The sequence below is a fragment of the Enterobacter sp. 01-M-03-SI-ECC genome (genome assembly GCF_047530215.1).
Taxonomy (GTDB): Bacteria; Pseudomonadota; Gammaproteobacteria; order Enterobacterales; family Enterobacteriaceae; genus Enterobacter; species Enterobacter chengduensis.
The window spans coordinates 1-57,671 of the sequence record NZ_JBLKDA010000002.1 but is presented as its reverse complement, the minus strand read 5'-3'; the positions used below and the strand labels follow the sequence as shown (position 1 = coordinate 57,671).

At 59.0% G+C, this 57,671-nt stretch carries 49 protein-coding genes and 1 pseudogene (1 of these 50 running past the window's edge); 23 read left to right on the top strand and 27 right to left on the bottom strand.

Annotated features, from left to right (window positions below; genetic code table 11):
• Nucleotides 1-1,610, bottom strand: partial view of an NADP-dependent oxaloacetate-decarboxylating malate dehydrogenase gene (maeB, locus tag ACMWKK_RS02185; protein WP_112779865.1) — the 5' portion only. Its footprint begins 670 nt before the window's first position; 1,610 of the gene's 2,280 nt are visible here — the first part of the coding sequence; its start codon is at nucleotides 1,608-1,610; the stop codon falls past the left edge of the window.
• A 289-nt stretch (nucleotides 1,611-1,899) separates the two neighbouring features.
• Between maeB and tal the strand changes: the two genes are divergently transcribed.
• On the top strand, nucleotides 1,900-2,850 hold the full coding sequence (gene tal, locus ACMWKK_RS02180; RefSeq protein ID WP_112779866.1) for a transaldolase: 951 nt from the start codon (nucleotides 1,900-1,902) through the stop codon (nucleotides 2,848-2,850).
• 19 nt (nucleotides 2,851-2,869) lie between these two features.
• A complete protein-coding gene (gene tkt, locus ACMWKK_RS02175; protein ID WP_112779867.1) occupies nucleotides 2,870-4,858 on the top strand; it encodes a transketolase in 1,989 nt (662 codons plus the stop codon).
• A 122-nt stretch (nucleotides 4,859-4,980) separates the two neighbouring features.
• Here tkt and ACMWKK_RS02170 read toward each other — a convergent pair whose 3' ends face one another.
• The 3 genes from ACMWKK_RS02170 to aegA form a co-directional block, all read right to left on the bottom strand.
• The gene (locus ACMWKK_RS02170; RefSeq protein WP_406542738.1) at nucleotides 4,981-6,024 is read right to left on the bottom strand and encodes a DUF1176 domain-containing protein; all 1,044 of its coding nucleotides are present in this window, start codon (nucleotides 6,022-6,024) and stop codon (nucleotides 4,981-4,983) included.
• Between the two features lie 101 nt (nucleotides 6,025-6,125).
• Entirely contained in the window at nucleotides 6,126-6,719 is a 594-nt protein-coding gene (gene nudK, locus ACMWKK_RS02165) for a GDP-mannose pyrophosphatase NudK (protein WP_112779868.1), read from the bottom strand.
• A gap of 66 nt (nucleotides 6,720-6,785) precedes the next feature.
• The gene (gene aegA, locus ACMWKK_RS02160; protein WP_112779869.1) at nucleotides 6,786-8,762 is read right to left on the bottom strand and encodes a formate-dependent uric acid utilization protein AegA; all 1,977 of its coding nucleotides are present in this window, start codon (nucleotides 8,760-8,762) and stop codon (nucleotides 6,786-6,788) included.
• Between the two features lie 152 nt (nucleotides 8,763-8,914).
• Here aegA and narQ point away from each other — a divergent pair, with 152 nt between their 5' ends.
• Both narQ and acrD read left to right on the top strand, forming a co-directional pair.
• Nucleotides 8,915-10,609 (top strand): nitrate/nitrite two-component system sensor histidine kinase NarQ, encoded by a 1,695-nt coding sequence (gene narQ, locus ACMWKK_RS02155; protein WP_112779870.1) that lies wholly within the window; start codon nucleotides 8,915-8,917, stop codon nucleotides 10,607-10,609.
• Nucleotides 10,610-10,751: 142 nt separating this feature from the next.
• Nucleotides 10,752-13,865 carry a multidrug efflux RND transporter permease AcrD gene (gene acrD / locus ACMWKK_RS02150; RefSeq protein ID WP_112779871.1) on the top strand — a complete coding sequence of 1,038 codons (3,114 nt, stop codon included), beginning with the start codon at nucleotides 10,752-10,754 and terminating at the stop codon, nucleotides 13,863-13,865.
• A gap of 109 nt (nucleotides 13,866-13,974) precedes the next feature.
• On the opposite strand, the gene ypfM is transcribed toward acrD, so the two are convergent.
• Nucleotides 13,975-14,034 carry a protein YpfM gene (gene ypfM / locus ACMWKK_RS02145; protein ID WP_015572204.1) on the bottom strand — a complete coding sequence of 20 codons (60 nt, stop codon included), beginning with the start codon at nucleotides 14,032-14,034 and terminating at the stop codon, nucleotides 13,975-13,977.
• A gap of 387 nt (nucleotides 14,035-14,421) precedes the next feature.
• Here ypfM and ACMWKK_RS02140 point away from each other — a divergent pair, with 387 nt between their 5' ends.
• The 3 genes from ACMWKK_RS02140 to ACMWKK_RS02130 are packed head-to-tail and all read left to right on the top strand — an operon-like array spanning nucleotide 14,422 to nucleotide 16,132.
• Nucleotides 14,422-14,772, top strand: a complete 351-nt coding sequence (locus ACMWKK_RS02140) for an ArsC family reductase (RefSeq protein ID WP_112779872.1) — start codon at nucleotides 14,422-14,424, stop codon at nucleotides 14,770-14,772.
• A gap of 10 nt (nucleotides 14,773-14,782) precedes the next feature.
• Nucleotides 14,783-15,910 (top strand): succinyl-diaminopimelate desuccinylase, encoded by a 1,128-nt coding sequence (gene dapE, locus ACMWKK_RS02135; RefSeq protein ID WP_112779873.1) that lies wholly within the window; start codon nucleotides 14,783-14,785, stop codon nucleotides 15,908-15,910.
• Between the two features lie 24 nt (nucleotides 15,911-15,934).
• Entirely contained in the window at nucleotides 15,935-16,132 is a 198-nt protein-coding gene (locus ACMWKK_RS02130; protein WP_008501627.1) for a YpfN family protein, read from the top strand.
• Between the two features lie 39 nt (nucleotides 16,133-16,171).
• Here ACMWKK_RS02130 and ypfH read toward each other — a convergent pair whose 3' ends face one another.
• From ypfH to dapA, 6 genes are all read right to left on the bottom strand, one after another.
• Entirely contained in the window at nucleotides 16,172-16,867 is a 696-nt protein-coding gene (gene ypfH, locus ACMWKK_RS02125) for an esterase (protein WP_045325923.1), read from the bottom strand.
• A 73-nt stretch (nucleotides 16,868-16,940) separates the two neighbouring features.
• Nucleotides 16,941-18,887 carry a tRNA(Met) cytidine acetyltransferase TmcA gene (locus ACMWKK_RS02120; protein ID WP_112779874.1) on the bottom strand — a complete coding sequence of 649 codons (1,947 nt, stop codon included), beginning with the start codon at nucleotides 18,885-18,887 and terminating at the stop codon, nucleotides 16,941-16,943.
• The gene (locus ACMWKK_RS02115) at nucleotides 18,887-19,756 is read right to left on the bottom strand and encodes a neutral zinc metallopeptidase (RefSeq protein ID WP_045325928.1); all 870 of its coding nucleotides are present in this window, start codon (nucleotides 19,754-19,756) and stop codon (nucleotides 18,887-18,889) included. Before ACMWKK_RS02115 ends, ACMWKK_RS02120 begins: the two co-directional genes overlap by 1 nt.
• 120 nt (nucleotides 19,757-19,876) lie before the next feature.
• Nucleotides 19,877-20,590, bottom strand: a complete 714-nt coding sequence (gene purC, locus ACMWKK_RS02110) for a phosphoribosylaminoimidazolesuccinocarboxamide synthase (RefSeq protein ID WP_008501631.1) — start codon at nucleotides 20,588-20,590, stop codon at nucleotides 19,877-19,879.
• A 109-nt stretch (nucleotides 20,591-20,699) separates the two neighbouring features.
• Nucleotides 20,700-21,734: an outer membrane protein assembly factor BamC gene (gene bamC / locus ACMWKK_RS02105; RefSeq protein ID WP_045325930.1), complete on the bottom strand. Its 1,035-nt coding sequence runs from the start codon at nucleotides 21,732-21,734 to the stop codon at nucleotides 20,700-20,702.
• 16 nt (nucleotides 21,735-21,750) lie between these two features.
• Nucleotides 21,751-22,629: a 4-hydroxy-tetrahydrodipicolinate synthase gene (gene dapA, locus ACMWKK_RS02100; protein ID WP_045325931.1), complete on the bottom strand. Its 879-nt coding sequence runs from the start codon at nucleotides 22,627-22,629 to the stop codon at nucleotides 21,751-21,753.
• Nucleotides 22,630-22,774: 145 nt separating this feature from the next.
• On the opposite strand from dapA, the gene ACMWKK_RS02095 reads away from it, so the two are divergent.
• Nucleotides 22,775-23,344, top strand: a complete 570-nt coding sequence (locus ACMWKK_RS02095; RefSeq protein ID WP_045325933.1) for a glycine cleavage system transcriptional repressor — start codon at nucleotides 22,775-22,777, stop codon at nucleotides 23,342-23,344.
• Nucleotides 23,344-23,814 (top strand): thioredoxin-dependent thiol peroxidase, encoded by a 471-nt coding sequence (gene bcp / locus ACMWKK_RS02090; protein ID WP_014171119.1) that lies wholly within the window; start codon nucleotides 23,344-23,346, stop codon nucleotides 23,812-23,814. Before ACMWKK_RS02095 ends, bcp begins: the two co-directional genes overlap by 1 nt.
• An 83-nt stretch (nucleotides 23,815-23,897) precedes the next feature.
• Here the strand turns inward: bcp and ACMWKK_RS02085 are convergent, their stop codons facing one another.
• Entirely contained in the window at nucleotides 23,898-24,962 is a 1,065-nt protein-coding gene (locus tag ACMWKK_RS02085; protein ID WP_045325936.1) for an AI-2E family transporter, read from the bottom strand.
• A gap of 221 nt (nucleotides 24,963-25,183) precedes the next feature.
• Between ACMWKK_RS02085 and bepA the strand changes: the two genes are divergently transcribed.
• Together bepA and arsC are read left to right on the top strand one after the other, a co-directional pair.
• On the top strand, nucleotides 25,184-26,647 hold the full coding sequence (gene bepA, locus ACMWKK_RS02080; RefSeq protein ID WP_045325938.1) for a beta-barrel assembly-enhancing protease: 1,464 nt from the start codon (nucleotides 25,184-25,186) through the stop codon (nucleotides 26,645-26,647).
• Between the two features lie 12 nt (nucleotides 26,648-26,659).
• The gene (arsC, locus tag ACMWKK_RS02075) at nucleotides 26,660-27,016 is read left to right on the top strand and encodes an arsenate reductase (glutaredoxin) (RefSeq protein ID WP_112779875.1); all 357 of its coding nucleotides are present in this window, start codon (nucleotides 26,660-26,662) and stop codon (nucleotides 27,014-27,016) included.
• On the opposite strand, the gene ACMWKK_RS02070 is transcribed toward arsC, so the two are convergent.
• Nucleotides 27,013-27,837: an XRE family transcriptional regulator gene (locus ACMWKK_RS02070; RefSeq protein ID WP_112779876.1), complete on the bottom strand. Its 825-nt coding sequence runs from the start codon at nucleotides 27,835-27,837 to the stop codon at nucleotides 27,013-27,015. The genes arsC and ACMWKK_RS02070 overlap by 4 nt on opposite strands.
• A 146-nt stretch (nucleotides 27,838-27,983) precedes the next feature.
• On the opposite strand from ACMWKK_RS02070, the gene celB reads away from it, so the two are divergent.
• The 3 genes from celB to ACMWKK_RS02055 are packed head-to-tail and all read left to right on the top strand — an operon-like array spanning nucleotide 27,984 to nucleotide 31,681.
• Nucleotides 27,984-29,303 carry a PTS cellobiose transporter subunit IIC gene (gene celB / locus ACMWKK_RS02065; RefSeq protein WP_045325944.1) on the top strand — a complete coding sequence of 440 codons (1,320 nt, stop codon included), beginning with the start codon at nucleotides 27,984-27,986 and terminating at the stop codon, nucleotides 29,301-29,303.
• Between the two features lie 3 nt (nucleotides 29,304-29,306).
• The gene (locus ACMWKK_RS02060) at nucleotides 29,307-30,263 is read left to right on the top strand and encodes a N(4)-(beta-N-acetylglucosaminyl)-L-asparaginase (protein WP_112779877.1); all 957 of its coding nucleotides are present in this window, start codon (nucleotides 29,307-29,309) and stop codon (nucleotides 30,261-30,263) included.
• Entirely contained in the window at nucleotides 30,263-31,681 is a 1,419-nt protein-coding gene (locus ACMWKK_RS02055; RefSeq protein ID WP_112779878.1) for a leucyl aminopeptidase family protein, read from the top strand. Before ACMWKK_RS02060 ends, ACMWKK_RS02055 begins: the two co-directional genes overlap by 1 nt.
• A gap of 82 nt (nucleotides 31,682-31,763) precedes the next feature.
• Here the strand turns inward: ACMWKK_RS02055 and ACMWKK_RS02050 are convergent, their stop codons facing one another.
• The 4 genes from ACMWKK_RS02050 to ACMWKK_RS02035 form a co-directional block, all read right to left on the bottom strand.
• Nucleotides 31,764-32,465: a DnaA inactivator Hda gene (locus tag ACMWKK_RS02050; protein WP_166792068.1), complete on the bottom strand. Its 702-nt coding sequence runs from the start codon at nucleotides 32,463-32,465 to the stop codon at nucleotides 31,764-31,766.
• 94 nt (nucleotides 32,466-32,559) lie between these two features.
• The gene (gene uraA / locus ACMWKK_RS02045) at nucleotides 32,560-33,849 is read right to left on the bottom strand and encodes a uracil permease (protein ID WP_045325951.1); all 1,290 of its coding nucleotides are present in this window, start codon (nucleotides 33,847-33,849) and stop codon (nucleotides 32,560-32,562) included.
• A gap of 86 nt (nucleotides 33,850-33,935) precedes the next feature.
• Nucleotides 33,936-34,562 carry a uracil phosphoribosyltransferase gene (gene upp, locus ACMWKK_RS02040; protein ID WP_045325953.1) on the bottom strand — a complete coding sequence of 209 codons (627 nt, stop codon included), beginning with the start codon at nucleotides 34,560-34,562 and terminating at the stop codon, nucleotides 33,936-33,938.
• Nucleotides 34,563-34,778: 216 nt separating this feature from the next.
• Nucleotides 34,779-36,209, bottom strand: coding sequence for a 6-phospho-beta-glucosidase (locus ACMWKK_RS02035; protein ID WP_112779879.1), 1,431 nt, complete (start codon nucleotides 36,207-36,209; stop codon nucleotides 34,779-34,781).
• Nucleotides 36,210-36,475: 266 nt separating this feature from the next.
• Between ACMWKK_RS02035 and purM the strand changes: the two genes are divergently transcribed.
• The 4 genes from purM (at nucleotide 36,476) to ppx (ending at nucleotide 41,958) form a co-directional block, all read left to right on the top strand.
• Nucleotides 36,476-37,513: a phosphoribosylformylglycinamidine cyclo-ligase gene (gene purM, locus ACMWKK_RS02030; RefSeq protein WP_023331057.1), complete on the top strand. Its 1,038-nt coding sequence runs from the start codon at nucleotides 36,476-36,478 to the stop codon at nucleotides 37,511-37,513.
• Nucleotides 37,510-38,151, top strand: coding sequence for a phosphoribosylglycinamide formyltransferase (purN, locus tag ACMWKK_RS02025; RefSeq protein WP_112779880.1), 642 nt, complete (start codon nucleotides 37,510-37,512; stop codon nucleotides 38,149-38,151). The genes purM and purN overlap by 4 nt, the downstream gene beginning before the upstream one ends.
• A 204-nt stretch (nucleotides 38,152-38,355) precedes the next feature.
• Nucleotides 38,356-40,416: a polyphosphate kinase 1 gene (gene ppk1, locus ACMWKK_RS02020; RefSeq protein ID WP_045325961.1), complete on the top strand. Its 2,061-nt coding sequence runs from the start codon at nucleotides 38,356-38,358 to the stop codon at nucleotides 40,414-40,416.
• 3 nt (nucleotides 40,417-40,419) lie between these two features.
• Nucleotides 40,420-41,958: an exopolyphosphatase gene (gene ppx, locus ACMWKK_RS02015; protein WP_045325963.1), complete on the top strand. Its 1,539-nt coding sequence runs from the start codon at nucleotides 40,420-40,422 to the stop codon at nucleotides 41,956-41,958.
• Between the two features lie 4 nt (nucleotides 41,959-41,962).
• On the opposite strand, the gene ACMWKK_RS02010 is transcribed toward ppx, so the two are convergent.
• Entirely contained in the window at nucleotides 41,963-44,203 is a 2,241-nt protein-coding gene (locus ACMWKK_RS02010; RefSeq protein WP_112779881.1) for an EAL domain-containing protein, read from the bottom strand.
• 352 nt (nucleotides 44,204-44,555) lie between these two features.
• Between ACMWKK_RS02010 and ACMWKK_RS02005 the strand changes: the two genes are divergently transcribed.
• From ACMWKK_RS02005 to ACMWKK_RS01990, 4 genes and pseudogenes are all read left to right on the top strand, one after another.
• Complete coding sequence (locus ACMWKK_RS02005; protein ID WP_139156873.1) at nucleotides 44,556-44,744, top strand: YfgG family protein; 189 nt, start codon at nucleotides 44,556-44,558, stop codon at nucleotides 44,742-44,744.
• Nucleotides 44,745-44,771: 27 nt separating this feature from the next.
• A pseudogene (locus ACMWKK_RS02000) lies at nucleotides 44,772-45,005 on the top strand (MFS transporter); the annotation flags it as partial.
• Between the two features lie 51 nt (nucleotides 45,006-45,056).
• Nucleotides 45,057-45,524: a DUF6130 family protein gene (locus tag ACMWKK_RS01995; RefSeq protein WP_032646800.1), complete on the top strand. Its 468-nt coding sequence runs from the start codon at nucleotides 45,057-45,059 to the stop codon at nucleotides 45,522-45,524.
• An 11-nt stretch (nucleotides 45,525-45,535) separates the two neighbouring features.
• The gene (locus ACMWKK_RS01990) at nucleotides 45,536-46,279 is read left to right on the top strand and encodes an alpha/beta fold hydrolase (RefSeq protein ID WP_112779882.1); all 744 of its coding nucleotides are present in this window, start codon (nucleotides 45,536-45,538) and stop codon (nucleotides 46,277-46,279) included.
• Nucleotides 46,280-46,292: 13 nt separating this feature from the next.
• Here the strand turns inward: ACMWKK_RS01990 and ACMWKK_RS01985 are convergent, their stop codons facing one another.
• Nucleotides 46,293-46,736 carry a winged helix-turn-helix transcriptional regulator gene (locus ACMWKK_RS01985; RefSeq protein ID WP_045325972.1) on the bottom strand — a complete coding sequence of 148 codons (444 nt, stop codon included), beginning with the start codon at nucleotides 46,734-46,736 and terminating at the stop codon, nucleotides 46,293-46,295.
• Nucleotides 46,737-46,850: 114 nt separating this feature from the next.
• On the opposite strand from ACMWKK_RS01985, the gene ACMWKK_RS01980 reads away from it, so the two are divergent.
• On the top strand, nucleotides 46,851-48,065 hold the full coding sequence (locus ACMWKK_RS01980) for an MFS transporter (RefSeq protein WP_112779883.1): 1,215 nt from the start codon (nucleotides 46,851-46,853) through the stop codon (nucleotides 48,063-48,065).
• Here the strand turns inward: ACMWKK_RS01980 and iolB are convergent.
• Genes iolB through iolG form a run of 8 tightly spaced genes read right to left on the bottom strand, consistent with a single transcriptional unit; the run spans nucleotide 48,031 to nucleotide 57,410 of the window.
• Nucleotides 48,031-48,855 carry a 5-deoxy-glucuronate isomerase gene (iolB, locus tag ACMWKK_RS01975; protein WP_112779884.1) on the bottom strand — a complete coding sequence of 275 codons (825 nt, stop codon included), beginning with the start codon at nucleotides 48,853-48,855 and terminating at the stop codon, nucleotides 48,031-48,033. The genes ACMWKK_RS01980 and iolB overlap by 35 nt on opposite strands.
• Nucleotides 48,856-48,865: 10 nt before the next feature.
• Nucleotides 48,866-49,756 (bottom strand): myo-inosose-2 dehydratase, encoded by an 891-nt coding sequence (gene iolE, locus ACMWKK_RS01970; RefSeq protein WP_112779885.1) that lies wholly within the window; start codon nucleotides 49,754-49,756, stop codon nucleotides 48,866-48,868.
• An 11-nt stretch (nucleotides 49,757-49,767) separates the two neighbouring features.
• Entirely contained in the window at nucleotides 49,768-51,672 is a 1,905-nt protein-coding gene (locus ACMWKK_RS01965; protein WP_112779886.1) for a bifunctional 5-dehydro-2-deoxygluconokinase/5-dehydro-2-deoxyphosphogluconate aldolase, read from the bottom strand.
• 12 nt (nucleotides 51,673-51,684) lie between these two features.
• Entirely contained in the window at nucleotides 51,685-52,818 is a 1,134-nt protein-coding gene (locus ACMWKK_RS01960; RefSeq protein WP_112779887.1) for a Gfo/Idh/MocA family protein, read from the bottom strand.
• 8 nt (nucleotides 52,819-52,826) lie between these two features.
• Nucleotides 52,827-53,855 (bottom strand): ABC transporter permease, encoded by a 1,029-nt coding sequence (locus ACMWKK_RS01955; RefSeq protein ID WP_112779888.1) that lies wholly within the window; start codon nucleotides 53,853-53,855, stop codon nucleotides 52,827-52,829.
• Nucleotides 53,856-53,866: 11 nt separating this feature from the next.
• Nucleotides 53,867-55,414, bottom strand: coding sequence for a sugar ABC transporter ATP-binding protein (locus ACMWKK_RS01950; protein ID WP_112779889.1), 1,548 nt, complete (start codon nucleotides 55,412-55,414; stop codon nucleotides 53,867-53,869).
• Between the two features lie 48 nt (nucleotides 55,415-55,462).
• Complete coding sequence (locus ACMWKK_RS01945; RefSeq protein ID WP_045325982.1) at nucleotides 55,463-56,392, bottom strand: sugar ABC transporter substrate-binding protein; 930 nt, start codon at nucleotides 56,390-56,392, stop codon at nucleotides 55,463-55,465.
• Nucleotides 56,393-56,423: 31 nt separating this feature from the next.
• Nucleotides 56,424-57,410, bottom strand: a complete 987-nt coding sequence (iolG, locus tag ACMWKK_RS01940) for an inositol 2-dehydrogenase (protein WP_045325983.1) — start codon at nucleotides 57,408-57,410, stop codon at nucleotides 56,424-56,426.
• Between the last annotated feature and the right edge of the window lie 261 nt (nucleotides 57,411-57,671).

The following is a 57,671-nucleotide window of genomic DNA, read 5'->3' as shown; positions in this document are numbered from 1 at the left end:
GTGGTGTTGCTGATGACCGCTTTCTGCGCCTGCTCCTGGGTGATCCCGCGACGCTTCATGATCGCGTAGTATTCGCTCCAGTACTCCTTGAAGCGCGGATCCGATTCGTTGTTGACGATCTCGAAGTCGACGCCCGGCTTAATCTGCAGGCCCAGTTTCTGAATGCGCATCTCGATCACGCTCGGACGACCAATCAGGATCGGCTTCGCCAGGCCTAAGGTGATCAGCTCCTGGGTCGCGTGCAGCACGCGCGCCTCTTCCCCTTCCGCCAGCACCACGCGCTTCGCGTCGGCGCGCGCCTGGGAGAAGATCGGCTTCATGAACAGGTTGGTTTTGTAGACGAACTCGGTGAGCTTATCGACGTAGGCGTCGAAATCCTCAATCGGACGCGTCGCGACGCCGGAGTCCATCGCCGCTTTGGCTACCGCTGGCGCGATCTTCACGATCAGACGCGGGTCGAACGGTTTTGGAATGATGTAGTCCGGGCCAAAGCTCAGATCCTGATCGCCGTAGGCGGAGGCAACCACTTCGCTCTGCTCCGCGTGCGCCAGCTCCGCGATGGCGTGTACGGCGGCAAGCTTCATCTCTTCGTTGATTGCCGTGGCGCCGACGTCCAGCGCGCCGCGGAAGATGAACGGGAAGCAGAGCACGTTGTTGACCTGGTTCGGGTAGTCGGAACGGCCGGTACAGATAATGGCGTCTTCACGCACCGCTTTCGCCAGCGGCGGCAGAATTTCCGGTTCCGGGTTCGCCAGGGCCAGGATCATCGGCGCGCGCGCCATCTTCTTCACCATCTCCTGGGTCAGCACTTTCGGACCCGAGCAGCCGAGGAAGATATCCGCGCCGTCAATCACGTCCTCAAGCGTGCGCTTGCCGTCGTCCTCCACCGCATACGCCGCTTTGGTTTCCGCCATGTTCGGCTCGCGGTCTTTGTAGATAACGCCCTTGGAATCGCAAACCACGATGTTGTGTTTCTGCATCCCCAGCGCCACCAGCAGGTTCATACAGGCGATGGCCGCGGCGCCTGCGCCAGAAACCACCATGCGCACGTCGGAGAGATTTTTCTCTACCACGCGCAGGCCGTTCAGAATCGCGGCGGTGCTGATAATCGCGGTCCCGTGCTGGTCGTCATGGAACACGGGAATGTTCATACGCTCGCGCAGCTTCTGCTCGATATAGAAACATTCCGGCGCTTTGATGTCTTCCAGGTTAATCCCCCCGAAGGTCGGCTCCAGCGCGGCCACCACGTTGATGAATTTGTCAGGATCGAGTTCGTCCACCTCGATATCAAACACGTCGATTCCGGCGAATTTCTTGAACAGCACCCCCTTCCCTTCCATCACCGGCTTACCGGCCAGCGCGCCGATGTTGCCCAGCCCCAGCACCGCCGTGCCGTTAGAGATCACCGCGACCAGGTTGCCGCGCGCGGTGTATTTGTAGGCCGCCAGCGGATCTTTTTCGATTTCCAGACACGGGGCCGCCACGCCCGGCGAATAGGCCAGCGCCAGATCGCGCTGGGTTGCCAGCGGCTTGGTTGGGGAGACCTGAATTTTGCCCGGAACGGGGAACTCGTGAAAATCGAGGGCACTCTGTTTCAACTGCTCATCCATCTTATTTTTCCTTTCACGTATCGGTCAAAAGGGTGACGTAAGCGATCCTGATGCACACCCTGGTGTGCCGCCTAGTATCGCCTCAGGCCGCCTCCTAAACTTTGAAGGCTGCCAAACTCTCACCATCACACATTAAAAATTGTTATCAATTTATAACAGCCATGTTACCCGTCTCAAAAGCAATGCCTCCCCCGTCTGCTATGCTTTTTTGTTAAGTCCATCATGATTTTTCCAGAAGTGTGAACTAACGCACTCATCTAACTCTTTTATTTCCAAGGAGTAATCTTTTATGAACCAGCTAGACGGCATCAAACAATTCACCACCGTGGTCGCAGACAGCGGCGATATCGAGTCGATTCGCCACTACCAGCCGGAGGATGCAACCACTAACCCTTCGCTCCTGCTCAAGGCGGCAGGGCTTGCCCATTTTAGCCATCTGATTGATGACGCCATTACCTACGGTAAACAGCGCGGGAAAACGCAGGAGCAGCAGGTGGCCGAAGCCAGCGACAAGCTGGCGGTTAATTTTGGTGCGGAAATTCTTAAAAGCATTCCGGGACGCGTCTCGACCGAAGTCGATGCCCGCCTCTCGTTCGACAAAGAAAAGAGCATTAACAAGGCGCGTCGTCTGGTAGAACTCTACCAGGAGCAGGGGATTGATAAATCACGCATTCTGATTAAGCTCGCATCGACGTGGGAAGGCATCCGCGCGGCTGAGGTGCTGGAGAAAGAGGGGATCCACTGCAACCTGACGCTGCTGTTTTCGTTTGCCCAGGCGCGCGCCTGCGCCGAAGCGGGCGTGTTCCTCGTCTCGCCGTTTGTCGGGCGCATCTACGACTGGTATCAGGCGAAACAGCCGATGGATCCGTACGTGGTGGATGAAGATCCGGGCGTGAAGTCGGTCCGTAATATCTACGACTACTACAAGCAGCACCGCTACGAAACCATCGTGATGGGGGCCAGCTTTCGCCGTACAGAACAGATCCTCGCCCTGGCAGGCTGCGACCGCCTGACCATCTCCCCTAACCTGCTCCAGGAACTGCAGGACAAAGAAGAGACGGTGATCCGCAAGCTGGTGCCGACCTCCACCGTGCTGCCAAAACCGAAAGCCATGACCGAAGCGGAGTTCCGCTGGGAGCACAATCAGGACGCGATGGCCGTGGATAAACTGGCGGAAGGCATCCGCCTGTTCGCCGTCGACCAGCGCAAACTTGAAGACCTTCTCGCCGCCAAACTTTAACCTTGCCACGGAGTGAACTATGTCCCGTAAAGAGCTAGCCAATGCCATTCGCGCCCTCAGCATGGATGCCGTGCAGAAAGCCAATTCCGGCCACCCCGGCGCGCCGATGGGCATGGCGGATATTGCCGAAGTGCTGTGGAACGACTTTCTGAAGCACAACCCCAATGACCCGACGTGGTACGACCGCGACCGCTTTATTCTCTCCAACGGCCACGCCTCCATGCTGCTCTACAGCCTGCTGCACCTGTCCGGCTACGACCTGCCGCTTGAGGAGCTGAAAAACTTCCGCCAGCTGCACTCCAAAACGCCGGGCCACCCGGAAATCGGCTATACGCCGGGCGTAGAAACTACCACCGGGCCGCTGGGTCAGGGGCTGGCGAATGCGGTCGGGCTGGCGATAGCCGAACGCACGCTGGCGGCGCAGTTTAACCAGCCGGACCACGAGATTGTCGATCACTACACCTACGTGTTTATGGGTGACGGCTGCCTGATGGAGGGGATCTCCCACGAGGTCTGCTCCCTGGCAGGCACCCTGGGGCTGGGCAAGCTGATTGGCTTCTACGATCGCAACGGCATCTCCATCGACGGCGAGACCGAAGGCTGGTTTACCGACGACACGGCAAAACGCTTCGAGGCCTACCACTGGCACGTGGTGCATGAGATTGACGGTCACGATCCGGAGGCGGTGAAAAAAGCGATTCAGGAAGCGCAGAGCGTGAAGGACAAACCGTCCCTGATTATCTGCCGCACGGTGATCGGCTTCGGCTCGCCGAACAAGGCGGGCAAAGAGGAGGCGCACGGCGCGGCGCTGGGTGACGAAGAAGTGGCGCTGACCCGGCAGAAGCTGGGCTGGAAATACCCGCCGTTTGAGATCCCGAAAGAGATCTACAGAGCCTGGGATGCCCGTGAAGACGGTGAGAAAGCCCAGCACGCCTGGAACGAAAAATTTGCCGCCTACAAAAAAGCGCACCCGGATCTCGCCGCCGAGTTTTCCCGCCGCATGAGCGGCGGCCTGCCGGAAGACTGGGACGATAAAACCCAGGCGCTGATTGAGAACCTGCAGTCCAACCCGGCGAAAATCGCCACCCGAAAGGCGTCGCAAAACACCCTGAACGCCATCGGCCCTCTCCTGCCCGAACTGCTCGGCGGCTCGGCGGACCTGGCGCCCAGCAACCTGACCATCTGGTCCGGCTCAAAATCGCTGAAAGAGGACATTGCCGGGAACTACATCCACTACGGCGTGCGCGAGTTTGGGATGACCGCGATTGCCAACGGCATCGCCCACCACGGTGGCTTCGTGCCCTACACCGCTACCTTCCTGATGTTCGTCGAGTATGCCCGCAACGCGGCGCGCATGGCGGCGCTGATGAAGGCCCGGCAGATCATGGTCTATACCCATGACTCCATCGGGCTGGGTGAAGATGGCCCGACGCACCAGGCGGTGGAACAGCTGGCAAGCCTGCGCTTAACGCCCAACTTCAGCACCTGGCGTCCGTGCGATCAGGTCGAAGCGGCGGTCGGCTGGAAGCTGGCGATAGAACGCCACAACGGCCCGACGGCGCTGATTCTGTCGCGCCAGAACCTGGCGCAGATTGAGCGTACCCCGGAGCAGGTGAAAAACATCGCCCGCGGCGGCTACATCCTGAAAGACAGCGGCGGCAAGCCGGACGTGATCCTGATTGCGACCGGGTCCGAGGTGGAAATCACGGTAAAAGCGGCGGAAAAACTGACCGCCGAAGGCCACGCGGTGCGCGTGGTGTCCCTGCCTTCAACGGATATTTTTGACGCCCAGGACGAGGCGTACCGGGAATCGGTCCTGCCGTCCAGCGTCGCGGCGCGCGTGGCGGTGGAAGCCGGAATCGCCGACTATTGGTACAAGTACGTCGGGCTGAAAGGGGCGATTGTGGGCATGCGGGGCTACGGCGAGTCCGCCCCGGCCGATAAGCTGTTCCCGTATTTCGGCTTTACCGTTGAGAACGTGGTTGAGAAGGCGTTGAGCGTGATCTAGTGCGCTCTGCTTGCCGGGTGGCGCTGTCGCTTACCCGGCCTACGATTCGTAGGTTTTGTAGGACGGGTAAGCTCCCGCAAGATTCGTAGGCCGGGTAAGGCGTAGCCGCCACCCGGCAAAAACTACCGCGTGATCCAAAGCGTAGGCCAGGCATCTGGCCCGTTCCAGCTGTCGCAGCTCGGCTCCTCGGCGTAGCGCACCAGGCGGAACCGCTGGCCGTCAAAACGCCAGCGCGTCTGGATCCCGCAATCGCCGATACCACGCCCCAGCGCGAGCGTTGTCAGCTCGCGCGTCTTCTCATCGAAGCTGGCGTTCATCAATTCCATTTCGCTGTCGCCGCTTGACGGCGTAAACGGCAGCCGCAGCCTGACGCTGCGCGCGGTGAACGGTTTCTTACGTGACACCAGCCACGCCAGATCGACCGTGTTGTAGGCCCCCGCCTCGCAGCTCACGATCAGCAGCGCCTTCTCATCGGTTAACGCGGTGACGCGTACTTCCCGGCGGTTAGGATCCAGCGAGCACTGGCTGCTGTTCATCCGTCCGGTACCGTAGTCCAGCAGGTCGTTCAGTTCGGCGTGGGAAAGCGGTGTTGGGGTAGGGTTAACGACCGCCACCTTTTTCAGGGCGGGTGCAGGCGGTACGCTTAACGGCGGATCGTCACCTTTCCTGATCCACGCGGTTTCGCTGCCGACGCGCTTCTGCTGCGCATCAATAAACAGCAGCGCGGCCTTAAGCCCGCTCAGTGAAATCACCTGCTTACCGCTGCTCAGGGTCAGAGCCTTCCCTTCCTGGATATTTTTCAGAAAGGCGGTGATGGTGGCCGCATCGTCCGTTTTCAGATGCCAGGGCGTAAGCTGCCAGCGCTGCTTGTCGAGCTTAAGGGGAACATTATCCAGCAGCAGCCGGGGGGCAATCTCCGGCTCTTTGACCGAGGGCGTATCAAGACCGCCGAGATCGATTCGCAGCGTGGCATCCGTTTTCGCCCCGGCGCTGCGGGTGAGCGTCATGACCAGACCACGGTGCTCGCCCGTGTTGCGGGCAAGGCAAAAGTTCTGGTTATTGCAGGTCACCTGCCAGTCAGAAAAGGCTTGCTGAACGGGTGCAGCCCGCACCTGCGGCGCGAGGAACACCCAAAACAGGGAAAACAAAAAGACGCTATAGCGCATGAATAACACAATCCCGGAACGAAAACGCGTAACTGGGCAGTATCTTCGTGTTCCCGCCGGGGTTACTCAATCGGATTTATCAGATATCCCCGAAAAACAGGCTATTTACGTTCGAAAGTGACATTCATCAGCCCGGTCGTCTGTAAATACTGCAGTAATATCACCGCTTTACCATCCCTGATTTCACCTGAACGCACCATCTCCAGCGCGCGGGTAAAGGGCAGCTCCAGCACTTCGATATCTTCATCCTCTACGCCACCGCCCCGGTGAGTGCGCTGCGCGTCGCTGTATTCCGCAATGAAGAAATGCACAATTTCCGTCACGCCGCCCGGAGACATAAACAGCTCGAAAACCTTTTTGACCTCGCCCACTTCGAAGCCCGTCTCTTCGACGGCCTCTTTGCGGATGCAGACTTCCGGCTCATCGTCATCGAGCAGGCCCGCGCAGGTTTCAATCAGACGTCCGTCAGGGTTGCCGTTAACCCATGTCGCCACCCTGAACTGGCGGATCAGCACCACGCTCTGCTTTTCACGGTTATAGAGCAGAATCGTTGCCCCGTTGCCGCGGTCATAGACCTCGCGCCTGTGGCGGATCACTTCACCGTTATTACGCGTAAGATCGTAGGTGATGTTACGCAGGACAAAGTAGTTTTCAGAAAGAATTTTGTCTTTGATAACGTCAATTTTCAGGGTCATACGGGCTCCACGACACAATGAGTCGCTCTATACTACGCCGTGAATCCCGCTTTGTCGCCCGCCGGTTTAATGGGGTTTTGCTGCGTTAACGCCCAGCCAGTCGAGTATGCCTTGCGCCGCATGACGCCCTTCCGCCATTGCGGTCACCACCAGATCCGCCCCGCGTACCGCATCGCCTCCGGCGAAGATTTTAGGGTTAGTCGTCTGGTATCGGTAGCGGCTCTCGACCGAGGCAACGATCCGCCCCCGGTCATCCGTTTCGACGCCCTGGGCCTGCAGCCACGGCATTGCGTGCGGGTTAAAACCAAACGCCATGATGACCGCATCCGCCGCCATCACAAACTCGCTGCCCGCGACGAGAACGGGCCGACGCCGCCCCTGCGCATCCGGCTCGCCGAGCTCGGTGCGCAGCATCCGGATACCGTTGGCCTTTCCGTTCGGATCCCGCGTCACCTCAACCGGCTGGACGTTAAATTCAAACGCCGCGCCCTCCTCTCTGGCATTCTTCACCTCTTTCTTCGAGCCCGGCATGTTGGCCTCATCCCGACGATAGGCGCAGGTCACCTTCGCCGCGCCGTGGCGTAACGCGGTGCGGACGCAGTCCATCGCGGTATCGCCCCCGCCAAGCACCACCACGTTTAAGCCGCGGGTGTCGATGAACGGTTCGCTGGCGGTCGCCGCCAGCCCCATAACATGCCGCGTATTGCCGACCAGGAAAGGCAGCGCGTCATAGACTCCGGGCGCGTCTTCATGCGGGATACCCGCCTTCATCGAGCGGTAGGTTCCCACGCCGATGAACAGGGCATCGTAATCGTGCGTTAACTGCAGCATCGACACGTCCTTGCCCACCACGCAGTTCAGCTCGAAGCGGATCCCCATCCCGGTAAATATCTCCCTGCGCCGCGCGAGCAGCGATTTATCCAGCTTGAATGCCGGAATGCCAAAGGTCAGCAGTCCGCCGATTTCCGGATGCCGGTCGTAGACCGTGACGCTCACGCCGCTGCGCGCCAGCACGTCGGCGCACGCCAGCCCGGCCGGCCCCGCGCCGACGATCGCGACGCGTTTTTCTGTCGGCGTAACGGCGGACATATCCGGCCGCCAGCCCAGCGCCAGCGCCCGATCGGCAATATAGCGCTCGATGTTGCCGATGGTCACGGATCCCGCCACATCACGTAATGTGCAGGCGCCCTCGCATAATCGGTCCTGCGGACAGACGCGGCCGGTAATTTCAGGTAAACAGTTGGACTGGTGCGAAAGCTCGACCGCGCCGGTGATATCCCCCGCCTTGAGGCGATCAATCCACTGCGGGATGTGGTTGTGCAGTGGGCAGGTCCATTCGCAGATGCTGTGCTCTCCGCATTTCAGGCAGCGCGATGCCTCGCGGGCGGCCTGCTCGTCGCGGAACGGCAGGTAAATTTCGTTAAAATGGCCCACGCGCTCGGCGGCAGCACGTTTGTCAGGCTCGCCGCGTGGCGCCGTCGCCTGCATTTGCTGCCGTTTGCTGCGGGGCGCGTCATCTCCGACGGCCTGCGCATGCCAGGGCTGCGCCTCCAGGCAGGCCGTGCGCTGTCGGCGCGATTTCGTCAAGCGATCGAGGGCGGCAGGCGTCGCCAGGGAGAGGACATCTGCCGGGCAATTTTCGATACAGGCCGGGCCCTGTGGCCGCGTCAGACAGAGATCGCATTTATTCGCCGATGCCTTCACGCTGCCGTTGTCGAGCGGGGTGACGATAATCTCCAGCGTGCCGAATGGACAGGCCACCGCGCAGGCCTTACAGCCGATGCATTTTTGTTGATTCACCTGTACGCTGTCATCGCATTTGCTGATGGCGCCGTTCGGGCAGCTTTGCGCGCAGGGGGCATTTTCACAGTGATGACAGGTGACGGGGCTGCTCTTATCGCCGGATCTCAGGACCGTGATACGGGGATGAAAATGGCGCTCGCTCAGGACGTGCTGCTCATCGTTGTGCGCCATCACGCAGGCCACTTCGCAGGCGCGACACCCAATGCACTGCTGGCTGTTAGCCATAATAAAACGATTCATAACCACACCTGTTTTTGGTTCAATAACCTTTCTCTTTATAAGAGTATGGTATTTACGCATCACGGTGCGATCGGGCAATGTTCAAATGCCCGCAACGCGCAATTATTTCCAGTGAACCTGTGGCAGATCAATTTTATTCAGAGAGCCGTTCTGTGACCGTTAAACAACCCGTTTCCGGAAGCCTTGCCTGGGCTTTCTTTTCGATTATTGTCTTATCCGTGCTGACCAGCACCGTCGCGCTGCTGACGCTTGCCAGCAGCCAGCGTGACGCCGAAGCCATTAATATCGCGGGTTCGCTGCGTATGCAGAGCTATCGTCTGGGCTACGAGATGCAGCGCAACAGCCCTTCCCTTGCTGCGCATCGCGAGAGCTGGCAGCAGACGCTGAGCGCGCCTGCCCTGCAGAAGCTGAACCGCTGGTATGTCCCGGACAATGTTAAAGCGCGCTACCAGCAGCTGCACGTGGCCTGGCTGGAGATGGATGCGCGCATCGCCCGCGGCGACAGCGCGTGGTACCAAACCCACATTGAGGATTTTGTTGGCCGCATTGATGCCTTTGTGCTTGCTCTCCAGCACTATACCGAACATAAAATTCAGACGGTGACCCTCCTCTCTCTGGCGGGCGCGCTCGGGATCCTGCTGCTGACGCTGTTTACCCTGCGGCGCATCCGCCGCCAGGTGGTGCTCCCGCTGAACAACCTGGTGGCGGCCAGCGAGCGGATTGAGCGAGGAGATTTTGCCACCCCGGCGCCGGATAGCGCCCTGCCGAACGAGCTGGGCCAGCTTTCACGCGCCTTCAACCACATGTCCGCCGAGCTGGCGACGCTCTACCGTTCGCTTGAAGCTTCGGTCGCGGAAAAGACGCGCCATTTGCATGAAGCCCACCAGCAGCTCGACATGCTGTTCAAATGCTCTCAGGCGCTGAATATCGGCCAAATAGACAGCCACTGCTTCCGGCATATCCTGCAGATTGTCCATGACTATACGCAGATGAGTTATCTGGAACTGCGCACCAGCGACGACTGGCGAGTGTGTGAAGGGACTGCGTCAAACGACATCCCGCTGCAAAACCTGCCGGTGCTGATGCAGGACACGCTCTACGGCGAGCTGCGCTGGCAGAGCGAGGCGGATAGCGTCCCCCTACCGCTGATGCGAAGCGTGGCGACCATGCTCGGGCGCGGGCTGTACTTTAACCAGGCGCAAAAGCATTACCAGCAACTGCTCTTAATGGAAGAGCGCGCCACCATCGCCCGCGAGCTGCACGATTCGCTGGCGCAGGTGCTGTCGTATCTGCGCATTCAGCTTGCCCTGCTCAGGCGCGCCGTGCCGGAGGAAAATAGTCCGGCGCAGACCATCATCGCCGACTTCTCCCGCGAGCTGAACAATGCCTGGCAGCAGCTGCGCGAGCTGCTTACCACCTTCCGCCTGACGCTGAACCACGCGAACTTACCCGCGGCGCTGCAGGAGTCCCTCGACGTGCTGCAGAGCCAGACGCGGGCTAAGCTGCATCTCGACTGCCGACTCTCCTCGCTGGCGCTCGATGCGCAAAAGCAGGTGCATTTGCTGCAGATCGTGCGTGAGGCCGTGCTGAATGCCATTAAGCACGCCCAGGCCAGCGAGATCGCCGTCAGCTGCGTTACCGCGGCGGACGGCACGCACAGCGTCAGCATTCGCGACAACGGCATCGGGATTGGCGAGGCCAGCGAGCCGCCGGGGCACTACGGGCTCAATATTATGCGCGAACGCGCGCAGCGGCTGGGGGGAGCGCTACACTTTTCCCAACCGCAAAACGGCGGCACCCTGGTCAGCGTGACGTTCCCGGTACCTGCACCGTTAACGGGTAAATAACGGTAAAGGGGCACGCGCAGGGAAAAGCGCATGATAATTTACATTATCTCCTTTATTTCTCCACGTTTGACCTGGGCCTTAACGCTAAAGTTAGGCGGGCAATTAACAATAATGACGTGCAGCAAAACGAGGTCACTTTTTCATGGCGAATTTCTTCATCGATCGCCCCATTTTTGCCTGGGTGCTTGCCATCCTGTTGTGTCTGACAGGCGTCCTGGCCATTACTTCACTTCCCGTTGAGCAATACCCCGACCTGGCCCCGCCGAACGTGCGCGTCACCGCAAACTATCCCGGCGCGTCTGCGCAGACGCTGGAAAATACCGTGACGCAGGTTATCGAGCAGAACATGACGGGTCTGGATAACCTGATGTACATGTCCTCGCAAAGCAGCGCCACGGGGCAGGCGACGGTCACCCTGAGCTTTACGGCAGGCACCAACCCGGACGAAGCGGTGCAGCAGGTCCAGAACCAGCTGCAGTCGGCCATGCGCAAGCTCCCTCAGGCGGTGCAGAACCAGGGCGTGACCGTGCGTAAAACCGGGGATACCAACATACTGACCATCGCGTTTGTCTCGACGGATGGCTCGATGGATAAACAGGACATTGCGGACTACGTCGCCAGTAACATTCAGGATCCCATCAGCCGCATTAACGGCGTCGGGGATATCGACGCCTACGGTTCACAATACTCCATGCGCATCTGGCTCGACCCGAACAAGCTGAACAGCTACCAGATGACGGCATCCGACGTGACCACTGCCATCAAAGCCCAGAACGCCCAGATTGCCGTAGGGCAACTGGGGGGAACGCCGTCCGTTGATAAGCAAGCCCTGAACGCCACCATTAATTCACAATCCCTGCTCCAGACGCCGGACCAGTTCCGCAACATCACCCTGCGCGTGAATCAGGACGGATCGGAAGTGCGTCTGGGCGATGTCGCTACCGTGGAAATGGGTGCGGAGAAATATGACTACCTGAGCCGCTTTAACGGCAATCAGGCCTCCGGTCTGGGGATTAAACTGGCCTCGGGCGCAAACGAAATGGCGACGGCGAAGCTGGTGTTAGACCGTCTGGATGAGCTGTCGCAGTATTTCCCGCACGGGCTGGAGTACAAAGTCGCCTATGAAACCACCTCCTTCGTTAAAGCGTCGATTGAGGACGTGGTGAAGACCCTGCTGGAAGCGATCGCCCTGGTCTTCCTGGTCATGTACCTGTTCCTGCAAAACTTCCGCGCGACGCTGATCCCGACCATTGCCGTACCGGTAGTGCTGCTGGGGACCTTTGCGGTGCTTTACGCGTTCGGGTACAGCATTAATACCCTGACAATGTTTGCCATGGTGCTGGCGATTGGCCTGCTGGTGGATGATGCCATCGTGGTGGTCGAAAACGTCGAGCGCATCATGAGCGAGGAAGGGCTCTCTCCGCGCCAGGCGACGCGCAAATCGATGGGGCAAATTCAGGGAGCGCTGGTCGGGATTGCGATGGTGCTGTCGGCCGTCTTTATCCCGATGGCCTTCTTTGGCGGCACCACCGGGGCAATTTATCGCCAGTTCTCGATCACCATCGTCTCGGCGATGGTGCTTTCCGTGCTGGTGGCGCTGATCCTCACCCCCGCGCTGTGCGCCACTATTCTGAAACCGCTGCACAAAGGGGAGCATCACGGTCAGAAAGGCTTCTTCGGCTGGTTTAACCGGATGTTTAACCGCAACGCGGCGCGGTATGAATCAGCCGTTGGCCGCGTGCTGCACCGCAGCCTGCGCTGGATGATGATTTACGTTGTGCTGCTGGGCGGCATGGTCTGGCTGTTTATGCACCTGCCCACCTCGTTCCTGCCGATGGAAGACCGGGGCATGTTCACCACCTCGGTGCAGCTTCCGAGCGGCGCAACGCAGCAGCAGACGCTGAAAGTGGTTCAGAAAGTGGAGCAGTACTTCTTCACTCAAGAGAAAGATAACGTTGTGTCGGTCTTCTCCACCGTCGGCTCCGGCCCGGGCGGAAACGGGCAGAACGTCGCCCGCATGTTCGTCCGCCTGAAGGACTGGGACGAGCGCGATACCCGCACGGGCACCTCGTTTGCCATCATTGAACGCGCGACGAAAGCCTTTGCGCACATCAAAGAGGCGCGCGTCTTTGCCAGCAGCCCGCCCGCGATAAGCGGGCTGGGCAGCTCCGCCGGGTTCGATATGGAGCTACAGGATCACGCCGGCGCGGGCCACACGGCGCTGATGGCGGCGCGCGATAAGCTGCTGGAGCTGGCCGGAAAAGATTCAGGCCTGACCCGGGTCCGCCATAACGGCCTCGACGACAGCCCGCAGCTCCAGGTGGATATCGATCAGCGCAAGGCGCAGGCGCTGGGCGTCTCGATTAACGATATCAACGACACCCTGCAAACGGCGTGGGGCTCAAGCTATGTGAATGACTTTATGGATCGCGGCCGCGTGAAAAAAGTGTATGTCCAGTCCGCCGCGCCGTTCCGCATGCTGCCGGATGATATTAACCGCTGGTTTGTCAGGAATAACGCTGGCGGCATGGTGCCATTCTCCGCGTTTGCCACCTCGCGCTGGGAGAGCGGTTCGCCGCGCCTCGAGCGCTATAACGGCTACTCGGCGGTTGAAATCGTCGGGGAGGCCGCGCCGGGCGTCAGTACCGGTACCGCGATGGACACCATGGAAAAGCTGGTGCAGCAGCTGCCCGCCGGTTTTGGTCTGGAGTGGACGGCCATGTCTTACCAGGAGCGTCTCTCCGGGGCGCAGGCCCCCGCGCTTTACGCACTCTCTCTGCTGGTGGTCTTCCTCTGCCTTGCCGCCCTGTATGAAAGCTGGTCGGTCCCGTTCTCGGTCATGCTGGTGGTGCCGCTTGGGGTTATCGGCGCCCTGCTGGCGACCTGGATGCGCGGCCTGGAGAACGATGTGTACTTCCAGGTGGGCCTGCTCACCGTGATTGGCCTGTCGGCGAAGAACGCCATCCTGATCGTTGAGTTTGCCAACGAGATGAATGCTAAAGGACACGAGCTGATGGCCGCCACGCTGCACGCCTGCCGTCAACGCTTACGCCCGATCCTGATGACGTCGCTGGCGTTTGTGTTTGGCGTACTGCCGATGGCAACCAGCACCGGCGCAGGCTCCAGCAGCCAGCATGCCGTCGGCACGGGCGTCATGGGAGGCATGATATCGGCCACCATCCTCGCCATTTACTTCGTGCCGCTGTTCTTTGTGCTGGTGCGTCGCCGCTTCCCGCTAAAGGAGCGACCTGAGTAAGTGGTTGAAATAAAAAAAGGCGGCTTTATGGGCCGCCTTTTTATTGTGTGATTAAGTCACACTATGGTTATTTTACTTATTTTAGTGCTCTTGCAATTCTTACTGAATGTCATTTACGAAGCATGCCTTCGATAAAATCTTTCCAGTTCCCCAGTTCACGTTCAATCATAACAACCTCTCTTATTATTATGGGCATTCTACAAAAACGGACCATCGTTGTGAAGACTATTTAACCAATTGCTGTGATTGTACCCCACGTCCTGCGGGGATTTATGATAAATATGAACGGAGTGACCTCAATTTTTTGTGACGGCCAGCAATATTTTGAAATAACCCTGCGGACGGGTGAGTTTTATTTTATTTGCTGAGTTTATTAGGTTTTTAAAGTTTATGGACTTCTATGCTTAAATGATGAAAGAATATTCAGCGTACAGTTGTGAGTCGAATTAAGAAGACTCGTTAATCCAGACAATTCCTGAATGTGTTATATTCCATTTAAGGATATATCGTCGAATTTACTGAACATTTAATTATCAGAACATCAAAAGGATTCATCATGGTTGTGATGTACGGCATTAAAAATTGCGACACCATCAAAAAAGCCCGCCGCTGGCTGGAAGCCAACAGCGTGGAGTACCGCTTCCACGATTACCGTGCCGATGGGCTTGATGCAGATTTTCTGCATAGCGCTATCCGCGAGCTGGGCTGGGAAGCGCTGCTGAACACCCGCGGCACCACCTGGCGTAAACTGGACGAATCCCTGCGCGCCAGCATCAAAGATGCCGACAGCGCGGCCAAACTGATGCTCGAGATGCCGGCAATTATCAAACGCCCATTGCTCTGCGCGCCAGGGCAGCCTATGCTGCTGGGTTTCAGTGAAACCCTTTATTCCGACTTTTTTCGTTGAGGTGTAGTTTATGTCATGCCCGGTCATTGAGCTGACTCAGCAGCTTATTCGCCGTCCTTCCCTTAGCCCGGACGACGCAGGTTGTCAGGCGCTTATGATTGAACGCCTGCGTGCCATCGGTTTTACCGTTGAACGCATGGATTTTGGCGATACCCAGAACTTCTGGGCGTGGCGCGGTCAGGGCGAAACGCTGGCCTTTGCCGGGCATACCGACGTCGTTCCCGCCGGCGACGCGGATCGCTGGATTAACCCGCCGTTTGAGCCGACCATTCGCGATGGCATGCTGTTTGGTCGCGGCGCGGCAGACATGAAAGGCTCTCTGGCGGCAATGGTCGTGGCGGCAGAGCGCTTCGTGGCGCAGCATCCGAACCACAAAAACCGTCTCGCGTTTTTGATCACCTCCGACGAAGAAGCCAGCGCGCACAACGGTACCGTAAAGGTCGTTGAAGCGCTGATGGCACGCAACGAGCGTCTCGACTACTGCCTGGTCGGTGAGCCGTCCAGCACCGAAGTGGTGGGTGACGTCGTCAAAAACGGACGCCGTGGCTCGCTGACCTGTAACCTGACCATTCACGGTGTGCAGGGCCACGTCGCTTATCCGCATCTGGCCGATAACCCGGTCCATCGCGCCGCGCCGATGCTGAGCGAGCTGGTGGCGATTGAGTGGGATAAGGGCAACGAGTTCTTCCCGCCGACCAGCATGCAGATTGCAAACGTCAAGGCCGGAACCGGCAGCAACAACGTGATCCCGGGGGACTTCTTCGTCCAGTTCAACTTCCGCTTCAGCACCGAGCTGACCGATGAAATGATTAAAGCCCGCGTGATCGCCCTGCTGGAAAAATATGAGCTGCGCTATAGCCTGGACTGGTGGCTTTCCGGCCAGCCGTTCCTGACGCAGCGCGGCAAACTGGTGGATGCGGTGGTGAACGCCATCGAGCACTATAATGAAATTAAGCCACAGCTGCTGACAACGGGTGGCACCTCAGACGGACGCTTTATCGCCCGTATGGGCGCTCAGGTTGTCGAACTGGGTCCAGTGAACGCAACCATTCATAAAATAAATGAGTGTGTCAATGCGGCAGATTTGCAACTGCTGGCCCGCATGTATCAACGTATTATGGAGCAACTCGTCGCCTGACGAACGCTCTGAGAGGAATAGCGAATGGATTGGCTTTCAAAGTACTGGTGGGTTCTGGTGTTGGTTTTTCTGGTTGGCGTACTGCTGAACGTGATTAAAGACCTTAAGCGCGTTGACCATAAAAAGTTTCTCGCCAACAAACCGGATCTTCCCCCGCACCGTGATTTTAACGACAAGTGGGACGATGACGACGACTGGCCGAAGAAGGACCAGAAGAAGTAATCGATCCGATTTCCCCTCTCCCTGGGAGAGGGGGAAGAATCACATAAACTCTACAATATCATCGTTATCCGGCTTGCCGCCGCTGAGCGCTTCATCAAAGTAGTGTTTCGGCACGGTATAGCGCAAACGATCGAGCGCGAACTGCATGCTGCGGTCGTCGATCGCGTGGCCCAGGTCGTCAACGATATCCAGCGTCACATCCCCGCCTTCGCGAATCAGCGCTTCCTGCGCGTCAACCGCATGCGAGAGCTCAATCACCCGGTCTTCACCGCCGTGAATCAGGTGGATCGTGGTCTGCGTGGTCGCGCTCGTCGGCAGCGTCGCAAAGCGGCCGTTAAACGCGATCACCCGCGAAGCCAGACCCGGCTGCGCTTTTACGCTTTCCAGGGACATGATAGAGCCCTGCGAGAAGCCAATCAGTGCGGTCGCGTCGGCTCCTACGCCGCTCTGCTGCTGCCAGTAGCGCACAACGTCGATAAAGGTCGGCATGATGGCGTCGATGCGCGCCTGACGGTTCTCTTCCGTTACGCCCTGAACCGAGAACCACTGCCGCCCGTTCGGGCCGCATGGCTCTACGCCACCGATGCTGACAATCAGTGCCTCCGGGAAAACGGGCGCAAACCAGCTGCCGATCTGCCCCATATTGACGGCATTATCGCCAACGCCATGAAACAGAAGCAGCAACTGTTTAGCCGGTTTGTCAGGGCTTTGAACAACAAAATGGTCGTGTTTCATGGTGGTCTCCTTAATAGATGACCTGGATTCTACGCCTCCCGGCGGGAATGACCATGCCACTTTACTGAAGAAGTCATTGAAAAAATTGCCATTGCAAAATGTCGTCCTTCACCTGCTGGCAGCGCGGATAGTCAAGGCTTTCAAGCGCTTGCGCGGCTTCACTGCGCAGCTTCGCCAGCAGCGCTTTTCGCCCGCCCTCTTCCGTTTTGCCTGTCATTTTCCCCCGCAGGACCGGAAGCGGAAGATCCACGGCGAGCAACAGCCGCGTCAGCGCGGCAACCGAGGTTGAAAACGCGCGATGCGCAAAAGCAAATCCCGCCAGCTCCAGCCAGTCGTCATTATTAAGGGTAGCTTCCCAGCCGTCTGACACAGGGATCTTTTCACCGTTCCAGGCCGACAGGACGCGCATATCCCGGCACAAACGCTGGTGCTCCAGGGCGCACAGCCGGTGTCCGGCCTCGCTCAGCGGGAGCAGCGCCATCGCGGTGTAGCAGCCGCTGCTGGCTTCCCGATGGCTGCCCATCCTCACCAGCACAAACCCGCACTGCTGCCAGAAGCGCCACAGCGCGTCGGTATAACCAAAGCTCACCGAGAGATAATCTTCTCCGCTGGCGCTACGGATAAGCCGTTGCCCGATGCCTTCCCGCTGGCGCAGGGGATGGACCGCAATGCGGCTCACCCGTCGCCCTTTCAGCGTTGCTGCGAGAGGCGAGCCGCCGTGCGCCGCCAGCGACTGCGCCACGAGATTCCCGCGCGGACGGCGGTATCCCGCCCACACGGCGCGGCTAAGCTCAGGTGACAACCCGCCCTCGTCCACCAGCCAGAGCGCGCCCGCAATATCAGCCCCCGCGTCCGCAACGGCAAAGTGCTGGCCCGGAGCGTCCATCATCCGGCGTAAATCGAGCGGTGAAGTACGGTAGTGCGCGGCGCACAGCAGTTCATATACGCCTGCCACGCGTGCCGGGTCACTCTCCCAGATCCGCGGATCCAGAGGCCTTATACGCACCTCGCCTTCCGGTTTGCGGTCGATAAGCGCATCATCAAATAACAGAGCATTCGCCACGAACCGCTCAAGCGGACACCCGGCAGCCCAGCGAATGGGGGTCGACAGGGCATAATGCTGCAACCCGCTGAAACGGGCGCAGAACTTCAGCAGGAACCCCCTGCCCGTTCCTTCATAACCCTGAACCGTGGTGGTCAACAGCACGCGCGGAAAACGTGTTACCAGCTTCTCCAGCAGCGGGCCGGGGATGGCTGCCGCTTCATCGACAATCAGCCAGTCGGCCTGCAGCGAAGAAGCCAGCAGCGCGTCAGGTGCCAGAAAATGAAAACGCTCGCCCGCAAAGCGGGCGATGACGTCCGTGGCGCCTTTCGCCGGCGCCGTCACCACCGCACTGGCCGCAATGCGGCTGAGCAGCATTCCCGCCAGCGCTGACTTTCCGCGCCCGCGGGCAGCCGTTACGGCTGCGATGCCCGCAGGCATGGTCAGAAGCGCGTCGAGGATCTCCGCCTGCTCGCGCTCCGGCGCGCCGCTGGCAGGCTGCCAGGCGGGTAAATCGGGTACGGCGGGAAGCGTCAGAGGGCGATGCTGATGCCAGACGATCGCATCCGAATCGGCGGCAAGCGTCCGGCAGAAGTGGTGAACAAAGTGCGGGGTGGCGATCGGCTCCGCGCTGTCGCTCCAGCGCACCGAATCGCTATCAGGCCTGTCGGCCCAGACGGCGAGAGGCGGAACCAGCAGCACCAGAAGGCTTCCGGCACGCAGCGTGCCGCTGAGCGCGGCGAACGCTGAGACGTCAAACCCCGCGCGCGCGTCAAAAACGGCGTGCAGGTATTCGCGTCCCAGCAGTCCACTGAGGGCCTTAGACGGGTTTTCTGCCAGCCACGGCCAGTCTCCCGGTAAGGCATCCCGCAGGGCTGTCGCCTGGCTGAGCGTCCACCACTCATCGCCCGTAAGCACCACCAGACGGCGGTGCCCGGTACGTTCAAGCTCGCGTATCAGATGTTCAAACGCCACCATCACATGGCTTTGCCGAAGGTATTACACTGGGCCGGGTCGCCGCTGTCGAAGCCGCGCTTAAACCAGCTGTAGCGCTGCTGCGAGGTACCGTGAGTGAAGCTGTCCGGCACGACGCGCCCCTGGCTCTGCTGCTGAAGACGATCGTCACCGATAGCCTGAGCGGCATTCAGCGCCTCCTCAAGATCGCCGGATTCCAGCACGCCCTGCTGCTGCATGCTGTGACCCCAGACGCCCGCGAAGCAGTCCGCCTGCAGCTCCATCTTGACGGACAGGCGGTTCACTTCAGTCTGAGAAGCATTCTGCTGCAGCTGGCGCACTTTTGGCTCAATGCCCAGCAGCTTCTGCACGTGGTGGCCGACTTCATGCGCAATCACGTAGCCCTGGGCAAAATCACCGTCAGCGCCAAGCTTGCGTTTCATGTCATCGTAAAAAGAGAGATCGATATAGACGGTGCTATCTGCCGGGCAGTAGAACGGTCCCATCACGGACTGCCCGGTGCCGCATCCGGTGCGGGTTGCGCCCCGGTACATCACCAGCTTCGGCTGCTGATAGGTTCGCCCCATCTTCTCGAAAAGCTGACTCCAGGTATCTTCAGTCGTCGCGAGAATAACAGAGGTAAATTTGGCGGCTTCATCTTCATTCGGGCTGATGGAGCGCTGGGAATGCTGCTGCTGTTGCAGCGGCTGGCCGGTCATTAGCCCGGTGAGATCGACGCCGTAGTAACCTGCGACTAACACCACAATCAGCAGGATGATCCCGCCCTTGCCGCTAGGTAACCGGAAGCCGGGCCCACCCATTGAAGGCCCGCCGCCGCCATCGCTGCGCCTGTCTTCTACATTGTCACTTTCACGACGCCCTTGCCAGCGCATAACCACCTCGAACTATTCCATTTATAATAGCTATGATCGTAGGCGGTTAACGGCAAGATTACCATAGGAAACAAGGGTAAGACGCCAAAGGATGAGAACATCCTTTGGCAAGTGAGGGAGTTAGTCGAGCTTAACGCCTAAACGGTGAGCAACCGCTTCGTACGCTTCAATCAGGCCGCCCAGGCTCTGACGGAAGCGGTCTTTGTCCATTTTATCCAGGGTTTCTTTATCCCACAGGCGGCTGCCGTCCGGCGAGAACTCGTCGCCCAGCACCACTTCGCCTTTGAACAGACCAAACTCCAGCTTGAAGTCGACGAGGATCAGGCCCGCGTCATCAAACAGCTTTTTCAGCACGTCGTTGGCTTTGTAGGTCAGCTCTTTCATGCGCGCCAGGTTCTCTTTGTTCACCCAGCCGAAGGTTTCGCAGTAGGAGTCATTCACCATCGGATCGTGCATGGCATCGTTTTTCAGGAACAGGTCGAACAGCGGTGGATTCAGCTCGATGCCTTCTTCAATGCCCAGACGCTTCACCAGGGAGCCTGCCGCGCGGTTACGAATAACGCACTCAACCGGAACCATATCCAGTTTTTTCACCAGACATTCCGTATCGGACAGCAACGCTTCCATCTGAGTCGGGATACCCGCTTCGGCCAGTTTGGTCATAATGAAGTGGTTGAACTTGTTGTTCACCATGCCTTTACGATCGAACTGCTCAATGCGTGCGCCATCCCCTGCTGACGTATCATTGCGGAACTCGAGCACCAACAGATCCGGGTTTTCCGTGCTGTATACGGTCTTCGCTTTGCCACGATACAACTCAGCTTGCTTCTGCATCTTCATTACTCCTGGTGTGATGATTGGTGTTCAAAACTGGGCATATTATGCCACGCACACGTTTGCGTAGCACGAAAATAAAAAGGGCGGGATTAACCCGCCCTCGTATTTATTTGCTGAATGCTGCCTGGAAGACAGCGACCAGCGCATCGTTCTGCGACTGGGTCAGCGTGTGACCTTTTGGATCGATAAACTGCAGGCTACTGCGGTTATCAAGGTCGCCAACCTGAATTTTGTAGTCACCGGAGGCAAGCTGAGGATCTTTCGCGCCCAGTTCCTGCCACGCGCTGTCGGAGAGCGGCTTATAGGTTGCCGTCATGCTGCCGGTTGAACGCGTGCTGTCGGTCACCTTCATGCCCACTTTTTCCAGCGTCGCTGGCAGACGCTGCCAGGTCTGGTTAAACGGCGCACGCACCACCAGCATTGGCAGGCCGGTATCATCCGCGCCGCTCTGGACATCAAAGGTCACACCGTTGCGGCTTTGCGCTGCGTTGGCGGCTTCTGTCGCGGTCTTATCCAGACCCGCGGCAATGACGTTCAGCATTTCGGTGCTGTAACGCTGCAGGGACGCGGCATCCGCAACCGGTTTACCCGCCTGCTCAAGGTTCAACAGCTTAACGTTAACCGCCTGCTGATAACCCTGTGGCTTAACGGAGACTTGATAGCGACCGCGGTACTGCTGATCTTCATCCAGACGGTTCCATTCGATCCAGTCGGTGGTTAACGTCTGGCTGGCGTCATCGCGTTTATCGATGGTGTAGTTCTTCGACTGAATGACGCTGACAACCTGCGGCCACAGATTGCTACCGCGCGCGCTCTCAACCATCAGAGACGCCGTATCACCGGTGAACTGGGTACGCGCCCCGTTGACCAGCGCCAGAGGCTGTGCTGGTGGACGAATATCAAGCGCTTTACCGACCAGGCCGCTGCCGTTGGTCACGGGAATATTATAATCGCCGTTCTGAATCGGCAGGATCATCCCCGCCGGAGCGTGAAGTTCAGCAAGCGGGGTCGCATCCAGATAGGATTCATCACCGCTCACCTGGCGCTTGTAGCGCGAGTCTGAACTACAGGCAGCGAGCAGCATAACAAGCGAAACACTCGCAACCTTCGCCAGGCGCGACTTCTGTACTGAATAAGCCATCAAATCTCCCTAAACTCTACAGCAAACCGGCATGCTTCAGCGCTGCCCTGACGATATCACGACCGTGGTCGGTAATCGGCGTCATTGGCAGACGCAGCGTATCGGTTGCTACAAGCCCCAACTCCTTACATGCCCATTTCACTGGGATCGGATTGGGTTCGACAAATAATTTATTGTGCAGCGGCATCAGACGCTGGTTAATCACGCGCGCTTCATCAAAGTGACCGGCTGCGGCCAGTTTGCACATTTCAGCCATGTCGCGCGCCGCAACGTTTGCCGTTACGGAGATCACGCCGTGGCCACCGAGCTGCATAAAGTCCAGCGCGGTCGCATCATCACCACTCAACAGGATAAAGTCGTCTGAAACCAGCTCTTTGATCTGATGAACGCGGCTTAAGTTCCCTGTCGCCTCTTTAATACCGATAATATTTTTTACTTTCGAGAGACGACCAACGGTTTCCGGCAGCATATCGCAACCGGTACGGGACGGCACATTATACAGAATTTGTGGCAAGTCAGTATGTTCAGCGATGGCTTTGAAGTGCTGGAACAAACCTTCCTGAGTAGGACGGTTGTAATAAGGGGTCACCGTCAGACAGCCAACAATGCCGCTGTCGTTAAAACGTTTGGTCAGGCTGATCGCTTCTGCGGTGGCATTCGCGCCTGTGCCCGCGATGACCGGAATACGTCCGTCAGCCAGTTCGAGGGTCAGCATCACTACATCGCCGTGCTCGTCGTGGCTCAGCGTTGCAGATTCACCGGTAGTCCCTACCGAAACGATCGCCGAGGTTCCATTGGCGACATGGTAATCAATCAGCTTCTTCATGCTAGACCGGCAGACGTTACCTTTTTCATCCATCGGTGTTACAAGCGCGACAATACTTCCCGTGAACATGAGCCATCCTCTGTGCGAACAAGAGCCTCAATGGTACGTTTGGAACTGTAATAAAAGCAAGCGACCTGAGGCCCTCAGGCGGTTGTATGCATGTTTTTTTTATGCTTTCCTTAGGAAGACTTAACCATGCAAAGGAAGAACAGGTTTGACAACCTCATCACAACATTACCTGGTTATCACTGCGCTGGGTGCCGACAGGCCGGGTATCGTGAACACCATCACCCGCCACGTAAGCAGCTGCGGCTGTAATATCGAAGACAGCCGTCTGGCGATGCTTGGCGAAGAGTTCACATTTATTATGTTACTTTCCGGGACATGGAACGCCATTACGTTGATTGAATCGACCCTGCCGCTGAAGGGAGCCGAACTGGATTTGCTGATCGTCATGAAGCGCACCACTGCGCGTCCGCGTCCAGCGCTGCCCTCTACCGTCTGGGTGCAGGTTGAAGTGCCTGATTCTCCACATCTGATTGAGCGGTTCACGGCGCTTTTTGACAGCCATCAGATGAATATTGCCGAACTGGTTTCCCGCACGCAGACAGGCGATGACCAGGGTCTTCCGGTGCTGTTTATTCAAATTACCGCCCACAGCCCTGCCTCACAGGATGCGTCAAATATCGAGCAAGCGTTCAAAGCCCTCTGTACAGAATTAAACGCGCAGGGCAGTATAAGCGTCGTCAATTATTCGCAGCACGAACAGGATGGAGTTGAGTAATGAACCCACTGAAAGCCGGTGACATCGCACCGAAATTTAGCCTGCCGGATCAAGACGGCGAGCAAGTAAATTTGACCGACTTCCAGGGACAGCGTGTTCTGGTCTATTTCTACCCGAAAGCCATGACCCCCGGCTGCACCGTACAGGCCTGCGGCTTACGCGACAACATGGACGAGTTGAAGAAAGTCGGCGTGGAAGTGCTGGGTATCAGCACGGATAAACCAGAAAAGCTGTCACGATTTGCTGAAAAAGAGCTGCTGAACTTCACGCTGCTTTCTGATGAAGACCATCAGGTGTGCGAACAGTTCGGGGTCTGGGGCGAGAAGACGTTTATGGGGAAAACCTACGACGGCATTCACCGCATCAGCTTCCTGATTGACGCTGACGGTAAAGTTGAACATGTGTTTGACGACTTCAAAACCAGCAACCACCACGACGTGGTGTTGAACTGGCTGAAACAAAGCGCCTGAAAGTGAGTGTCGGGTGGCGGCTTCGCCTTACCCGACCTACAAGGAAAAGTAGGCCGGGTAAGCGCAGCGCCACCCGGCAAAACCTACTTCTCTTCCACCGCCGGCACATCCGGCCACGCGTGCACCACCGCTTTAATCAGCGTTGCCAGCGGAATGGCAAAGAACACGCCCCAGAATCCCCACAGCCCGCCGAAAATCACTACGGATAAGATAATCACCAGCGGATGCAGGTTGACCGCCTCGGAGAACAGCACCGGTACCAGCAGGTTACCGTCCAGCCCCTGAATAATCAGGTACACCGCGAAGCAGCTCCAGAACTCCGTCCCCAGCCCGAACTGGAACAGCGCGACGCCAACCACCGGAATGGTCACCACAAAGGCGCCGATGTACGGAATCAGGACCGAGAACCCCACCAGCACCGCCAGCAGCAGCGAGTAGTTCAGGCCAAAGATCAGGAAGCCAATCCAGGTCGCCACGCCGACCACAATCATCTCCAGCACCTTGCCGCGAATGTAGTTGGTGATCTGCTGGTTCATCTCTTCCCACACCTGCCCCGCCAGCCCGCGGTTGCGCGGCAGAACACGCCGCACGGCGTTGAGCATCTGGTCTTTATCTTTCACCAGGAAGAAGACCATCAGCGGCACGAGCACAAGGTAAACCGCCAGCGTCAGCAGCCCGACCAGGGAGGCAAGAGAATACTTCACCACCGAATCGCCCATCGTCATGATGCGGGCGCGCATATTTTCGGCCATCGCGTCAATAATTCCGGCATCCATCAGCGCAGGATAGCGACGCGGCAGCGTGGCGGCGAAATCAGACAGCTTGTTCAGCATGCCGGGCATATCGCGGATCAGGTAAATGCCCTGCTGCCAGGCCACCGGCATCACCACAAAGGCCATTAACAGGAGGATGCCGACAAACAACACCAGCACGATGCTGGTCGCCCAGCGGCGGGAACAGCCGATGTGTTCCAGGCGCGCCGTTGGCCACTCCAGCAGGTACGCCAGCACAATCGCCACCAGCAGGGGAGCGAGCAGGCCGCTGAAGAAGAACAGAATGCCGAACCCGGCAACCAGAATAACCAGCAGCGCAATGGCCTCCGGGTCGCTGAACCGACGCCGATACCACTGCATTAACATTTCGAGCATACAACCCTTCCCTGAATCGAATGGCGGGAGTGAGACGGTGAATTGTATCTAACTGTCACAAAAAAGACTTTCGCTTTTTGTATCGCTGTCACAATCCGCAAAAGCCTGATGAATGGGATTTTCTTCATGCTGCAACACGGCTACACTCGCAGGGCAGCAGTGATGAACGATATGACGCTTCATCGGTCAAATTAGCACATCCAACATACAGGACAGTGGTTATGTTCAGGCAATTGAGAAAAACCCTGGTTGCAACGCTGATTGCCGCGGTGACGGTCGGTCAGGTGTTGCCCGCTTTTGCTGACTCGTCCGATACATTGCCGGACATGGGCACCACGGCAGGAAGCACGCTCTCTATTGGGCAAGAGATGCAAATGGGGGATTACTATGTTCGCCAGCTGCGCGGCAGCGCCCCGCTGATTAACGACCCCTTGCTGGTACAGTACATAAACGGGCTGGGGATGCGCCTGGTGGCGCACGCCGATTCGGTTAAAACCCCCTTCCACTTCTATTTAATCAATAATGACGAAATCAACGCCTTCGCCTTCTTTGGCGGTAACGTGGTGCTGCATTCGGCGTTATTCCGTTATTCCGACAACGAAAGCCAGCTGGCCTCGGTGATGGCGCACGAAATTTCGCACGTCACCCAGCGCCACCTGGCGCGCGCCATGGAAGACCAGAAACGTAACGCCCCGCTCACCTGGGTGGGCGCGCTGGGCTCTATTCTGCTCGCTATGGCCAGCCCGCAGGCCGGGATGGCAGCCCTGACCGGTACGCTGGCGGGAACGCGCCAGGGGATGATCAGCTTCACCCAGCAAAACGAACAGGAAGCGGACCGCATCGGGATCCAGGTGCTGCAGCGCTCGGGCTTTGACCCACAGGCTATGCCGACCTTCCTGGAAAAACTGCTCGATCAGGCGCGTTACTCTTCCCGTCCGCCGGAAATTCTGTTGACCCACCCGCTGCCGGAAAGCCGCCTGTCGGACGCGCGCAACCGCGCCAACCAGATGCGTCCGGTTGTGGTCCAGTCGTCGCAGGATTTCTACATGGCGAAAGTGAGAACGCTCGGCATGTACAATTCCGGGCGTAACCAGCTCACCAGCGACCTGCTGGATACCCTGGCGAAAGGCAACGTGCGCGAGAAAAACGCCGCGCAGTATGGTCAGGCGCTCCAGGCGATGGAAGCCAGCAAATACGATGAGGCGCGGAAAGCGCTGCAGCCGCTGCTGGCAGCCGACCCGAACAACCCGTGGTACCTCGATCTGTCGACGGATATCGATCTGGGGCAGAAGAAAACCGCAGACGCGATCAACCGCCTGAAAGGGGCAAAAGAGGTCCGAACCAACCCGGTGCTGCAGCTTAACCTGGCGAATGCTTACTTACAGGGCGGCCAGCCTGGCGAAGCGGCGACCATTCTGAACCGCTACACCTTTAACAATAAAGACGATCAAAACGGCTGGGATTTGCTCGCTCAGGCGGAAGCCCAGCTCGGCAACCGCGATCAGGAGCTGGCGGCGCGTGCCGAAGGTTATGCCCTCGTGGGCCGCCTCGACCAGGCGATTTCCGCGCTCAGCAGCGCCAGCTCGCTGGTCAAGCTCGGCAGCCTCCAGCAGGCCCGTTACGACGCGCGTATCGATCAGCTGCGCGGCCTGCAGCTGCGCTTTAAGCCGTACGAGAAGATGTAATCAAGGAGAGTCATGACAGACGCGGTTAAAATTTACCATAACCCTCGCTGCTCCAAGAGCCGCGACACCCTCAGCCTGCTGAAGTCTAACGGCGTTGAGCCGGAGGTGGTGCTGTATCTCGATACGCCACCGGACGCACAGACCCTTCGCCAGCTGCTGCATATGCTGGGAATGGGCAGCGCTCGAGATCTGATGCGCCAGAAAGAAGATCTGTATAAGTCGCTTAACCTGGATGACAGCCGTCTCACCGAGGCGGAGCTGGTCCAGGCGATGGTTGAAAATCCGAAGCTGATTGAGCGCCCGATTGTGGTGGCGAACGGCCAGGCGCGCATTGGACGCCCGCCGGAAGACGTGCTCGAAATCCTCTAACGCCTGTGCCGCAGCGCTTCCAGAAAGGCCTGCGGCGTGCTCTCTCCCAACTTTTTCTGCGCTTTTCCCTGATTGTAAAATTCACACAGCTGGATCAACAGCTCGCCTGCCGGTTTACTGTTCAGACGTGGGATGATTTCACCCAGCGGCAGAGCAACCTGCACGGTGCGGTATGGCTGCGGATGCACCTTCACGGTGACAGGACGCCCCTCAGCCTTTACTTCTAAGCCAAAAGTCTCAATAGATTGAATCTCAGCAGGACAGGCTTCAATCGCCTCGCGTACCCAGCGGGCGAGCAACTGCGGTGAGATGCCCGCATACAGCCGGGCGTAGCACCAGCCGCTCACGGGTTCACGCGCCCAGAGCAGATGCTGCTCCCCACCGTCGTCCATATGCAGCGACAGAGGCTGATGATGCAGCAGAAGTGTTTGCGGCACGATACCTGCCTTGAGCGCCTTTTTACCCTGCAACCTCGCGCCCTTGTGCTTTACCGAAGCCGGTTTGAGATAGCGGTTCAGGGTCGCGCGGGAGACGGCGATCCCGAGTCCGTCATTGACCATCTGCAGCAGGTCGTCCAGCGGTGCGCCTGTGACATCCCGCAGAGCATTGACCAGCGCAACCTGCTCCTGTCTCATAGCTTTGTGTATCACTTTTGGCGTCGTATGGTTATCAGAAACCTGCTCGCGGTTGCGCCAGCGCCTGACGGTAGTGACTGAAATACCCAGCTCAACTGCCAGCTCTCTGTCGCTTTTGTCTGACTGCTGAAGATAGCGACGGATGCGCGGCGTCGTGGTGGCATTAGCGTGCAGTTTAATTTCCATCGCATGATCCTCAGAACTAATCTTATGAGATTTATACTACAACAGCGATTGCTTTGTGACCGATTTCACCTTTCGCTCGCCACGCTTCACTGATAATCCCCAGACATAACACAAACAACACCCCTCAATCTTGTACGGAGTTCACAATGAACAATGTTCTGGGATTTCTTGAAGCAAAACTGATGCCGTTGGCGGCCAAAACGGCCCAGCAGCGCCATCTCGGGGCCATTCGCGGCGCCTACGTATCCTTCATGCCGTTTATTATCGTCGGCTCGATTCTGCTGGTGATTTCGTCGTTCCCTAACCAGGCCTATCAGCAGTTTATGTCTCAGGCCTTTGGTGAGAGCTGGAGCGCCATTATTGAAATTCCGTTCAACGCGGTGTTCTCCACCATGTCGCTGTTCATCAGCTTCCTGGTCGCCTTCCGCCTGGCGGAACACTATGGCGAAGATCGCATCTCCTGCGGCATTCTGGCGCTGGTCGCCTTTCTCATCCTGACGCCCTTTATCAAAGTGGCGGAAAACGGCGGTATCACCGTCATTCCGGTGGAGTGGATTGGCAGCAAGGGGCTGTTCGTGGCGATGATCGGTTCGCTGCTGTGGACCGAGCTATTCTGCTGGCTCAAGCGCAAAAATCTGGTCATTAAAATGCCGGACGGCGTGCCGCCTGCGGTGCAGGAGTCGTTCGCCGCGCTGATCCCGGCGCTGGTGGTGATGATTGTAGTGCTGGGTATTCGCATCGTGTTTGAAAACACCCACTACAGTACCATCCATCAGTTTATTTACGAGGTGGTCGCCACGCCGGTACGCCACTATGGCACCTCTTATTTCGGCGCGCTGATGACCGTATTCAGCATCACCATTCTGTGGTCAGTGGGCATTAACTCCGGCTCGATGATCAACGGCATCATTCGCCCGCTGTGGATGGAGAACCAGACCGACAACATCGCCGCCATTCAGGCAGGCACGACGCCGCCGCACATTATCACCGAGCAGTTTTTTGACATGATCTGGATGGGCGGCGCGGGCGCCACGCTGTCGCTGGTGATTGCGATGCTCATTTTCGCCCGCAGCAAAAACATGCGCGAAGTGGCGCGCCTCGGCGCGGGGGCATCGGTCTTTAACATCAACGAACCGATTCTGTTTGGCCTGCCGGTGATCATGAACCCCATCATGCTTATCCCGTTCAACCTGGTGCCGCTGGTGCTGGTTACCGTGCAGTATGCGGCGATGAAAATTGGCGCGGTCGCCGTCACCACCGGGGTATTTATCCCGTGGACGCTGCCGCCGGTCATCAGCGGCTTTATCGTCACCGGACACCTGAGCGGTAGCGTGATGCAGCTTATCAACCTGCTGATTGGCGCCATGCTGTATTTGCCTTTTATGCGTATCGTGGACAAACAGTACCGCGCGGCGGAAATGACCAGCGTTACGCAAACCGATACCACCCTTGCAAAACAGGAGTAAAGCATGTGGGGAATTATCGCCACCTGGCGAATGGCGCTTGAGGGCGTCACGGAGTCGGCCTCTGCGCTGGCAGCGGGAGAACCGGCCGCAGCAGCGGTGGTGGATGCCGTCGCCGCCGTCGAAGACTTTCCGTTTTATAAATCCGTCGGCTACGGCGGGCTGCCCACCGAAAACGGCGATGTCGAGCTGGACGCGGCGTACATGGACGGCGACACGCTGGCGTTTGGCGCGGTAGGAAATCTGGTGGACATCGCCAACCCGGTGCGCGTGGCGCACGCCCTCAGCCGCCAGCGCTACAACAGCCTGCTGGTCGGCCAGGGCGCGCGGGAATGGGCGCTAAGCCAGGGCTTTGCCGACAAAACCATGCTCACGGAGCGCGCCGTGCAGCACTACCGCAAGCGCTGCCGCGAGACGCTGGATAAAGGCTTAAGCCCCTACGACGGGCATGACACCGTCGGCATTATCGGGCTCGATAAGCAGGGGTCAATGAGCGTCGCCACCTCCACCAGCGGCCTGTTTATGAAAAAACGCGGCCGCATCGGGGATTCCCCCATTATCGGCTCCGGCTTTTACTGCGACAGCGAAACCGGTGCCGCCACCGCCACGGGCGTCGGTGAAGATTTAATGAAAGGCTGCACCAGCTATGAAATCGTCCGCCGGATGGCGCAAGGCATGACGCCGCAGCAGGCCGCGGATTCGGTGGTATTCGAACTGGAAGACAAGCTGATGTCGCGCTTCGGCCGCGCGGGGGATCTCTCCGTGGTGTGCATGAATAACAGGGGCGAATTTGGCGCCGCCACCAACATCAAAACCTTCTCGTTTGTGGTAGCGACGGCTCGCCAGCCCCTCACCGTTTATCGTACCGAGCGTCTGCGCGAGAAAACGCATTATCACGCGGTAGACGATGAGTGGATGCAGGCCTATGCCGCGCGGATCCGCGCGCCGATTGAGGAGTTATGATGATTACCTACCAACTCATTACCGCGCTTTCCGACGCGAAGCCGCAAGGCCATTTCATCGCCCGCCCCCGCTGTGCGCATTTGCCGCAAACTGCGCTTATCGCGGAAATGCGCGAATCCGACGGCATCGCTGACGCCCGCTTTGGCTGCGCCCCGTTTGCCCGGATCACGCTGCTACCCGATGCGCTCTGGCACGATAGCCTGACCGAAGGATTGCTCACCGCGTTGCGTCCGCTGCTGGCCTGCCCCGTGTGTCCCGACCTGGTTCTGGATGTGACCGAAATCGACGACGTCGTGCTGGTACAGGTGCTGCGTTTTCTCTTTAATCAGGATCACCGGCTGAGCGATTTGCAGCTAAAGAAAACCGGCGATGACGTCCGTATCGCGCATATCTCGGCTCTGTGCCTGCCGGAGCAGCAGGCAAAACTGGAAGGGATATTCCGCCAGCAGCAGGCCATCGCGCGCGGCATGGTCGCGGCGCGTCGTCTGGCAGATATCCCCTCCGACCGCTGTACGCCGCAGTTTGTGGTGGAAGAGGCACAACAGCTTTGTGAGTCCTTCCCCACTCTGCGCTGCGAAGTGCTGAAAGAAGAAGAGATTGTCGGGCACGGACTCGGGCTGCTGCACGCCGTGGGCAAAGGGGCGAGCTGCCCGCCACGTCTGCTGGCGATTCATTATGACGGTGCCAAAGACGGCCCGGCGCGCTGCTATGTGGGGAAAGGTATTACCTTCGATACCGGCGGCCTGTGGCTGAAGGAAGGCGCGGGCATGTACACCATGAAATACGACATGTGCGGGGCGGCAAACGTGCTGGGGCTAATGCTGACCGTGGCGGAGCTGGCGCTGCCCGTACGCATAATGGGGGTGCTGGCGCTGGCGGAAAACGCCATCGGACCGGACGCCATGCAGCCCGGCACGGTGGCGACGGCCTGCAACGGCACTACGGTTGAAATTAACAATACCGATGCCGAAGGCAGGCTGGTGCTGGCGGATGCTATCGCCTGGGCCAGCCTGCGCCATCCGCAGGCGCGCTACATTATTGATATGGCTACCTTAACCGGTGCGGTCGTCAAAGCGCTGGGCTATGAGCTGAGCGGGCTGATGACCCAGGATGAACCGCTGCGCGCGGCGCTGACGCGGGCAGGGAAACAGAGCGGTGACGAAGTGTGGTCCCTTCCGCTGGACGCGCGGCTGAAAAAGCAGACCGACAGCGCCATTGCCGATCTGTGCAATACGCCGACCAACAATGCGGCGATCAGCGCCTCGGCCGCGTGGCTGCTGCATCATTTCTGCCCGCCGACAATCCCGTGGGCGCATCTGGATATCAGCGGTACGGCGCTGTGGCGCGAAGGGGGAAGGAGCGTGGCGTCGGGAAGACCAATTCCGCTTTTGGTTGAACACCTGATGGGAGATCTTTAGCCGGGCGACGGCTGCGCCTTACCGGGCCTACAAAGAGCACCCGTAGGCCCGGTAAGGCGTAGCCGCCACCGGGCGAAAACGCTTAAAGCTTGAGAATATCTTTCACAAACGGGATGGTCAGCTTGCGCTGGGCGGTAATGGAGGCGCGATCGAGCTGATCGAGCGTGTCAAACAGGGTGCGCATTTCCCGGTCCAGACGCTTGAGCAGGAAGCGCCCCACGTCCTCCGGCAGCTCAAACCCGCGCTGCTTTGCGCGCAGCTGTAGCGCCTGAAGCTTATCTTCATCCGACAGCGGCTGGAGCTTGTAGATTTGCCCCCAGTCCAGACGAGACGCCAGGTCCGGCAACCCGAGATTGAGCTGGCGCGGCGGGCGATCGCCGGTGATCAGCAGCCGGGTTTTACCCGACTCCAGAATGCGGTTGTAGAGGTTGAAGATCGCCATTTCCCACGGCTCATCCCCCGCCACGCATTCGATATTATCAATGCAGACCAGCGAGAGATGTTCCATTCCCTCCAGCACTTCGGGCACAAACCAGGTCCGTTTATCGAGCGGCACGTAGCCTACCGCATCGCCGCGCGCAGAAAGTTCCGCACAGGCGGCATGCAGCAGATGGCTGCGCCCCGCGCCTTCGCGTGACCAGATATAGATGTATCCGCTGTGTTCCTGACGCAGCACGTTTTGCAGTGCAGCCAGTAAAGAGGGGTTATCACCCGGCCAGAAACTCGCAAACGTTTCGTCGTCAGGGAGATAAAGTGGCAGAGAGAGCTGTGCCGGTCCGTTCAGAAGTACCTCAACCAGATCTGACATAAAATCGGCATGGAGTTTAACACGGAACCCGCCAGGAGAGAACCGGGCGATCCCTCGCCCGATTTTTCGATCAATGCGGCGCTTTTTCGCTGTCGTCCGCGTCCAGAATGTCTTCTTCCGGGCGGATCACCGAGATCAGCTTGAAGATCAGGCTCAGGCCCACGCCAACGATGGTCGCCAGCGCCATGCCCTTCAGCTCGGCCGCGCCGATGTGCACCTTCGCGCCGCTCACGCCGATAATCAGGATCACCGAGGTCAGGATCAGGTTCTGCGCTTTGCTGTAATCCACTTTAGATTCAATCAGCACGCGAATACCGGAGGCACCGATCACCCCATACAGCAGCAGAGACACGCCGCCCATCACCGGCACCGGGATGATCTGAATCGCTGCCGCCAGCTTGCCGACGCAGGAGAGCAGAATGGCGATGATCGCCGCGCCGCCGATAACCCAGGTACTGTAGACGCGGGTAATCGCCATCACGCCGATGTTCTCGCCGTAGGTGGTGTTTGGCGTGGAGCCAAAGAAGCCGGAGATGATGGTGGAGAAGCCGTTAGCGAACATGGAGCGGTGCAGGCCCGGGTCGCGGATTAAATCGCGCTTAACGATGTTCGCCGTCACCACGAGGTGGCCGACGTGCTCCGCAATCACCACCAGCGCCGCAGGCAGAATGGTGAAGATGGCGAACCACTCGAAGCGCGGCTGATAGAAGGTTGGCAGAGCGAACCAGTGCGCCTGGGCAATCGGCGTAGTGTCCACCACGCCCATCGCGAAGGAGAGCGCATAGCCCGCCAGCACGCCGATGAGGATCGGTATAATCGCCATGAAGCCGCGGAACAGCACGGAGCCAAACACCGTCACGCCCAGCGTGACCAGCGAAATGATAATGGTTTTAGAATCCGGTGACTGGCCGTCAGCAGGCAGCAGACCGGCCATGTTCGCCGCCACGCCCGCCAGTTCCAGGCCGATGACGGCAACGATGGCGCCCATCGCCGCAGGCGGGAACATCACGTCCAGCCAGCCGGTACCGGCTTTCTTCACGATGAAGGAGACCAGGCAGAACAGCACGCCACACATGATAAAGCCGCCCAGCGCGACCTCATAACCCAGCGGCAGCAGCAACAGCACCGGAGAGATAAAGGCAAAGCTCGACCCGAGATACGCCGGGATTTTGCCTTTACAGATGAAGAGGTACAGCAGCGTACCGATGCCGTTGAACAGCAGCACGGTAGCCGGGTTAATGTGGAACAGGATTGGCACCAGCACGGTTGCGCCAAACATGGCGAACAGGTGCTGCAAACTAAGCGGGATAGTCTGTAAAAGCGGCGGTCTTTCACTCACCCCGATAGCACGGCGCGTCATAGTGTTTTCCTCTGTGTAGTATCGTTGTTGGTGTTTTATTCAAAAAAAAGCCGACTATCAAAGTCGGCTTATTTATCGTTATTCGATTATTTCGTACCAAAGATCTTATCGCCGGCATCGCCGAGCCCCGGGATGATGTACCCGTGCTCGTTCAGGCCCTGGTCGATAGAGGCGGTATACAGCTCAACGTCCGGATGCGCTTTTTCCAGCGCCGCGATCCCTTCCGGTGCCGCAACCAGGACCAGCACCTTAATGCTGCTGCAGCCCGCTTTTTTCAGCAGGTCGATGGTGGCGATCATCGAACCGCCGGTCGCCAGCATTGGGTCAACCACCAGCGCCATACGTTCGTCGATGTTAGACACCAGTTTCTGGAAGTAAGGCACCGGCTCGAGGGTTTCTTCGTCACGGTAGATACCGACCACGCTGATGCGCGCGCTTGGCACGTGCTCCAGCACGCCTTCCATCATGCCGAGGCCGGCACGCAGGATTGGCACCACGGTAATTTTCTTACCTTTGATCTGCTCAACCTGCACCGGGCCGTTCCAGCCTTCGATGGTGACTTTTTCTGTTTCCAGATCGGAGGTCGCTTCGTAGGTCAGCAGGCTGCCGACTTCAGAGGCCAGTTCGCGAAAACGCTTCGTGCTGATGTCATGCTCACGCATCAGGCCCAACTTGTGTTTAACGAGTGGGTGTTTCACTTCCACAATCTTCATTCTCTTTCTCCTCTGAGGTGGCATCCGCAAAAAAATCGCGGGATTATACCGCTTTTTTCGGATTGCGCCATACCCATGTTGCTTGATGTACGTCAATCAAAAACAAAAAAGCCGGAGGCTGGGCTCCGGCTTGGGCGCGGGGTTTTGCCGGGTGGCGCTACCGCTTACCCGGCCTACACATCCCGTAGGCCCGGTAAGCGCAGCGCCACCGGGCAATTATAGCTGCTCGCCGTTGCTGGCGATCACCTGCTTATACCAGTCGAACGACTTCTTCTTGCTGCGGTTCAGCGTGCCGTTCCCTTCATTGTCTTTATCCACAAAGATAAAGCCGTAGCGTTTTTTCATTTCGCCCGTTCCGGCAGACACGAGGTCGATGCAGCCCCATGGGGTGTAGCCCATCAGGTCTACGCCATCCTCCACTACCGCTTTTTTCATCTCGCGGATGTGCGCAGACAGGTAGTCGATGCGGTACTGGTCGTTCACCGTGCCGTCGCTCTCCTGCACGTCAATCGCGCCAAAGCCGTTCTCAACGATGAACAGCGGCAGCTGGTAGTGATCCCAGAACCAGTTCAGGGAGTAGCGCAGCCCCACCGGGTCAATCTGCCAGCCCCAGTCGGATTTCTGCACGTACGGGTTAGAGACCAGGCTCTTGCTCTCGTCGTAATCCAGCTGCGGGTTGTCCGCCGTGGCCTTGGTGGCAAACGACATGTAGTAGCTAAAGCCGATGTAATCCACGCAGCCCTGCGTCAGCGCCGCTTTATCGTCTTCGGTGATATCCAGCACGAAGCCACGACGTTCAAAGTAGTTGAGCAGATGCTGCGGGTACTTGCCGCGCACGTGCACGTCGGTGAACCAGTAGCGGCGGTGCATGGCGTTCATCGCCATCATCATGTCGTCCGGCGCGCAGGTCAGCGGGTAGATTGGGCACATGGCGATCATGCAGCCGATCTGCAGAGACGGGTTAATCTCGCGCCCCGCCTTCACCGCCAGGGCGCTGGCCACCAGCTCGTAGTGCGCGGCCTGGAACATCACCGGCTCACGGTCTTCACCCGGCGCGTACTTCAGCCCGGAGTTGGTGAACGGCGCGAAGTCCTCGTGGAAGTTGGCCTGGTTGTTGATCTCGTTGAAGGTCATCCAGTACTTCACCTTATGCTGGTAGCGCTGGAACACCACTTTTGCGAAACGGACGAAGAAGTCGATCAGCTTGCGGTTGCGCCAGCCGCCGTATTCCGTCACCAGGTGGAAAGGCATTTCGAAGTGAGACAGGGTAATAACCGGTTCGATGCCGTGCTTCAGGCACTCGTCGAACAGATCGTCATAGAATTTCAGGCCCGCCTCGTTAGGCTCATGCTCGTCCCCATTCGGGAAAATGCGCGTCCAGGCAATTGAGGTGCGGAAGCATTTAAACCCCATCTCGGCAAAGAGTTTGATGTCTTCTTTATAGCGATGGTAGAAATCGATGGCTTCGTGGTTAGGATAATTTTTCCCTTCCAGCACGCCGTTGGTGATTTCACGCGGCACGCCGTGCGCGCCGGCCGTCATGACGTCGGCGACGCTGACGCCCTTGCCGCCCTCTTTCCAGCCGCCTTCCAGCTGATGCGCCGCAACCGCACCGCCCCACAGAAAATCTGCTTTAAATCCTGACATTCGCTTTCCCTCATTCTGCGTTATTTTCTGCAAAAACAATTACAGAAACCGGTTTCAGTTCGATGATGTGCAAAGGGATAAGCCGTTGCAAGTAGAAAACAGAAACCGGTTTCATTTTCGTGAACAGAGTCAAGTTTGGCCGCATTCAGAAGGGACAAAGAAAAAAAGATCCCCACGTCCAGAATAGGCTCGCAAACGTTTGCCTGGACTGTTAGAATTGCGCCGATTTTTCTTACTAGCTATGCAATCGCGTGGGGATTTAAGCCGTGACCAACAAAACTTCTCTCAGCTACAAAGATGCCGGTGTTGATATTGACGCAGGTAATGCGCTGGTTGACCGAATCAAAGGTGTGGTGAAAAAAACCCGCCGCCCTGAAGTGATGGGTGGTCTGGGTGGCTTCGGCGCACTGTGCGCGCTGCCGCAAAAATATCGTGAACCTGTTCTGGTCTCGGGAACTGACGGTGTAGGCACCAAACTGCGCCTGGCGATGGATTTAAAACGTCACGACACGATCGGTATCGATCTGGTCGCGATGTGCGTAAATGACCTGGTGGTACAGGGCGCAGAGCCGCTGTTCTTCCTCGATTACTACGCGACCGGCAAACTGGACGTGGATACCGCTGCCAGCGTGATTAACGGTATCGCCGAAGGCTGTCTGCAATCTGGCTGTGCGCTGGTCGGGGGTGAAACCGCGGAAATGCCGGGTATGTATCACGGCGAAGATTATGACGTCGCGGGCTTCTGCGTCGGCGTAGTAGAAAAATCAGAAATTATCGACGGCAGCAAAGTGGCCGATGGCGATGTGCTGATCGCGCTGGCCTCCAGCGGCCCGCACTCCAACGGCTACTCCCTGGTGCGTAAAATCCTCGAAGTGAGCGGCTGCGACCCACAAACTACCGAGCTGGAAGGCAAACCGCTGGCTGACCATCTGCTGGCCCCAACCCGCATCTACGTGAAAAACGTGCTTGAGCTTATCGAGAACGTCGACGTTCACGCTATCGCCCACCTGACCGGCGGCGGCTTCTGGGAAAACATTCCGCGCGTCCTGCCGGACAACACCCAGGCGGTGATCGACGAATCCTCATGGCAGTGGCCAGCCGTCTTTAACTGGCTGCAGACCGCAGGCAACGTCAGCTCCCACGAAATGTACCGCACCTTTAACTGCGGCGTGGGCATGGTTATCGCCCTGCCGGCAAGCGAAGCGGATAAAGCGGTTAAGCTGCTGACGGAGAAAGGTGAAAACGCGTGGAAAATCGGTACGATTAAAGCCTCCGATTCCGAAGAGCGTGTGGTCATTGAATGAAAAACATCGTGGTGCTCATTTCCGGCAACGGAAGCAACTTGCAGGCGATAATTGACGCCTGCAAACAGAAGAAAATCAACGGCACCATTCGGGCAGTGTTCAGCAACAAGGCCGACGCGTTCGGCCTTGAGCGCGCGCGGGAAGCGAATATTCCCGCGCACGCGCTGGAGGCCAGCCAGTTCGCCGGGCGTGAAGCCTTTGACCGCGAGCTGGTTCAGGAGATTGATGCCTACGCGCCGGACGTGGTCGTGCTGGCAGGCTATATGCGTATTCTCAGCCCGGCGTTTGTCGAACACTTCGCCGGACGTCTGCTGAATATTCACCCTTCCCTGTTGCCAAAATATCCCGGCCTGCACACGCACCGTCAGGTGCTGGAAAACGGCGATGAGGAGCACGGCACCTCCGTGCATTTCGTCACCGACGAGCTGGACGGCGGTCCTGTGATCCTGCAGGCTAACGTTCCGGTCTTTGACGGCGATAGCGAAGAAGATGTGACCGAGCGCGTGCAGACCCAGGAACACGCCATTTACCCGCTGGTGGTGAGCTGGTTTGTCGACGGGCGTCTCGAGATGCGCGATGGCGCAGCCTGGCTGGACGGCGTTAAGTTACCTCCGCAGGGTTATGCGGCGGAAGAGTAGTTTGTTGTGTCGGGTGGCGCTACGCTTACCCGACCTATCTCATTGCATTACCCGATATTGCCTCCCCCAACCCCCTAACATCCCCAACAAAAAAATAACTGTCATACTTTTCTGGCACTGTTGGACATATCGTGGAAATGCTCGCCATAATAAGGACGAGACGGATTTACCACGTCCTGTGATTGAACTGGAGTGTGAGCTGTAATGGGTCAGGAAAAGTTATATATCGAGAAAGAGCTAAGCTGGTTAGCATTTAACGAACGTGTACTCCAGGAAGCGGCAGACAAAAGTAACCCGCTGATTGAGCGCATGCGTTTTTTGGGCATCTATTCCAACAACCTGGATGAGTTCTACAAGGTTCGCTTCGCCGAGCTGAAAAGACGCATCATCATCAGCGAAGAACAGGGCTTAAACTCGCACTCGCGGCATCTGCTGGGCAAAATCCAGTCCCGCGTGCTGAAAGCCGATCAGGAATTTGACGGCCTGTATAACGAACTGCTGCTGGAGATGGCGCGCAATCAAATCTTCCTGATTAACGAACGCCAGCTCTCCGTTAACCAACAAAACTGGCTGCGCCACTACTTCAAACACTATCTGCGCCAGCACATTACCCCGATTCTGATCAACCGCGAAACCGATCTGGTGCAGTTCCTGAAGGATGATTACACCTACCTGGCGGTAGAAATTATTCGCGGTGAATCTATCCGTTACGCGCTGCTGGAGATCCCATCCGACAAGGTGCCGCGCTTTGTGAACCTGCCGCCGGAAACGCCGCGCAGACGCAAGCCGATGATCCTGCTGGATAACATCCTGCGCTACTGTCTGGACGACATCTTCAAAGGCTTCTTCGATTACGATGCGCTCAACGCCTACTCGATGAAGATGACCCGTGACGCCGAATATGATCTGGTGCACGAGATGGAAGCCAGCCTGATGGAGCTGATGTCCTCCAGCCTGAAGCAGCGCCTGACGGCCGAGCCGGTGCGCTTTGTTTATCAGCGCGATATGCCGGACGCCATGGTGGAGATGCTGCGCGAGAAGCTGACCATTTCGCGCTATGACTCCATCGTGCCGGGTGGCCGTTACCACAACTTTAAAGACTTTATTGGCTTCCCGAACGTCGGCAAAGCCAATCTGGTGAACAAGCCGCTGCCGCGCCTGCGCCACCTGTGGTTCGATAAATTCCGCAACGGATTTGACGCCATTCGCGAGCGCGACGTGCTGCTTTACTACCCGTATCACACCTTTGAACACGTGCTGGAGCTGCTGCGTCAGGCCTCGTTCGACCCGAGCGTGCTGGCGATCAAAATCAATATCTACCGCGTGGCAAAAGATTCCCGCATCATCGACGCGATGATCCATGCGGCGCACAACGCCAAAAAGGTCACGGTGGTGGTTGAGCTGCAGGCGCGCTTCGACGAAGAGGCGAACATTCACTGGGCCCGCCGTCTGACGGAAGCGGGCGTGCACGTCATCTTCTCCGCGCCGGGGCTGAAAATTCACGCCAAGCTGTTCCTTATCTCCCGTAAAGAGGGTGACGACGTGGTGCGTTACGCCCACATCGGCACCGGGAACTTTAACGAGAAAACCGCGCGAATTTATACCGACTACTCGCTCTTGACCGCCGATGCCCGCATCACCAACGAGGTGCGCCGGGTCTTTAACTTTATCGAGAACCCGTACCGCCCGGTAAGCTTTGACTATCTGCTGGTCTCGCCGCAGAACTCGCGCCGTCTGCTGTACGATATGATCGATAAAGAGATCGCCAATGCCCAGAAAGGCTTGTCGTCCGGCATTACGCTGAAGCTTAACAACCTGGTCGATAAAGGCCTGGTGGATCGCCTGTATGCGGCCTCCAGCTCCGGCGTGCCGGTTAACCTGCTGATCCGCGGCATGTGCTCGCTGATCCCGGAACTGGAAGGCATCAGCGACAATATTCGCGTGATCAGCATCGTTGACCGCTACCTGGAACACGATCGGGTCTATATTTTTGATAATGCGGGTGATAAGCAGGTCTACCTCTCTTCGGCAGACTGGATGACGCGCAATATCGACTACCGAATTGAAGTCGCGGCACCGCTGCTGGATCCGCGCCTGAAGCAGCAGATCCTCGACATCATCGAGATTCTGTTCAGCGATACCGTGAAAGCACGCTATATCGACAAAGAACTCAGTAACCGCTATGTGCCGCGCGGCAACCGCCGCAAAGTGCGGTCACAGCTGGCGATTTACGACTATATCAAATCACTCGAGCAACCCGATTAACCTATGCCGATAAATGATAATACCCCACGCCCGCAGGAATTCGCCGCGGTCGATCTTGGCTCTAACAGTTTCCACATGGTCATCGCCCGTGAGGTGGATGGCGCGCTGCAGATCATCGGTCGTCTGAAGCAACGCGTACACCTGGCGGATGGCCTTGATGAACGCAGCATGCTCAGCGAAGAGGCGATGGAGCGTGGGTTAAACTGCCTGTCGCTGTTTGCTGAGCGCCTGCAGGGCTTCTCGCCCTCCAGCGTCTGCATCGTGGGCACCCACACCCTGCGTCAGGCGCTGAACGCGCCGGAGTTTCTCAAGCGGGCCGAAAAGGTGATCCCCTACCCGATTGAGATCATCTCCGGCAACGAGGAAGCGCGTCTGATTTTTATGGGCGTTGAGCACACCCAGCCGGAAAAAGGGCGCAAGCTGGTGATCGACATCGGCGGCGGCTCTACGGAGCTGGTGATCGGCGAAGACTTTGAGCCGCGCCTGGTGGAAAGCCGCCGGATGGGCTGCGTCAGCTTCGCGCAGATGTACTTCCCGGGCGGCACCATCACCCGCGAGAACTTCCAGCGCGCGCGTATGGCCGCCGTCCAGAAGCTGGAAAACCTGGCCTGGCAGTACCGCATCCAGGGCTGGAACGTGGCGCTGGGCGCGTCTGGCACCATCAAAGCGGCGCATGAGGTGCTGCTGGCAATGGGTGAAAAAGACGGCTTTATCACGCCCGAACGCCTGACGCTGCTGACCGAAGAAGTGCTGAAGCATAAAAGTTTTGACGCCCTAAGCCTGCCGGGTCTTTCCGACGAGCGTCAGGCGGTCTTCGTACCGGGGCTGGCTATTCTCTGCGGCGTGTTTGACGCCCTCGCCATTAAAGAGCTGCGTTTGTCAGACGGCGCGCTGCGTGAAGGGGTGCTGTATGAGATGGAAGGCCGCTTCCGCCATCAGGACATTCGCAGCCGCACCGCGCAAAGCCTGGCCAACCAGTACAACATCGACCGCGAGCAGGCGAAGCGCGTGCTGGACACCACGGTGCAGATGTACGAACAGTGGGAAGAGCAAAATCCGAAGCTCGCGCATCCGCAGCTTGCGGCGCTGCTGAAATGGGCCGCGATGCTGCACGAGGTGGGGCTGAACATCAACCACAGCGGCATGCATCGCCATTCGGCCTACATTCTGCAAAACAGCGATCTGCCTGGCTTCAACCAGGAGCAGCAGACCATGATGGCGACCCTGGTGCGCTATCACCGCAAGGCCATCAAGCTTGACGATCTGCCGCGCTTCACGCTGTTCAAGAAGAAGCAGTTCCTGCCTTTAATTCAGCTGCTGCGCCTGGGCGTGCTGCTCAATAACCAGCGTCAGGCCACCACCACGCCGCCGACGCTGAAGCTTAAAACCGACGACCATCACTGGACGCTGAGCTTCCCGCACGACTGGTTCAGCCAGAACGCGCTGGTCCTGCTGGACCTGGAAAAAGAGCAGCAGTACTGGGAGGCGGTCACCGGCTGGCTGCTCAAAATTGAAGAAGAGAGCGCTGACGTCGCCGCCTGACGGCTCAGGCGTCCGCGGTGGACGCCTCGGTTTCCAGCAGTGATGCCAGCGGTGCTGGCCTGCCGATCAGATAGCCCTGCAGATAATCGATGCCTAGCGCGTGAACCGCGCTACGTATCTCTTCCGTCTCGACGTACTCAGCCACCACCAGCATCTTCTTCATGCGCGCCAGATGGCAGATAGACGCCACAATCTGGTAATCCAGGCTGTTGTTGACGATATTGCGAATAAAGCTGCCGTCGATCTTGAGAATGTCGGCATCCACGCTTTTCAGCCGCGCATAGCTGGCATACCCGGTGCCAAAATCATCAATCGCAATACGTACCCCCATTTTCTGCAGCTGCTGGAGGATGTGCAGCGCCTGCTCGCCGCTGCCGAACGTGCTGCACTCCGTCACCTCAAAAATCAGCTGCCACGGCTCAATCGCGTATTTCGCCAGCAGGCGACTCACTTCAAGCGGGAACGGCACCCGGCACACGGTTGAAGGCGCCAGATTAATGGCGAATCGCTGGGCGGGAAGGCTTTCGCGATGCGCGGCCAGGAAGCGCAGCGTATGCTCCAGCACCCACAAATCTACCCGCGAGGAGAGGCCAAACTCCTGCGCGACGGGCAGGAACTGGTCAGGAGAGAGCAATTGCCCCTTCGCATCCGGCATCCGCAGCAGGACTTCGTGATAGCGATCGCCACGCAGGCCGCAAACGGGTTGAACCAGCAGGGTAAATTCGTCGTTATCGAGCGCCTTTTGCAGGCGGCTCATCATCGCGACCTTATCCTTCAGGCTGCGCTGCAAATGGACGGCCCCACGCTGCTGAAGATTTTCCGGATGGTTGGAGGAGAGCGACAGATCGGCCACCACCCCCAGCTCGCCCAGCACCAGATAAAGATGGTTAACCGGAGACCGGACATAGCAATAGCTCACGCCGACCTGCGGCTGCAGCGGCATGCCGTCCCAGACAAAGCGAAACTGCTTAATATGCTCGTCGAGGGTATCAATCCGCTGCTGGTGCGACTCCGCGTTGAGCCGCACCGCCAGGTCATATCCGGTCAGGTGATACACCTGCTCATTGGGCTGGAGCGTGCCGTTCACCCACTGCGCCAGCTGCTGTTTATACAAAATACGCAGCAGCACGCCGTAGTTTCGGCCCAGAATTTCCAGCTCCGGAATGCGCAGCAGGCAGAGCACCGACCACGGGTTTTTCGCCAGATCGCGCGACAGCGCCCGCAGGTTAGGCATATGGACAATCGGGTCGAGCAGCGCCAGCCTGCGGGAGCGTTTATTCACCGCGCGCTGGCGCGTCGCCAGCATCGACATATAAATCACCACAAACGAGAAGACCAGGTAGCTGGACGAGGTGATCGCCAGCTGAATGTCGTACCCCGGGTTCATGGGGATATAGCGGTAAAAATAGTGAATAGACACCAGCAGCACCGGCGTCCAGATCAGCGAAATCAGCTTATAGCCAAAGCGCATCGCGCCCCAGAGCATCACCGGCATCAGCAGCGACAGGGTGTAGTTGGTGGTGAATATGGAGCTGTTTTCATTCATCGGAAGCAACAGCAGCGAAAGCAGCCCGCCAAGCGCAATCGCCCACAGCAAAAACTCGGCGACCGTCACCTTTTTGTCTATCTGGGCGCGGATCTGCGAGAGAAGACTTTTGACGTAGCGCGGATGACGAATCAGGCGGATCAGCAGATAGCTCAGGGGCACGCCCGTCAGCCCGCTGACCAGCAGCGTCTGATAGTTAATCAGCGTGCGAATATTAAGGGGGTTGAGTCCCGCAAGGCTCTGGCGGCTCTCATAGACCCCCAAATAGACCGCAAACTGAAACAGCACCAGAAACAGCGTCGCGGGACAAAAGGCCTGCCAGAAGATGCGCTGCGCCATCAGCCGGACGTCGCCGTACGCCGTCATATTGCGTCTGGGGGCAAACACCCGGTATCCGCCCCAGCTGAGCACTAAGGGGACGATAAAATGCAGCACACCGGCGAGGGTTTCAAACATCCCGACCGACGGGTAATAGCGAATGAAGAGCGACAATACGATCCCGGGCAGCGCTTCCAGGCCAAAGAACATCATCAGCGAAAGCAAAAATGAGAGCGGTAGGTAATAGAGCGCCACAATGCCGTCGCCCAGCTGCGTATACGTATTCGCGACGCTCAGCGCGGGAAGTAAAAGCACCGGAATAATAAGCGGCAATGCCCACCAGCGGTTTTGATTGTTTTTCAGGAAAGCAAGAATATTCATAGATGCCCGGTTAAACCCCTTTCGCTCCAGAGGGAAATAAAGACAGGCATCCAACCTGACCTACGCGCTACCCGGCGGCATGCCGGGCAAACAGTGTGGAGGAAGGATTTTAAATATCAGGGGCGGGAATCCGTTGACATAAATCAAACTACTTGCCGCAAATAACTTTTCAGGGCGTTTTTTTGGGAATAATTTTCTTCATATTATCAATATGGTAAATGCATTAATTAATTTTAATAACATTAGTTAATGTAAACATTGACGGTTATTTACACACGACAGAATTGACCCCCTCTTCCCGCTGTGCCTTAATACCCTCATCACCCAAAAGGGCTTACCCAGGAAAAACAGAGTGAGTCAGGTCACGCGTATGCGCAAACGACATCGATTTAACACCCGAATGACCCGCATCATACTGCTCATCAGCTTCCTGTTTTTCTTTGGCCGCTTCGTTTACTCTTCCATTGGCGCCTGGTATCACCATCAGGATAAAACCCAGTCTCAGCAGTCCAGCCTGAGCGTCGACGCCGCTAACCGCTAAACCGCCGAAGGATGTTGCACGAGCTGCATCACCGGCCAGCTGATGGCGGCAGCCTCACCGTTTGCCTATGCGTGGCTGAATAAAACGCTGGGGATCGCGGGTGCAATGTGGGTTTCAACGGGGCTGACGCTGGTGATTGCCGGGCTGGCGATAGCCATTGTGCGCCGTCCCGGAAGGCAAAGTGTATCGCACTGTATCCCGCGGGCCACGGTGTCAAACGGGTACAAAACGCCCCCACCGGCAAATATCTCCGATACATAAAAATGGTTTTCTTTCCCTGTCGCCATCGAGAACCGATGAGGAGAGAGAGCAATGATTCGTCGCTATGTACTTTTCCCCCTGCTTGTCCTGACATCTGTAGCACGTGTCCAGGCCACACCGCTGGACAACCTGAGCGCCGCTGACGTTAACGGCCCCGCCGCCGTTGCCCCGCTGGCGCAGCCGCAGCCGCCTGCAAAACTGATCGTCGATCCGCCGCTTGCCGGGCCGCTGAGCAAAGGCGCGGTGTTTATCCAGTACCGTGCCGAAAACCTTCGCATCGAGCCGGTGTTCGGGCCCGACGCGCTCAAGGTCACCCCGCGCATCGGGCACATTCACGTGGTGGTGGATGACGCGCCGTGGCACTGGGCTGACGCCAGCGGAGAGCCGGTGATCCTGGTGGGTCTGCCCGCAGGGAAACACAAGGTGACCATTATTCTGGCCGACCCGACGCATAAGCCGCTCGATCACAAAACCCTTGAATTCACCGTACCGCCCCACGCGGCGGTCCACCATTTTTAAGGAGTCTGAAAATGAAAGCACTGTCTGTACTGACGGCAGGCCTGCTGGCGCTTTCCGCCAGCGCCTTTGCACAGAGCAAAACCAGCGTCGTGCTGGTACACGGCGCATTTGCCGACGGCAGCAGCTGGAATAAGGTCATTATCCTGCTGCAGAAGCAGCACGCAGAGGTCATTGCCGTCCAGCTACCGCTCACCTCGCTTAAGGATGACGTTGCAGCCACAAAGCGGGCCATCTCCCGCGCGCAGGGTGACGTGGTGCTGGTAGGCCACTCCTGGGGCGGCACCGTGATTAGCGAGGCGGGTAACGATGCGCGGGTAAAATCGCTGGTGTATGTGGCGGCGTTCGCGCCGGACTCGGGCCAGTCGACGGCGGACCTGGCGGGAAGCTTCCCTGCGCCGCCGGGCAGCGCGGGCATTGCCAAAACGGCGGACGGCTATTTATACCTGCCGACAGGAGCCGTCAGAAAGGACTTCGCGCCTGACGTGAAGCCAGACGCTCAAAACACGATTGCAGCCACGCAGGGGCCCATTAAGGCCGAGGCGTTTGGTGAAAAGGTCGCCCACGCGGCGTGGCATGAAAAACCGAGCTGGTATGTGGTCAGCAAGAATGACCGAATGATCAACCCCGCACTTGAACGTGCGATAGCGAAAACGATCCACGCCAAAACCGCCGAGGTGGCGGCAAGCCACGTGTCGATGGTGAGCCAGCCGGAAGCCATCGCCCGGACGATTGAGCAGGCGGTCAGGAGCAATTAACGACCGCGGCGGCTTATTCAACTTTCTGCACTTCCGTATCCCCAGGCAGCAGCGCGGTACCGTCATGCGCTGCTGGCGCCATAAAGGGAACAGGCTTGCCCGTCCGCCTGTCGACCAGCAGCGAGTGGCGCTCGCCCTGCGCAAAGAGATTCTGCTCCCCCCACTGACGCAGCGCCACGACCACAGGAAAAAGCCCTTCACCTTTGTCGGTCAAGACATATTCCTGATAAGCCGTACCGTCTGATGCTCCCTGTAACGTCAGGATGTCCGCCTCAACCAGCTTGCGAAGCCGGTCTGAAAGAATGTTGCGTGCTACACCCAGGCTGCGCTGAAAATCCCCAAAGCGCGTCATGCCATCAAACGCATTTCGCACAATAAGAAGCGACCAGCGATCGCCGATCAAATCAACGCTGCGGGCAACGGGACAATATTCCTCTCTTTCCTTCTTCTGGGTCATTACTCGTTATCCTCGTAAAGGGCAGCCCAAACTAGTTGCATTTTAAAACTACATAGCCTAGCATTCAACCAGTTTCATTTTAAAACCAGGTTATCAAAGGCGAGGATTTTGAACATGTCACTGACATCCGCCCTTCCTTCAGCCACCATGCCGCGCGGCATGGTCTGGCTCTTCGCCACTGCCAGCGGCCTAAGCGTGGCAAACGTCTATTACGCCCAGCCTTTACTTGACGCGCTGGCGAACGATTTCAGCATCAGCCATGCGGCCGTGGGTGGCGTGGTGACCGCGACGCAAATTGGCTGCGCGTTAGCCCTTTTGCTTGTGGTTCCGCTGGGTGACAAAGTGGATCGCCGACGACTGATGGCAATCCAGCTGATTGCCCTGGTCGCCGCGCTGGTTTCCGTCAGCATGGCACAGTCCGCCTCCGCTCTGCTTATCGGTATGCTTGCAACCGGAATGCTCGGTACGGCAATGACGCAGGGGCTGATCGCCTATGCCGCCAGCGCCGCATCGCCCCATGAACAGGGACGCGTCATCGGCGCAGCGCAAGGCGGCGTGTTCGTCGGTCTGCTGCTCGCGCGCGTCTTTGCCGGTGGGATCGGCGATATCACCGGCTGGCGCGGGGTTTATCTTTGTGCTGCCGCGCTGATGCTCATGATTGCGTTACCGCTGTGGTGGAAGCTCCCCGCCCTGCCGGCCGTCACTGCCACGATGAGCTACCCGCGGCTGATTGGCTCGATGCTCACGCTGTTGCGACAGGAAAAAGTGCTGCAGATACGCGGCGTGCTGGCGCTGCTGATGTTTGCAACGTTCAACATTTTCTGGAGCGCGCTGGTGCTGCCGCTGAGCGCACCGCCGTATAACTTCTCGCACACCGCGATTGGCGCGTTTGGGCTGGTCGGCGCGGTAGGCGCGCTGGCAGCGGGTCGGGCAGGACGCTGGGCCGATCGGGGATATGCCCAACGCACCAGCGCGGCGGCGCTGGCTCTCCTGCTGTTAGCCTGGTGGCCGTTGTCGCTCATGGACCATTCACTCGGGATTTTGCTTATCGGCATCATATTGCTCGATTTGGGCGGTCAGGCGCTGCACGTCACTAATCAAAGCATGATTTTTCGCACCTGTCCCGAGGCGCACAGCCGACTGGTCGGCCTGTACATGCTTTTTTATGCCGTCGGCAGCGGGCTGGGTGCGCTCAGCTCGACGATGACGTACGCCTTTGCCGGCTGGCCTGGCGTCTGCCTGCTTGGCGCCTCGGTCAGCCTGCTGGCGCTGGTGTTCTGGTGGCTAACCCGCGCTAGCCACCGCTGTCCGCGGGATAATCCCGATTAATCCACGCGTGATCCTCTTCCCAGGTAAACATCCATTTGCGCACCGGGCCCGCCATCACGTTGAGGTAATAGCTGTCATACCCGGCCATCGTCGCTACCGGGTGGTAGCCCTTCGGCACCATGACCACGTCACGGTTATAGACCGCCATACACTCATCCAGCGTTCTGTCGTCGGTGTAGACGCGCTGCATGCAGAACCCCTGCTCCGGGTTGAGTCGATGGTAGTAGGTCTCCTCCAGATAGGTCTCACTCGGCGGATTGTCCGTGTCGTGCTTGTGGCTCGGGTACGAGCTGGTGCAGCCTTCGTTGGTCCAGACCTCCACCACCAGCAGGCTGTCGGCAGGTTTATCCTCCGGCAGAATGTTATGCACATAGCGCCGGTTGTTGCCCTTGCCGCGCGCCTCGCCGTCGATGTCCTGCGGCGCAATCAGCCGCGTCGGATGCGTACCCTTGCCCGGCGCGGCGCAGACCGCCAGCTCCAGCCTGGTCAGCGCCTTCACCTGCACCGTCTCCTGCGGGGTAACGTACACCGCCCACGGCTTGATGCGCTCGAAGGGGCTCATCCGCTCACCGATGTCGTTAAACTCTGCGGAAGGCGTGCGGATGGAAGCCCGCCCGGCGACCAGCACCAGGCAGCGCTCCTCGCTGACGGCGGGCAGCGTCAGCGTCTGCCCCTCCTGCAGCTCATACGCCGCAAAGCCGACGTATCCCCACCCCGCGCTTTCCGGCGTGACGGACTGGGTCCGCCCCTCCGCGTTCGGCTGTTGCCAGCGTGATAACAGACGTGACATGTCCCCCTCCTCAAATCAGTCCGGCGTCGCGCGCCAGGCGGCTCAGGTTGTTGTACCCCAGACGGGCGTAGGTCAGCGGATGGGCAATCGCCGGATCCTGCTCCGCCTCCACCACCAGCCAGCCGCGATAATCCTGTGCCTTCAGCAGCCGCACGATCGGCGGGTAATCGACGCAGCCGTCGCCCGGCACGGTAAACACGCCGCTCAGCACCGCGTCGAGGAAGCTGGTTTTGCGGTTTTTCACGTCCGCCAGCACGTCGGCACGCACGTCTTTGCAGTGAACGTGGTTGATGCGCGACGCCCAGCGCTGGGCCACCGCCAGCGGATCGGCCCCGGCAAAGGTCAGATGGCCGGTATCCAGCAGCAATCCGACCTCTTCGCCGGTATGGATCATCAGGTTGTCCACGTCCTCAGCGGACTCAATCACCGTGCCCATATGGTGATGGTAGGCAATCTCCACCCCCTGCTGCTGGGTATAGCGGGCAAATTCGGTGAGCTTTTCGCCGTACTCCTTCCAGCGTTCCTGCGGGAAGCGCGGGCGCAGATGCACCGGAGTCTGCTGCTCGCCGTGAATGCAGCCGCTCACCTCCGCAAAGACCAGCACCTTCGCCCCCAGCTCGCGCAGCAGCGTCAGGTGGGACTGCACGGCGGCAATTTCCTCCTCCACGCTGCGCTCCAGCAGGCGGCCGGAGTACCATCCGGAGACCAGCTGCAGGTCGTGGCGCTGTAAAATCGGGCCGAGCAGGCGCGCTTCTCGCGGGAATTTATTGCCCAGCTCGAAACCGGCAAAACCGGCCTCTTTACCTTCGCTCAGACAGGTCTCCAGCGACGTCTCCGCGCCGAGGGAAGGCAGATCGTCATTCGTCCACGTCAGCGGGTTAATGCCCAGTTGTACATTCATCGTCGTCTCCATTATGCGTCTCCGCGCTCGCGCCACCAGGCGATAAGCTGCAGGTAGTTGTCCCGAATGCGCGCCACCAGCTGCGCGTCGTCAATATCGTGCTTCAGCCACGCGCGGGAGGCGTCGCCAAACAGCGTGCGCCCCACGGCGAAGCCTTTCACCAGCGCCTGCCCTGCGGCGGCCCGGAAGTCGGCGCGCAGCTGTTCCGCCGGGGCGTCCAGACCAAGGATCACCACCCCGCGACAGTGCGGGTCCCGGCGTTCGATAACCTCGCTCAGCGCCGTCCAGCCCTTTGCGGAGAGCGGCGGCAGCTTCCACCAGTCGGGGTAAATGCCCAGGTTGTAAAAGCGGGAGATGGCGCGCAGGTAAAGTTCGTCGCTGCGCGGCATGGTCGCGGGCAGGATCACCTCCAGCAGCAGCTCGTGCCCGGACTGGCAGCAGGCGTGGTACACCTCGGCGATTTTCTGCTCCTGCTCCAGGCGCAGGCCGTGGGCATCTTCCGGATGGAAAAAGACCAGGCACTTCACCACGTGCTCCTGCGGCCAGCTGATAAGCTGGGTGCCGATGTTGCCGTGCTCCATTTCCAGCGGTCGGGATCCCGGCAGCTCGATGGGGCGACCAATCCACCATCCTTCCCCGGTGATAGCGTTCAGCGCGTCCTGACCAAAAGTGCCGTCGCACAGCAGGCCGGCTTTGCCCTCCAGACCGGCGCGGCTCGCCGCCTCGCGGCTGGCCTGCAGGATCAGCTGCTTCAGCGCCGGAATGCGCTTCAGCGACGCGCCGCACTGCATCGCCATATCCTCAAGCTGGCTGCGGTGGTCGAAGGCCATCACGCACAGCTCCGGCCACTCGCGGCGACGGGTGGTCACCCGGTGGAGATGGTTCAGACGCGGGTCGAGATCCGGTCGCGGCACATCCGCAGCGCGGGAAAGATAATCATCCAGCTCGATCTTGCTCGGCATCGCCGGGGCGCAGCCGTGGCGCGACACCACCAGCGCGCCGCAGGCGTTGGCGTAGCGGCACGCCTGCTCCCAGCCCTCGTCGTTCAGGTAGCCGCGCAGCAGGCCGGACATAAACGCGTCCCCCGCGCCGAGAACGTTCAGCACCTCCACGCGCACGCCGGTCACCGTCAGGCCGTCGTCCAGCCGGGGCGGAATGGCGTCGGTAAAGACCGAGCAGCCGAGCGCCCCGCGCTTGCAGACCAGCGCGGCCTGACTCACGGCACGCACCTGCCCCAGCGCCGTCAGCGTATCGGTGCTGCCGCCCGCAATGTGGAACTCCTCCTCGGTGCCGACGATGACGTCGAAGAGGTGCAGCACCTCCTGCAGCTCGCGGGTGACCTTATCGGCGGCGATAAAGCGCGTTTCGCCGTCGCCCAGCGAGGTCAGCCCCCACAGCACCGGACGGTAGTCAATGTCCAGCACCGTGCGCACGCCGTGACGGCGGGCATAGCCCAGCGCCGTCAGCACTGCCTCGCGGGTTTGCGGATGAGAAAGATGAGTCCCGGTGATGGCAAGACACCGTGCGGCGGCAATGTAGCTTTCGTCCACATCGCGGGCGGTAATCGCCATGTCCGCGCAGTTATCGCGATAAAAAATCAGCGGAAAGGTGTCACGGTCTTTAATGCCGAGCAGCACCAGCGCCGTAAGGCGGTCTTTATCGGTAATCAGATGGCTGGTATCGCATCCCACCTGGTTGAGCTCTTCCCGCAGGAAGCGGCCCATATGTTCATCGCCGACGCGCGCCAGCATCGACGAGCGCAGGCCCTGGCGCGCGGTGCCGTACGCCACGTTGCCGGACGACCCGCCGAGGTATTTGGCGAAGCTCGACGCGTCCTCGAGACGGGCGCCAATCTGCTGGCTGTAGAGGTCTACCGCCACGCGGCCCATGCATATCACATCAAACTGCTTTTCCACGTTGAACCCTCTTCAGACAATGTCGTTCACGTTCAGCCAGCGGCCTTCCCGGTGCGAGAGCGCGATCGCGTCCAGCACGCGCGACACCTTCCAGCCCGCCTCGAAGTCCGGCCACATCGGCGCGTCGGCGGCAATCCCGTCCACCAGGTCGCGCACCTCCACCGTTTTTTGATCGTTAAAGCCAATCCCGTGGCCCGCGCCCATGCAGAACGCGGCGTAGTCCGGGTGCGACGGGCCAACGAGCAGCGTGCGGAACCCCTGACGGTTCACCGGGTCGTCATGCAGATAAAGCTTCAGCTCGGCCATGCGCTCCTGGGTGAAGCTGATGGCGCCTTTCGTGCCGGTAATGACGTACGACAGCCCCATCTTGCGGCCGCAGGCGACGCGGGAGGTTTCAATCACGCCCTGCGCCCCGCCCGCGAAGCGCACCATCGCGTGGGCCTGATCCTCGTTTTCGACGGCGATCATCTCCGACGATCCGGCCCTCGCCGGACGTTCCGGGACCACGATCTTCTGATCGCCGCAGACCTGCTCAATCTCCCCCACCAGGTACTGGGCCATATTGACGATATGCGCCGCGAGATCGCCCAGCGCCCCCAGCCCGGCGGTCTCCTTAAAGCAGTGCCAGTGAATGGGCGACAGCGGGTCGGCCATATAGTCTTCGTTGTGGGTGCCGTAGAAGTGGATCACCTCGCCAATCTCGCCGCGCGCGATAATCTCCTTCGCCAGCTGCGCGGTCGGGTTCTTCATGTAGTTGAACCCCACCAGCGTTTTCACCCCAGCCCGCTTCGCGGCGTCGACCATCTCGCGCGCGTCGTGGGCGTTCAGCGCCAGCGGCTTCTCCGAGTAGACGTGCTTGCCGTGGCGGATCGCCTCCAGCGCCATCTCTTTATGCAGGTGGTTGGGCGAACAAATATCCACCACGTCAATGGCCGGGTCAGCCACCAGCGCCCGCCAGTCTCCGGTGGAGCGGTTGAAGCCAAACGCCTGCGCGCGCGCTGCCGCCAGCTCCGGCGTGACTTCCGCCACCATCTCGCGCACCAGCCTGCCGCGCAGGTTGAACACCGTCGGGGCCTGGGCATAGGCGATGGCGTGCGCCTTGCCGATATACCCGGTGCCAATTAATCCAATACGAACCTCTTTCATCGCTATCCTCACAGTGCGCCGCGACGGCTCTTGGCGTAGGTGTCAAACGCCACCGCCAGAACGATAATTAATCCGGTGATAATCTGCTGGTAGTAGGCCGAGACGTTCATCAGCACCAGGCCGTTAATCAGAATCCCCATGATGATGGAGCCGATAATGGTGCCGCCGATGCGCCCGTAGCCGCCCATCAGCGAGGTGCCGCCGATCACCACCGAGGCGATGACGCGCAGCTCGAAGGAGATGCCGGCCACCGCCTCGGCGCTTCCCAGACGCGCGCTCAGAATGAAGCCCGCCAGCCCCGCCAGGCAGCCAATCAGCACGTAGACGCTGACCAGCACGCGCTTGACGTTCACCCCCGCCAGGCGCGCCGCCTCCGGGTTACCGCCGATGGCGTAGACGAAGCGGCCCCAGCGGGTTTTATGCAGCGCCAGATAGCCGCCGAGGGCGACGATGGCGAAAATCCAGATCGGAATGGAGATGCCGAGCAGCTCCCCGCGCCCCCACCAGCGGTAGCCCTGATCGAAACCGGCGATCGGCGCGCCGTCGTTGATCACCAGCGTCAGGCCGCGCCAGATGGTCATCCCGCCGAGGGTGACGATGAACGGCGGCAGGCGCAGGCGGGTCACGCCCAGGCCGTGCAGGAAGCCAATCGCCGTGCCCATCGCCAGACAAACCCCCAGCCCAATCAGCCAGCTCATGCCGCCCCAGGCGTTCGGATCGACGGTGGTGAAGTTATCGCCCTTGATCACGTACGCCGCGGTCATGGCGCACACCGCCAGAATGGAGCCCACGGAGAGGTCAATCCCGGCGGTCAGGATGACGAAGGTCATCCCCACGGCCATGATCCCGTAGATGGAGACTTCGGTCAGGATGTTGAAAATATTGCGCTCAGAGAAAAAGTTGCTGTTCTGCGACTGGAAGAAGATCAGCAGCAGGATCATGAAAATCAGCACCCCGAAGCGCTCGAAGAAGGCGATGGGATCGATGCGTCCGGCGCGTTTGACCGGGGCCTGCGTTTTAGTAATCATCTGCGTCATGAGAAACTCCGTTATGCCGCGTTCAGGGCGTTGTGGTTGATGGCCATCATCGTCATCAGCCGTTCTTCATTAGCGTCGTCACCGTGGATCTCGCCGGTCACCCGCCCTTCGCTAAGGGTGATGATCCGGTCGGACACCGCCATCACCTCCGGCAGATCGGAGGAGATCACGATCACCGCCACGCCCTTTTTCGCCATGTCAAAGAGCACCTGGTGCACTTCCGATTTGGTCCCCACGTCGATGCCGCGCGTCGGCTCATCGACGATCAGCACCCGCGGGTTGAGCGCCATGCAGCGCGCGAGGATCACCTTTTGCTGGTTGCCGCCGGAGAGCTTGCGCACCTCCTGCGCGCTGTTGACCATTTTGATCTGCAGCGCCTTGCGGTAGGACTCGATCAGATCGTCCTCTTTGCGGGTGTTCACGAACCAGCGCCACTGCAGCAGCGAGGAGAGGCAGGAGAGCGACAGGTTGTCGCGAATCGACAGCCCCAGCACCGCCCCCTCTTTTTTGCGGTCTTCCGGCACCAGCGCCACGCCCTGATCGAGGGCGTAGAGCGGGTCGCGCGGCTGGTACGGCACGCCGTCCAGCGCAAAGCTGCCGGAGGTAAAGGCATCCGCGCCGAACAGGCAGCGCGCCACCTCGGTGCGCCCGGCGCCCACCAGCCCGGCAATGCCTAACACTTCCCCGGCGTGGACGTGGAAGCTGATGTCGTGCAGGGCAATGCCGTGCGGATCGAGCGGCGGCTTTTCGCGGCTCAGCCCCTTCACCGCCAGGCGGACGGGTTTGTCATCATGATGGGTTTCACTGGCGGGGCGACGGTTAAAGGCCACGTCGCGCCCCACCATCAGGCGGATCAGCTGTTCGACGTTGGTCTCCGCCACCGCGCCGGTGCCGGTGAAGCGGCCGTCCTGGAAAACGGTGAAGCGGTCGCAAAGCTGGAAAACTTCGTGCAGGCGGTGGGTGACGTAAATAATGCTCACGCCGCGGTTTTTAAGCTCGCGCACCACGCGGTGCAGGCTTTCCACCTCGCTGTCGCTCAGCGCGGCGGAGGGTTCGTCCATAATGATGAGCCGGGCGTTGAGGGTCAGCGCCCGGGCAATCTCCACCATCTGCTGCTGGGCAACGCTCAGGCGGGCGACCGGGGTGGTCGGTGCAACGTTCAGCTGCAGGTAATCAAGAATGACCTGCGCCTCCTGGTTAACCGCCCTTTCGTCAACGATCAGGTTACGTTTACGCGGCTCGCGCCCGAGAAACATGTTTTCCGCGACGGTCATGTTGGGCAGCAGGTTGAATTCCTGGTAGATGGTGATGATGCCCTTGTTCTGCCGTTCCACCGGGGAGTCATCCACCGGCAGCGTTTCGCCGTTGAACCAGATATCCCCGCGCGTTTGCGGCTGCGCGCCCGCGAGCGCCTTCAGCAGCGTGGATTTTCCCGCCCCGTTTTCCCCCAGCAGGGCGTGGATCTCGCCCGCGCCGACGGTTAGCTGAGCGCTGCTCAGCGCCCAGACGCCGGAAAAGCTTTTCGCCAGGTCGGTCACTTTCAGTAAGGGTTGCGACATCGGTCTGCTCCTCCTCATGATGAGCCGCCAGAGGCGGCTCGGGACTTATCAGTTACCGGCCTCACCAATACGCTCGGCCTGCTGCAGGTTCTCTTTGGTGATCAGCGTCGGCGGGTAGTCGGCCCCGGTGATGGCTTTCTTCTCGCGCACGTTGGCCACCAGCTGGCTCATCGCCGTCTGCACCGCAAAGCCCGGACGCTGGTCCGCCGTTACCGCCAGCCAGCCGTCGCGCACGCGGGCGAGCGCTTCCGGCACCGCGTCAAAGCCGGTCACGAGGATTTCGCCCGGCTTCACGCCCTGGCTCTGCAGGGCTTCAATCGCCCCCAGCGCCATATCGTCGTTGGCGGAGAGGATCACCTGCGGACGCTTCGGCAGCGAGGGCAGCACGCTTTCCACGATGCGCATCCCTTCCGAACGCATCCAGTTGCCGGTCTGATCGGCGACGATCTTGTACTTATCCCCGCCCGCCTTCAGGCTGTCGCGGATCCCTTTGGTGCGTTCGATGTTGGAAGAGGAGCCCGGCTGGCCGGTCAGCAGAATGATGTCGGCACCGTTGGGGAATTTAGTTTTCACAAAATCGCCAACCGCCTGGCCGCCCTTGTAGTTGTTGGCGCCAAAGTGCGGGACTTTCTTTTGGCTGTCGACGGAGCGGTCAAGGGTGACCACCGGCAGCTTCGCATCCTGAATTTCATCCACCGCGCTGGAGACCGCGTTAACGTCGTTCGGGGAGACGATAAAGCCCTGCGCCCCGCGGGTGATGGCGTTTTCCAGGTCCGCTACCTGCTTCGGCGAGCTGCCCTGCCCGTCCAGCACCTGAAGCTTTACGCCCATCTCTTTCGCGGCTTTCACCGCCGTGCGCTGCATGTGAACTTCAAACGGCATGGCCAGGTTTGGCGTACTGAAAACAATTTGCTCGTTTTCGGCGAGGGCGGCCCCGGACGTCATGGCGATGAGGGCGGCTACGATCAGTTTTTTCATTATTATGTCTCTCTGTGTAGGGTGGTTGTGTTTAGAGGACGATCTCGCGCTGGCTGCGCAGTGACTCCAGCGCTTTATCCGCAAGGTACAGCGCACGTTCACCATCATCGCCGCTGCAGTCAGGCACCGCTTCGCCGCGCAGGACCGCAACAAAGTGTTCCCATTCCGCGGCGTAAGCGGATTTGTAGCGCTGCAGGAAGAAGTGTTCCGGCAGCGCGCTGGTGCAGCCCTGTTTGCCGTAGTGCTGCACCTGGTTTTCCAGAATGTTGCCCGCGCACAGCAGCCCTTCGGAGCCGTGCAGCTCCAGGCGCTGGTCGTAGCCGTAAGATGAACGGCGGCTGTTGACGATGGTCGCCATCGCGCCGGAGGCATATTTCAGAACGATAAACGCGGTGTCGATGTCCCCCGCCTCGCCAATCGCCGGATCCACCAGGTTGCTGCCCTGGGCATACACCGACACCGGCTCTTCGCCCATGATGAAGCGCGCCATATCAAAGTCGTGAATGGTCATATCGCGGAACATGCCGCCGGAGACACGCACGTACTCCGCAGGCGGCGGGGACGGGTCGCGGGAGATAATCAGCAGCGATTCTGGCTTGCCGATGCGCCCGGCCTGCGCGTCGGTTTTCACGCGGCGGAACTGAGGGTCAAAGCGGCGGTTAAAGCCAATGAACAGCGGCACGTCGTACTCTTTGACCACCTTCAGGCAGTCGCGCACGCGGGCGAGGTCGAGATGTACCGGCTTTTCACAAAAGATGGCCTTGCCGTGGCGGGCGGCCATTTCAATCAGGTCCGCGTGGGTATCGGTGGCGGAGGCGATCAGCACGGCGTGAACGTTAGGGTCGGTCATTGCCTCCTCCAGGCTCTGCTGGCGGGCCTGGTACTGCGCGGCGAGACGGGTGGCAAATTCCTGATTCGGGTCAACCACGGACCAGAGCGTGGTCGCGCCGTGGCTGGCGATGTTAGCTGCATGTACCTGGCCAATTCGGCCAGCGCCCAGTAAAGCAATGTTAAACATAACGGCTCCCGGTGTTGGTGAATGCTGTGAACTAACGACCCTATAAATAAAACATTTATTTCATTTTTATAAATAGTGAAAATTATGTTTTTGAGTGCAGGTTAACACTTTTGAGATGATTGAGATAAATTTTGTTATCAATCTCACAACATGGGAGGACATACAGCAGCTCCCCTCACCCCGGCCCTCTCCCCAAAGGGGAGAGGGAAAAATCACCGCACCAAACCATCCCCTCTCCCCTTTGGGGAGAGGGTTAGGGTG

Coding starts and splice junctions, on each gene's coding strand:
- ACMWKK_RS02060 (WP_112779877.1), top strand. CDS start 29,307: ATGTGGGGAATTATCGCCACCTGGCGAATGGCGCTTGAGGGCGTCACG.
- tkt (WP_112779867.1), top strand. CDS start 2,870: ATGTCCCGTAAAGAGCTAGCCAATGCCATTCGCGCCCTCAGCATGGAT.
- bcp (WP_014171119.1), top strand. CDS start 23,344: ATGAACCCACTGAAAGCCGGTGACATCGCACCGAAATTTAGCCTGCCG.
- ACMWKK_RS02140 (WP_112779872.1), top strand. CDS start 14,422: ATGGTTGTGATGTACGGCATTAAAAATTGCGACACCATCAAAAAAGCC.
- ACMWKK_RS02055 (WP_112779878.1), top strand. CDS start 30,263: ATGATTACCTACCAACTCATTACCGCGCTTTCCGACGCGAAGCCGCAA.
- dapA (WP_045325931.1), bottom strand. CDS start 22,629: ATGTTCACGGGAAGTATTGTCGCGCTTGTAACACCGATGGATGAAAAA.
- ACMWKK_RS02130 (WP_008501627.1), top strand. CDS start 15,935: ATGGATTGGCTTTCAAAGTACTGGTGGGTTCTGGTGTTGGTTTTTCTG.
- ACMWKK_RS02035 (WP_112779879.1), bottom strand. CDS start 36,209: ATGTCAGGATTTAAAGCAGATTTTCTGTGGGGCGGTGCGGTTGCGGCG.
- ACMWKK_RS01985 (WP_045325972.1), bottom strand. CDS start 46,736: ATGACCCAGAAGAAGGAAAGAGAGGAATATTGTCCCGTTGCCCGCAGC.
- ppk1 (WP_045325961.1), top strand. CDS start 38,356: ATGGGTCAGGAAAAGTTATATATCGAGAAAGAGCTAAGCTGGTTAGCA.
- iolE (WP_112779885.1), bottom strand. CDS start 49,756: ATGAATGTACAACTGGGCATTAACCCGCTGACGTGGACGAATGACGAT.
- ACMWKK_RS02010 (WP_112779881.1), bottom strand. CDS start 44,203: ATGAATATTCTTGCTTTCCTGAAAAACAATCAAAACCGCTGGTGGGCA.
- ACMWKK_RS02120 (WP_112779874.1), bottom strand. CDS start 18,887: ATGGTGGCGTTTGAACATCTGATACGCGAGCTTGAACGTACCGGGCAC.
- ACMWKK_RS01980 (WP_112779883.1), top strand. CDS start 46,851: ATGTCACTGACATCCGCCCTTCCTTCAGCCACCATGCCGCGCGGCATG.
- aegA (WP_112779869.1), bottom strand. CDS start 8,762: ATGAATCGTTTTATTATGGCTAACAGCCAGCAGTGCATTGGGTGTCGC.
- ppx (WP_045325963.1), top strand. CDS start 40,420: ATGCCGATAAATGATAATACCCCACGCCCGCAGGAATTCGCCGCGGTC.
- nudK (WP_112779868.1), bottom strand. CDS start 6,719: ATGACCCTGAAAATTGACGTTATCAAAGACAAAATTCTTTCTGAAAAC.
- purN (WP_112779880.1), top strand. CDS start 37,510: ATGAAAAACATCGTGGTGCTCATTTCCGGCAACGGAAGCAACTTGCAG.
- bepA (WP_045325938.1), top strand. CDS start 25,184: ATGTTCAGGCAATTGAGAAAAACCCTGGTTGCAACGCTGATTGCCGCG.
- ACMWKK_RS01945 (WP_045325982.1), bottom strand. CDS start 56,392: ATGAAAAAACTGATCGTAGCCGCCCTCATCGCCATGACGTCCGGGGCC.
- arsC (WP_112779875.1), top strand. CDS start 26,660: ATGACAGACGCGGTTAAAATTTACCATAACCCTCGCTGCTCCAAGAGC.
- ACMWKK_RS02070 (WP_112779876.1), bottom strand. CDS start 27,837: ATGGAAATTAAACTGCACGCTAATGCCACCACGACGCCGCGCATCCGT.
- iolB (WP_112779884.1), bottom strand. CDS start 48,855: ATGTCACGTCTGTTATCACGCTGGCAACAGCCGAACGCGGAGGGGCGG.
- ACMWKK_RS01960 (WP_112779887.1), bottom strand. CDS start 52,818: ATGAAAGAGGTTCGTATTGGATTAATTGGCACCGGGTATATCGGCAAG.
- ACMWKK_RS01990 (WP_112779882.1), top strand. CDS start 45,536: ATGAAAGCACTGTCTGTACTGACGGCAGGCCTGCTGGCGCTTTCCGCC.
- ACMWKK_RS02170 (WP_406542738.1), bottom strand. CDS start 6,024: ATGCGCTATAGCGTCTTTTTGTTTTCCCTGTTTTGGGTGTTCCTCGCG.
- ACMWKK_RS01995 (WP_032646800.1), top strand. CDS start 45,057: ATGATTCGTCGCTATGTACTTTTCCCCCTGCTTGTCCTGACATCTGTA.
- acrD (WP_112779871.1), top strand. CDS start 10,752: ATGGCGAATTTCTTCATCGATCGCCCCATTTTTGCCTGGGTGCTTGCC.
- ACMWKK_RS01955 (WP_112779888.1), bottom strand. CDS start 53,855: ATGACGCAGATGATTACTAAAACGCAGGCCCCGGTCAAACGCGCCGGA.
- ypfH (WP_045325923.1), bottom strand. CDS start 16,867: ATGAAACACGACCATTTTGTTGTTCAAAGCCCTGACAAACCGGCTAAA.
- bamC (WP_045325930.1), bottom strand. CDS start 21,734: ATGGCTTATTCAGTACAGAAGTCGCGCCTGGCGAAGGTTGCGAGTGTT.
- iolG (WP_045325983.1), bottom strand. CDS start 57,410: ATGTTTAACATTGCTTTACTGGGCGCTGGCCGAATTGGCCAGGTACAT.
- upp (WP_045325953.1), bottom strand. CDS start 34,562: ATGAAGATTGTGGAAGTGAAACACCCACTCGTTAAACACAAGTTGGGC.
- dapE (WP_112779873.1), top strand. CDS start 14,783: ATGTCATGCCCGGTCATTGAGCTGACTCAGCAGCTTATTCGCCGTCCT.
- ACMWKK_RS02115 (WP_045325928.1), bottom strand. CDS start 19,756: ATGCGCTGGCAAGGGCGTCGTGAAAGTGACAATGTAGAAGACAGGCGC.
- ACMWKK_RS02085 (WP_045325936.1), bottom strand. CDS start 24,962: ATGCTCGAAATGTTAATGCAGTGGTATCGGCGTCGGTTCAGCGACCCG.
- celB (WP_045325944.1), top strand. CDS start 27,984: ATGAACAATGTTCTGGGATTTCTTGAAGCAAAACTGATGCCGTTGGCG.
- purC (WP_008501631.1), bottom strand. CDS start 20,590: ATGCAGAAGCAAGCTGAGTTGTATCGTGGCAAAGCGAAGACCGTATAC.
- tal (WP_112779866.1), top strand. CDS start 1,900: ATGAACCAGCTAGACGGCATCAAACAATTCACCACCGTGGTCGCAGAC.
- ACMWKK_RS01950 (WP_112779889.1), bottom strand. CDS start 55,414: ATGTCGCAACCCTTACTGAAAGTGACCGACCTGGCGAAAAGCTTTTCC.
- uraA (WP_045325951.1), bottom strand. CDS start 33,849: ATGACGCGCCGTGCTATCGGGGTGAGTGAAAGACCGCCGCTTTTACAG.